Origin of the sequence: Salinivibrio sp. EAGSL, assembly GCF_013366455.1 — a bacterium.
GTDB lineage: Bacteria > Pseudomonadota > Gammaproteobacteria > Enterobacterales > Vibrionaceae > Salinivibrio > Salinivibrio costicola.
Genome location: NZ_JABWMG010000006.1, coordinates 1 through 57,671 on the forward strand (window position 1 = coordinate 1; position 57,671 = coordinate 57,671).

49 protein-coding genes (1 of these 49 running past the window's edge) are annotated in these 57,671 nt (G+C 48.8%); 28 read left to right on the plus strand and 21 right to left on the minus strand.

Annotated elements, in window-relative coordinates; translation table 11 throughout:
- Positions 1–47 precede the first annotated feature (47 nt).
- The 4 genes from HLG76_RS04840 to HLG76_RS04855 form a co-directional block, all read right to left on the minus strand.
- Positions 48–521, minus strand: a complete 474-nt coding sequence (locus tag HLG76_RS04840) for an HAD family hydrolase (protein WP_254877631.1) — start codon at positions 519–521, stop codon at positions 48–50.
- Positions 522–601: 80 nt separating this feature from the next.
- Positions 602–1,690: a hypothetical protein gene (locus HLG76_RS04845; protein ID WP_175993192.1), complete on the minus strand. Its 1,089-nt coding sequence runs from the start codon at positions 1,688–1,690 to the stop codon at positions 602–604.
- A gap of 506 nt (positions 1,691–2,196) precedes the next feature.
- Positions 2,197–3,033: an S-formylglutathione hydrolase gene (gene fghA / locus HLG76_RS04850; protein ID WP_077460935.1), complete on the minus strand. Its 837-nt coding sequence runs from the start codon at positions 3,031–3,033 to the stop codon at positions 2,197–2,199.
- Between the two features lie 38 nt (positions 3,034–3,071).
- A complete protein-coding gene (locus HLG76_RS04855; protein WP_077577350.1) occupies positions 3,072–4,220 on the minus strand; it encodes an S-(hydroxymethyl)glutathione dehydrogenase/class III alcohol dehydrogenase in 1,149 nt (382 codons plus the stop codon).
- 138 nt (positions 4,221–4,358) lie between these two features.
- On the opposite strand from HLG76_RS04855, the gene HLG76_RS04860 reads away from it, so the two are divergent.
- Entirely contained in the window at positions 4,359–5,276 is a 918-nt protein-coding gene (locus HLG76_RS04860) for a LysR family transcriptional regulator (protein WP_175993193.1), read from the plus strand.
- A 54-nt stretch (positions 5,277–5,330) separates the two neighbouring features.
- Here the strand turns inward: HLG76_RS04860 and HLG76_RS04865 are convergent, their stop codons facing one another.
- From HLG76_RS04865 to HLG76_RS04880, 4 genes are all read right to left on the minus strand, one after another.
- Entirely contained in the window at positions 5,331–6,935 is a 1,605-nt protein-coding gene (locus tag HLG76_RS04865) for a methyl-accepting chemotaxis protein (RefSeq protein ID WP_175993194.1), read from the minus strand.
- 261 nt (positions 6,936–7,196) lie between these two features.
- Entirely contained in the window at positions 7,197–8,234 is a 1,038-nt protein-coding gene (locus HLG76_RS04870; protein ID WP_021024444.1) for a DUF2955 domain-containing protein, read from the minus strand.
- Between the two features lie 11 nt (positions 8,235–8,245).
- On the minus strand, positions 8,246–9,304 hold the full coding sequence (locus tag HLG76_RS04875) for an HlyD family secretion protein (protein WP_077460931.1): 1,059 nt from the start codon (positions 9,302–9,304) through the stop codon (positions 8,246–8,248).
- 108 nt (positions 9,305–9,412) lie between these two features.
- Entirely contained in the window at positions 9,413–9,874 is a 462-nt protein-coding gene (locus HLG76_RS04880) for a MarR family winged helix-turn-helix transcriptional regulator (protein ID WP_021024442.1), read from the minus strand.
- 205 nt (positions 9,875–10,079) lie between these two features.
- Between HLG76_RS04880 and HLG76_RS04885 the strand changes: the two genes are divergently transcribed.
- Complete coding sequence (locus HLG76_RS04885; protein ID WP_175993195.1) at positions 10,080–11,381, plus strand: alpha/beta fold hydrolase; 1,302 nt, start codon at positions 10,080–10,082, stop codon at positions 11,379–11,381.
- 361 nt (positions 11,382–11,742) lie between these two features.
- Entirely contained in the window at positions 11,743–13,140 is a 1,398-nt protein-coding gene (gene clcA, locus HLG76_RS04890; protein WP_175993196.1) for a H(+)/Cl(-) exchange transporter ClcA, read from the plus strand.
- 42 nt (positions 13,141–13,182) lie between these two features.
- On the opposite strand, the gene HLG76_RS04895 is transcribed toward clcA, so the two are convergent.
- A complete protein-coding gene (locus HLG76_RS04895) occupies positions 13,183–14,064 on the minus strand; it encodes a LysR family transcriptional regulator (protein ID WP_175993197.1) in 882 nt (293 codons plus the stop codon).
- Between the two features lie 101 nt (positions 14,065–14,165).
- Here HLG76_RS04895 and HLG76_RS04900 point away from each other — a divergent pair, with 101 nt between their 5' ends.
- From HLG76_RS04900 to HLG76_RS04915, 4 genes are all read left to right on the plus strand, one after another.
- On the plus strand, positions 14,166–14,666 hold the full coding sequence (locus HLG76_RS04900; protein ID WP_077460926.1) for a lactoylglutathione lyase family protein: 501 nt from the start codon (positions 14,166–14,168) through the stop codon (positions 14,664–14,666).
- Positions 14,667–15,181: 515 nt separating this feature from the next.
- Positions 15,182–17,152 (plus strand): PTS mannitol transporter subunit IICBA, encoded by a 1,971-nt coding sequence (locus HLG76_RS04905; protein WP_175993198.1) that lies wholly within the window; start codon positions 15,182–15,184, stop codon positions 17,150–17,152.
- Between the two features lie 67 nt (positions 17,153–17,219).
- Positions 17,220–18,368: a mannitol-1-phosphate 5-dehydrogenase gene (locus tag HLG76_RS04910; RefSeq protein WP_077774034.1), complete on the plus strand. Its 1,149-nt coding sequence runs from the start codon at positions 17,220–17,222 to the stop codon at positions 18,366–18,368.
- A 61-nt stretch (positions 18,369–18,429) separates the two neighbouring features.
- Positions 18,430–18,960 (plus strand): MltR family transcriptional regulator, encoded by a 531-nt coding sequence (locus HLG76_RS04915; protein ID WP_077460924.1) that lies wholly within the window; start codon positions 18,430–18,432, stop codon positions 18,958–18,960.
- A 299-nt stretch (positions 18,961–19,259) separates the two neighbouring features.
- Here HLG76_RS04915 and HLG76_RS04920 read toward each other — a convergent pair whose 3' ends face one another.
- The 3 genes from HLG76_RS04920 to HLG76_RS04930 all read right to left on the minus strand — a co-directional run bounded on the left by HLG76_RS04920 (position 19,260) and on the right by HLG76_RS04930 (position 21,792).
- Entirely contained in the window at positions 19,260–20,447 is a 1,188-nt protein-coding gene (locus tag HLG76_RS04920; protein ID WP_077460923.1) for an acetate kinase, read from the minus strand.
- A gap of 142 nt (positions 20,448–20,589) precedes the next feature.
- Positions 20,590–20,976: a hypothetical protein gene (locus HLG76_RS04925; RefSeq protein ID WP_175993199.1), complete on the minus strand. Its 387-nt coding sequence runs from the start codon at positions 20,974–20,976 to the stop codon at positions 20,590–20,592.
- Positions 20,977–21,306: 330 nt separating this feature from the next.
- Positions 21,307–21,792 (minus strand): TetR/AcrR family transcriptional regulator, encoded by a 486-nt coding sequence (locus HLG76_RS04930; RefSeq protein WP_021024431.1) that lies wholly within the window; start codon positions 21,790–21,792, stop codon positions 21,307–21,309.
- Positions 21,793–22,158: 366 nt separating this feature from the next.
- Between HLG76_RS04930 and HLG76_RS04935 the strand changes: the two genes are divergently transcribed.
- Together HLG76_RS04935 and HLG76_RS04940 are read left to right on the plus strand one after the other, a co-directional pair.
- Positions 22,159–23,814, plus strand: a complete 1,656-nt coding sequence (locus tag HLG76_RS04935) for an AMP-binding protein (RefSeq protein WP_175993200.1) — start codon at positions 22,159–22,161, stop codon at positions 23,812–23,814.
- A 249-nt stretch (positions 23,815–24,063) separates the two neighbouring features.
- A complete protein-coding gene (locus HLG76_RS04940; RefSeq protein WP_021024429.1) occupies positions 24,064–24,360 on the plus strand; it encodes a DUF406 family protein in 297 nt (98 codons plus the stop codon).
- Positions 24,361–24,501: 141 nt separating this feature from the next.
- On the opposite strand, the gene HLG76_RS04945 is transcribed toward HLG76_RS04940, so the two are convergent.
- Entirely contained in the window at positions 24,502–25,116 is a 615-nt protein-coding gene (locus tag HLG76_RS04945) for a DNA-J related domain-containing protein (protein ID WP_077460921.1), read from the minus strand.
- Positions 25,117–25,570: 454 nt separating this feature from the next.
- Here HLG76_RS04945 and HLG76_RS04950 point away from each other — a divergent pair, with 454 nt between their 5' ends.
- The gene (locus tag HLG76_RS04950; protein ID WP_175993201.1) at positions 25,571–26,344 is read left to right on the plus strand and encodes an EAL domain-containing protein; all 774 of its coding nucleotides are present in this window, start codon (positions 25,571–25,573) and stop codon (positions 26,342–26,344) included.
- 166 nt (positions 26,345–26,510) lie between these two features.
- Positions 26,511–27,893 (plus strand): multicopper oxidase family protein, encoded by a 1,383-nt coding sequence (locus tag HLG76_RS04955; RefSeq protein WP_077460981.1) that lies wholly within the window; start codon positions 26,511–26,513, stop codon positions 27,891–27,893.
- 74 nt (positions 27,894–27,967) lie between these two features.
- Here HLG76_RS04955 and HLG76_RS04960 read toward each other — a convergent pair whose 3' ends face one another.
- Positions 27,968–29,926: a methyl-accepting chemotaxis protein gene (locus HLG76_RS04960; protein WP_175993202.1), complete on the minus strand. Its 1,959-nt coding sequence runs from the start codon at positions 29,924–29,926 to the stop codon at positions 27,968–27,970.
- A 238-nt stretch (positions 29,927–30,164) separates the two neighbouring features.
- Between HLG76_RS04960 and HLG76_RS04965 the strand changes: the two genes are divergently transcribed.
- Positions 30,165–30,512: a carboxymuconolactone decarboxylase family protein gene (locus HLG76_RS04965; protein WP_077460919.1), complete on the plus strand. Its 348-nt coding sequence runs from the start codon at positions 30,165–30,167 to the stop codon at positions 30,510–30,512.
- Between the two features lie 75 nt (positions 30,513–30,587).
- On the opposite strand, the gene gcvT is transcribed toward HLG76_RS04965, so the two are convergent.
- Positions 30,588–31,706: a glycine cleavage system aminomethyltransferase GcvT gene (gcvT, locus tag HLG76_RS04970; RefSeq protein WP_028569629.1), complete on the minus strand. Its 1,119-nt coding sequence runs from the start codon at positions 31,704–31,706 to the stop codon at positions 30,588–30,590.
- Between the two features lie 60 nt (positions 31,707–31,766).
- Positions 31,767–32,369, minus strand: a complete 603-nt coding sequence (locus HLG76_RS04975; RefSeq protein ID WP_051109680.1) for a helix-turn-helix domain-containing protein — start codon at positions 32,367–32,369, stop codon at positions 31,767–31,769.
- Between the two features lie 596 nt (positions 32,370–32,965).
- Between HLG76_RS04975 and HLG76_RS04980 the strand changes: the two genes are divergently transcribed.
- The 6 genes from HLG76_RS04980 to HLG76_RS05005 all read left to right on the plus strand — a co-directional run bounded on the left by HLG76_RS04980 (position 32,966) and on the right by HLG76_RS05005 (position 39,923).
- Positions 32,966–34,366 carry an L-serine ammonia-lyase gene (locus HLG76_RS04980; protein WP_175993203.1) on the plus strand — a complete coding sequence of 467 codons (1,401 nt, stop codon included), beginning with the start codon at positions 32,966–32,968 and terminating at the stop codon, positions 34,364–34,366.
- A 26-nt stretch (positions 34,367–34,392) separates the two neighbouring features.
- Positions 34,393–35,691 carry a serine hydroxymethyltransferase gene (locus HLG76_RS04985; RefSeq protein WP_077460915.1) on the plus strand — a complete coding sequence of 433 codons (1,299 nt, stop codon included), beginning with the start codon at positions 34,393–34,395 and terminating at the stop codon, positions 35,689–35,691.
- Between the two features lie 128 nt (positions 35,692–35,819).
- On the plus strand, positions 35,820–36,197 hold the full coding sequence (gene gcvH, locus HLG76_RS04990) for a glycine cleavage system protein GcvH (protein WP_021022957.1): 378 nt from the start codon (positions 35,820–35,822) through the stop codon (positions 36,195–36,197).
- Positions 36,198–36,212: 15 nt separating this feature from the next.
- Positions 36,213–39,077, plus strand: a complete 2,865-nt coding sequence (gcvP, locus tag HLG76_RS04995) for an aminomethyl-transferring glycine dehydrogenase (protein WP_175993204.1) — start codon at positions 36,213–36,215, stop codon at positions 39,075–39,077.
- A gap of 192 nt (positions 39,078–39,269) precedes the next feature.
- Positions 39,270–39,677 (plus strand): hypothetical protein, encoded by a 408-nt coding sequence (locus HLG76_RS05000; protein ID WP_077668964.1) that lies wholly within the window; start codon positions 39,270–39,272, stop codon positions 39,675–39,677.
- 72 nt (positions 39,678–39,749) lie between these two features.
- Positions 39,750–39,923 (plus strand): DUF6435 family protein, encoded by a 174-nt coding sequence (locus HLG76_RS05005; RefSeq protein ID WP_108743183.1) that lies wholly within the window; start codon positions 39,750–39,752, stop codon positions 39,921–39,923.
- Here the strand turns inward: HLG76_RS05005 and HLG76_RS05010 are convergent.
- On the minus strand, positions 39,920–41,731 hold the full coding sequence (locus tag HLG76_RS05010) for an ABC transporter transmembrane domain-containing protein (RefSeq protein ID WP_175993205.1): 1,812 nt from the start codon (positions 41,729–41,731) through the stop codon (positions 39,920–39,922). The two genes, HLG76_RS05005 and HLG76_RS05010, sit on opposite strands and share 4 nt — an antisense overlap.
- Positions 41,732–42,006: 275 nt before the next feature.
- Between HLG76_RS05010 and HLG76_RS05015 the strand changes: the two genes are divergently transcribed.
- The 5 genes from HLG76_RS05015 to arfB all read left to right on the plus strand — a co-directional run bounded on the left by HLG76_RS05015 (position 42,007) and on the right by arfB (position 47,776).
- A complete protein-coding gene (locus tag HLG76_RS05015) occupies positions 42,007–42,489 on the plus strand; it encodes a DUF3015 domain-containing protein (RefSeq protein ID WP_021022964.1) in 483 nt (160 codons plus the stop codon).
- A gap of 106 nt (positions 42,490–42,595) precedes the next feature.
- Positions 42,596–44,518, plus strand: coding sequence for a DUF4105 domain-containing protein (locus HLG76_RS05020; protein WP_217706490.1), 1,923 nt, complete (start codon positions 42,596–42,598; stop codon positions 44,516–44,518).
- Positions 44,519–44,775: 257 nt separating this feature from the next.
- The gene (locus tag HLG76_RS05025; protein ID WP_175993206.1) at positions 44,776–46,401 is read left to right on the plus strand and encodes a methyl-accepting chemotaxis protein; all 1,626 of its coding nucleotides are present in this window, start codon (positions 44,776–44,778) and stop codon (positions 46,399–46,401) included.
- 163 nt (positions 46,402–46,564) lie between these two features.
- A complete protein-coding gene (locus HLG76_RS05030; RefSeq protein ID WP_175993207.1) occupies positions 46,565–47,260 on the plus strand; it encodes a pirin family protein in 696 nt (231 codons plus the stop codon).
- Positions 47,261–47,362: 102 nt separating this feature from the next.
- Complete coding sequence (gene arfB / locus HLG76_RS05035) at positions 47,363–47,776, plus strand: alternative ribosome rescue aminoacyl-tRNA hydrolase ArfB (protein ID WP_021022988.1); 414 nt, start codon at positions 47,363–47,365, stop codon at positions 47,774–47,776.
- A gap of 14 nt (positions 47,777–47,790) precedes the next feature.
- Here the strand turns inward: arfB and HLG76_RS05040 are convergent, their stop codons facing one another.
- Both HLG76_RS05040 and HLG76_RS05045 read right to left on the minus strand, forming a co-directional pair.
- Positions 47,791–48,921, minus strand: coding sequence for an HlyD family secretion protein (locus HLG76_RS05040; protein ID WP_175993208.1), 1,131 nt, complete (start codon positions 48,919–48,921; stop codon positions 47,791–47,793).
- Entirely contained in the window at positions 48,921–49,310 is a 390-nt protein-coding gene (locus HLG76_RS05045) for a DUF3302 domain-containing protein (RefSeq protein WP_175993209.1), read from the minus strand. Before HLG76_RS05045 ends, HLG76_RS05040 begins: the two co-directional genes overlap by 1 nt.
- A gap of 159 nt (positions 49,311–49,469) precedes the next feature.
- Here HLG76_RS05045 and HLG76_RS05050 point away from each other — a divergent pair, with 159 nt between their 5' ends.
- Complete coding sequence (locus HLG76_RS05050; protein WP_077460904.1) at positions 49,470–50,471, plus strand: substrate-binding domain-containing protein; 1,002 nt, start codon at positions 49,470–49,472, stop codon at positions 50,469–50,471.
- Between the two features lie 21 nt (positions 50,472–50,492).
- Here HLG76_RS05050 and edd read toward each other — a convergent pair whose 3' ends face one another.
- Positions 50,493–52,286 carry a phosphogluconate dehydratase gene (edd, locus tag HLG76_RS05055; protein ID WP_175993210.1) on the minus strand — a complete coding sequence of 598 codons (1,794 nt, stop codon included), beginning with the start codon at positions 52,284–52,286 and terminating at the stop codon, positions 50,493–50,495.
- Positions 52,283–52,804 (minus strand): gluconokinase, encoded by a 522-nt coding sequence (locus HLG76_RS05060; RefSeq protein WP_077576110.1) that lies wholly within the window; start codon positions 52,802–52,804, stop codon positions 52,283–52,285. The genes edd and HLG76_RS05060 overlap by 4 nt, the downstream gene beginning before the upstream one ends.
- Before the next feature lie 152 nt (positions 52,805–52,956).
- Here HLG76_RS05060 and HLG76_RS05065 point away from each other — a divergent pair, with 152 nt between their 5' ends.
- From HLG76_RS05065 to HLG76_RS05080, 4 genes are all read left to right on the plus strand, one after another.
- Positions 52,957–54,336: a GntP family permease gene (locus HLG76_RS05065; protein WP_077460901.1), complete on the plus strand. Its 1,380-nt coding sequence runs from the start codon at positions 52,957–52,959 to the stop codon at positions 54,334–54,336.
- A gap of 9 nt (positions 54,337–54,345) precedes the next feature.
- The gene (locus tag HLG76_RS05070; protein WP_175993211.1) at positions 54,346–54,954 is read left to right on the plus strand and encodes a bifunctional 4-hydroxy-2-oxoglutarate aldolase/2-dehydro-3-deoxy-phosphogluconate aldolase; all 609 of its coding nucleotides are present in this window, start codon (positions 54,346–54,348) and stop codon (positions 54,952–54,954) included.
- Between the two features lie 159 nt (positions 54,955–55,113).
- Positions 55,114–57,039 carry an ATP-dependent DNA helicase RecQ gene (locus tag HLG76_RS05075; protein ID WP_175993212.1) on the plus strand — a complete coding sequence of 642 codons (1,926 nt, stop codon included), beginning with the start codon at positions 55,114–55,116 and terminating at the stop codon, positions 57,037–57,039.
- Positions 57,040–57,269: 230 nt separating this feature from the next.
- Positions 57,270–57,671 carry the start of a transporter substrate-binding domain-containing protein gene (locus HLG76_RS05080; protein WP_175993213.1) on the plus strand. 1,023 nt of this gene lie beyond the right edge of the window, so 402 of the gene's 1,425 nt are visible here — the first part of the coding sequence; its start codon is at positions 57,270–57,272; its stop codon lies beyond the right edge, outside the window.

The following is a 57,671-nucleotide window of genomic DNA, read 5'->3' on the forward strand; positions in this document are numbered from 1 at the left end:
GGGATAAAAATCTCGCTAAAATTTAGGATTGACGACATACTCGTTTGTTATGTGCAAATTTCACACAACCTATTGATTTCATTAACCCTTACAACTGAACTATTAGGCTCAAACTTCGGATTAAACCAAATGGCACTTACTCCAGCATTAATCGCGGGCAGAATGTCATTATCGAGGGAATCACCAACCATAATGAGGGAATCATGACTTACACCAAGTTCTTGGGCTATTTTATGAAAAAACTCAGGTGAACCTTTACCTAAACCTAAATTAGCTTTACAAAAATAACCAGTTAGAAACTGAGCTAAACCAACACGTTCAAATGCTAATTTGATATCGCTTTCAGATGAGTCGGCCGCATTAGTAGCAACGTAAATAAGATGATCTCTTGATAGATTTTCTAGAATCTCATGAGCACCATTAACGGCTTGAACCTCAGTCCAATCACACATTTTTCCTTTTTGATTAGGAAAATCAACCATTAATGTGTCACCCCAATCAAATAAGTATATTTTGTTCAAATATGCCTCCTTGCACATAACGCCTTGCTCACCGGTAAGTTAGGAGCATAGCGAGTAATTTATCCGTGTGCAGCAACTTGTTAGGCCTTGGGTGGTAATATCTTTCGTCTAGAAGAAAGTTCGTATATAGCTTGTATGAGCTCATCTTGGTCATCGTGCTCAGTGATAACAAATAGCTTAACTCCATGCTTTCTAGACAGATTAATCTTTCGTTTATCCCTTTCAATAGTTTTATTAAATGCATCCTCGCCACCAAAGAAGTCGACAGGCTCAAAGTGTTGCTTCCCATGATATTCTACTGCAATTTTCCAGTTCGGAAACCATATATCGAAATGCTGGCGTCCTAACCAAGATGGTTGACCATGCTGTATTACCTTTGTTTTGAAAAACTCACCCTCTAACTTCCTATAAAGCTCAGTTTCAGAAACCCACCCCTCTCCGATCTTGGGGACTCCTAATAACTCCCTTGCTTTATTTTCTGCGTCTTTAGAGATTTCTTTAATTTCCCCCAAATGATCGTAGGCAGAGTAATAAGCTTTTATTTTCCAATTTAACGCAGGTTTATCCCATAAAGGTGCTCCATTGAATAAGCTATGATCATATAAGTTTCCATTTGGCAGCCATGAATCGAATATAGCAAACCAGTCTTCATTTTCTTCACCATATTCAGTAAAACATTCAATAATCTTTTCTTTGTATAACGCTTGATTATTGGTAATAAACTTCGTTTTCCTTCCTCCGCACATTAGCAATATATCAATGAGGTTTGCCTGGAGGCCTATTTTCCTCTGGATATTTATTCTTAGGTTAGAAGAATGAGTACTTGTTCCCGTTAGAACTTTTGGCTCGGTTTTCTCTAAGTAATCGTCATATTTTTCAAGACCAAGAAGGCAGTCGTATGCCCAAAAAAGACAGTAGCTGGATAGTTTATCTTCATGCTTATACAGCTCAGAAATATATATTAGAAACTCTGAGAGTGATTCAAAACCTTTTTTGTTCCATTTAGCTAATAGCTTGTACAAATAGACAAAGACATATCCAATATTGCCATCTATATCAATGAAGTCACCAAGGTCGAGAGATTTTTCGATCTTTCTGTAGAACGCTTTTTGTTGAACATCCATATCCTCCTCAGATGGAAAATACCCACCGAACTCCGGTACTAGCATAAATTTCCTTCGTGTGGCCTAACATTGTATTAGTATGCACGCTCGATTACCCAAAATCGTTATACGCACTCTTACCTTACTAACTGACTGTTATAAATGGAATTTATTGCGTATCATGCATATCTCTTTTCCGCGAAAGTGTGCATGCCGTCTATCCCTACTCGGGCGTTCACACTATCCCCAAGCGTTGAACTGTAACCACATGAATAATAAATTATTTTTATCGCCCATTCCGAGATAGTGTGAACCTGTCACGGATAAACGCGCATGCTTTTTCCTGTATCTAGCCAATAAGCTGATTAACCATCCAAACATTCAACACGCTACCGCCGATCAGTTTTCGGCACCTAACACGCCATTTGATTGGCTAATTTGCGGGTTAGTGTATCAAGCGCTGTGTTGCTTTTCGTGCGCTATTATCCAAAGTGTTAGCCAAGCCATGTTTTGTGAAATGGGTGCAAAAAAAGCGGCCTGGGTGGCCGCTTGGGGTCTCGACGTGGTTTGCCTTACCGCGCAAAGCGGGTGGCGTGGAAGGCGAGGTGTTCATCAATAAAGGTATTGATGAAAAAGTAGCTGTGGTCGTAGCCCGATTGCATGCGCAAGGTGAGCGGGGAGTTGTGTTTCTCTGCCGCTTGTTTCAGGGCTTGCGGGTTAAGCTGCTCGGCCAAAAAGCCGTCTTTATCGCCTTGGTCCACCAGCATCGGCATGGCGGTGGGGCCTTGGGCGAGTAACACGGTGGCATCGTAGGCTTGCCATGTTTGTTCGTCATCGCCTAAATAAGCGCTAAAGGCCTGTTTGCCCCACGGGCACTCGGTGGGATGACAAATGGGGCTGAACGCCGAAATGCTGCTGTAGCGTGAGGGATTACGCAAACCAATCACTAGCGCTCCGTGGCCGCCCATGCTGTGTCCGGCAATCGCGCGCTGGTTGTTGACCGCAAAGTGCGATTCAATCAGCTCGGGCAGCTCATTGGCGACGTAGTCGTACATCTGGTAGTGCGACTGCCACGGCGCTTGGGTGGCATTAACATAAAACCCCGCCCCTTGGCCGAGATCGTATTGATCGGCGTCCGCCACACCCTCGCCACGCGGGCTGGTGTCCGGCGCCACAATCGCCATGCCCAAGGTGGCGGCTTGTTTAAACGCTCCGGCCTTTTGCATAAAGTTTTCGTCGGTGCAGGTCAGGCCCGAGAGCCAGTAGAGCACGGGCACCGGTTGGGTGTTGGCTTTCTCAGGCAGAAAGATCGCAAACGTCATTTTGCCGTTGGTGGCACTAGAGTCATGCTGCCAACGTTGGTGCCAACCGCCTGCGACTTTGTTTTCGCTTATTTTTTCTAGTTGCATGGTTATTCTGCCGCCGCGTTGCCACGGCGGCCGTCCTGTTATTGGTCCATGTGGATCACGCTGCGAATGCTTTTGCCTTCGTGCATCAGTTCAAAGGCGCGGTTCACTTCATCAAGGCCCATGGTATAGCTGATAAATTCTTGCAGGCCAAACTCACCATCGAGGTAACGCTCAACAATGCCGGGCAGCTCGGAGCGGCCTTTTACGCCACCAAACGCCGAGCCTTTCCAAACGCGCCCTGTTACCAGCTGGAATGGACGGGTTGAAATCTCTTGGCCGGCGCCAGCAACCCCAATGATCACTGACTCGCCCCAGCCTTTGTGGCAACATTCTAGGGCTTGGCGCATCACATCGACATTACCGATACATTCAAACGAGTAATCAACGCCGCCGTCGGTCATCTCGACAATCACTTGCTGGATAGGTTGATCGTGATCGTTAGGATTAATCACATCGGTGGCACCCAGCTGCTTGGCAAGGGTGAATTTGCTTTCATTGATATCAATGCCAATGATGCGGCTTGCGCCGGCCATACGGGCACCGATGATGGCTGACAGGCCAATGCCACCCAAGCCGAAAATCGCCACGGTGTCGCCTTTTTCTACTTTGGCGGTGTTCATCACTGCGCCCATGCCGGTGGTGACACCACAGCCAAGCAAGCAAACTTCTTCCAGCGGCGCGGCTTTGCTCACTTTCGCCAATGAGATCTCTGGCAATACCGTGTACTCCGAGAAAGTCGAGCAGCCCATGTAGTGGAAAATGGTCTCGCCATTAATCGAAAAGCGCGAGGTGCCATCGGGCATCAGGCCTTTGCCTTGGGTTTCACGCACCGCGCCACATAGGTTGGTTTTGCCAGATAGACAGAATTTACACTCGCCACATTCGGCAGTATAAAGCGGGATCACATGGTCGCCCACTTCTACGCTGGTCACGCCCTCGCCGACCATTTCAACAATGCCGCCGCCTTCGTGGCCAAGAATAGAAGGAAATACCCCTTCAGGATCGTCACCCGATAGGGTAAAGGCATCGGTATGACATACACCGGTAGCGACGATTCTGACAAGGACTTCACCTGGCTTAGGTAACTGAACGTCGACCTCTTCCATTTTCAGGGGTTCACCTGGCCCCCATGCGACCGCGGCTTTTGATTTGATATGCGTTTGTCCCGGCTTGATTGTTAGTGCCATTGGAGAATCCTTTTTGTTCACGATTACGACCTGACTATGCTAACTAAGTTAGTTTTAGTTATAATCTGGCAAAATTGAAAATCATTATTTCACTTTCGTAATAATATGTGTCAGTGAATATAGACAGGGTAGACGGTAATGGCACCCCATTGGGAAGGATTAAACGAATTTTTATCGGTGGCCGAGCATGGCAGCTTTACCCAAGCGGCTAATAAATTGGACATCACTGTGGTGTCGGTAAGTCGTCGGGTGGCTGCGCTTGAGGCGTATTTGGGGGTGAAGCTGTTTCATCGCACCACCCGCAAAGTGTCACTCACCGACGAAGGTGAGCTCTATTATCAACGCTGCCGCCCACTGCTCGCGGCCTTGGTCGATGCTGAGCAAACCATTACTCAATCGCAAGCGCTTCCTTCTGGGCTGGTCCGCGTCACTGCGCCGGTGAACTTTGGTGAGCAATATATTGCCCCGTTGCTTGCGCCATTTTTAACCGCTTACCCGCAAGTGTCGATCGATTTACACCTGACTAACCGACGCGTAGATCTAACCGATACCGGCACCGATGTGGCAATTCGTATTGGTCACTTACCCGACTCGAGCCTTAAGGCAAAACGGTTGGGATCGCGCCAATTAACCATTTGTGCCAGCCCTGGCTATTTAGCCGCTCATGGCTCTCCTGATTCACCCAGTGCACTCAGTCGCCATACCTGTTTGGTGGGCTCAAATGAACATTGGCATTATCAAAGCAGCGGTAAAATTCGCACACTGACCGTATCGGGAAAGTTACGCTGTAACTCTGGTGTAGCCTTACTCGATGCGGCTAAGCATGGTCTAGGCTTGGCGCAGCTGCCCCATTATTATGTGCAGGCAGCATTGGCAAACGACGAACTGGTTGAGGTATTAACGGATTATCGGGTAGACGATGAAGGTATTTGGGCGCTCTACCCCAGCGGACGCCAGTTACAGCCCAAGGTAGCCGCGTGGTTAGAGTTTCTTGCCGACCACCTGCCCGACCACCAGCTGCGTACAAGCACGTCTGCATCAATGGCCGCACGATAGAAAAATCGCCAGCACGGGGCCGGCGATTGTTGTACGCGCTCATTCAAAGATGAATTAATGACGCGACGCGCGCAAGGTACCTGTTGTCGGTTTGATTGCCGAGATTTTAAAGGCGCCGACATGTTGGTCGAGCGTTTGTGCCAGACCGGCTAAGTCTTGACTGCTGGCCTCTAGACTATGGCTATCTTCCAAACCGGCTTGTGCCGCTTGGTTAACATTATCCATGTTGACGTTGATTTCATTCGCCACGCTCGATTGCTCTTCGGTCGCGGTCGCAACATGGGTGTTCATATCTAAGATGGTGCTTACCTGCGTGGCAATGCTTTCTAGTGCTGTCAGTGCTTGCTCAGTGGCACGGTTACCCTCGGTGGTCAATGCCTTGCTGGTATCCATAGCATCAACGGCATTTTTCGCTTCTTGCTGAAGCTGATCAATGGTCGATTGAATTTCTTCGGTCGATTGTGAGGTTTTAGTCGCCAGGCTGCGCACTTCATCGGCGACCACCGCAAAGCCACGTCCAGCCTCACCAGCACGTGCCGCTTCAATCGCTGCGTTCAAGGCAAGCAAGTTAGTTTGCTCAGAGATCCCGCGAATCACATCCAGAATCGAGACAATCGACTGAGTTCGCTCGGCCAACGAGGTGATCACCGTTGACATGTTATCCATCTCAGTGTCGAGTTGGTTAATCGTCGCGGTTGCCTCGGTCAAGGTTTGCTTGCCGGCTTCGGTTTCGCTGTTCGCCGATGAGGCCGAGTCCGCCGCGCTAGACGCACTTTGCGAGATCTCATTAATGGTGGCGATCATTTCGTTCATTGAGGTGACCACCAACAAGGCTTGCTCGCTTTGTGACTCACCGCGCTTTAATGACTGCGCTGCTTTATCGCGCAATGATCCCGCCGAGCGGCCAAGCTCTTCACCAGTTTCGACCACGTTAGCGATGATTTGGTCGATTTTATCCACAAAGGTGTTAAACGCCTCTGAGATGCGAGTGATCTCGTTATTGCCGGTCACGGGCAAGCGCACGGTAAGGTCACCATCGCCTTTCGAGATATCTGCCAGCGCATGTTCTAAGCCTTTTAGCGGCGCGAATAAACGGCCGAGTAGCCACACCAGTACCAAGGTACAGCCGATAAAAATCAAGCCAATCGCGGTAAGCTGGGCGATGGCGATACCATTGGCGGCAGCATCGACTTCGGTGATGGGAATGCCGACATCAAACGCGCCCCAAAGACGGCCATCGACGTACACCGGCATCATGATGTCGTACACCCATACATCTTGCACATCGGCGTACCAGCGCGAATGCTGGGGCTGACCCTGGCCGGCACCGGCGACGGTATAATTATCGCTGTACACCTTATCAATTTTCTGTCTATCGCTATGGGCAATCGCTTTGATGTTTTTATCAATCATCACTGCGTAGCTGATGTCGTCTCGACCTTTAAGATCGGACACCATGTCTTGCAGATCAGCGGTAGGCGTGGAGGAGTTTTCTAAGATGTATTCCGCACGGTCGGCAAGTAGCTCAGCCTGTGCTTGCGAACGTTTAAGAATAATGCTGTCTATCTCGTCATGCGAGATAAAGGTAGTGGCCGTGATGCTTGCAATGGCCGCAACCGCAAACATGGCACAGACCACGATCAAAATGAGTTTTTTCACTACGCTGCCTTTTTAAATGATGGGGAAGGACTAAAGCCGTCACAACCGGCGCGTAATGTGCCGAAAAATTCAGTGTCGAACAGTATGAGAGACGGCTGACTTCCTCTCTGTACATAATTGTTGAACAGAATCATAGCGGTAGGTCATGAGTTAAACAAGTGATGCTTCGCAAAAGTGAAATTGGGCTGAGAGGTTAGCCGCAAAAATCATGATTATTAGTTGACTGAAGCGAAGCATGTTCGTGCCCAGCATAATCGGCAGTTAAGTGACGCCAAACCGCGTTGCCGGGAAGTAATTAAGTAATTTATGCACGATAAAGCAAAGCATCAAGGTGAGTACAATGGCGACTAAGTTGCTGCTGACTCGATATAAGGCATCGTACATAAAGTCTTGGTTGGGGCTTAAGTATTGCCCGAATAAGATCCCGAGCGTTGCCATGGCCCCAAACCCCACGCCTGAGCCACCGGCCTCTTTTAAATGCGCTTTAGCAAACAACATGGTGCCTATCCAAAGCAGCGGGATCACCAAGATCAGCACGTTAAACCAATCGTATAAAATAACTTGGCAGCCCACCCCATACACCACGCCCAACACAGTGCCAATCGCCCGTTTACGCGCATAACTGAGCGAGCCGTTCCAATGCATCGGGAACAGCAACAACACGGTGGTGGCTTGTGCTGAAATCGAATCGCGCAAATCAAACAGCTGAAAGATAAAAAACGAGACCGTCGCCAACGTCGCGCCCATGAGTGCTTCATGCCGCATCCGATGGGATTGTTTTCCCCCTGCGGGTGCAGCAGGCGGCTGGCGCGGCGTGACATCAGGAATTAACCAGGTGACGAGATACGCCACTGCGACCGATAACACATTCGCGCCCAGGTTACCGAAGATTAAGGTATTGATCGGTAAATCGGGATAACTCGCAAAATGAAGCATGATGCTAAGGCTTAACACGCTGTTGGCACCAAAAAGAAAAAAGCGCCCTTTTGACATGCAGGCAAATTTGTAGGTGAACAACAAGAATACCAAAGGCGTCATTAATCCTGGATGCGCGCCAAATAATCCGCCCAGCAGTCCAACTTCTAACCCACTGATCACTGCTGAGGCCAAAAGCTGACGCGCGGCACGGCCATTGATCACCGGGACAAGGCCGAGCAGCAACATTGGAGTGACGGTAAAAAACACCCCAAAGCTGCAGTCGAAAAACTTACAAATCGCGAATCCTAAGGTCGCGCCGGTGGCTATGCGCGCACATTGGCGTACATCATTATCGCTTAACGGGTGATGCCATAAATTCATTGCACTCGCCCTTAGTAGATGTAATGCAGCATACTCAGAAAACCCACTTGTGCTTTTGCGAGCAGACCGCTTATCGCATGATCAGGCACCAGTTGTACCGTGGCGCGAGCACCCGTTGGGAGGGCATGAGATGGCCATTCATCAAGTTGAATGTGCAGACGCATACGCTGTGCATCGCGTACCCACCGATTGGAATTGGTGGGTGAGGCTAACTGGCCATTAGCATCGATTTGACCTGCACTGACCCCCGCATCAACACTGGTAACATGGCCGGTATATAAAGCGCCGGGCTCACTGTCAAACGCCACTAGCGCGGTATAACCTGCCTCAATATCGCGCACACTTTTCTCACGAAAATCGGCAATCACTTGTGCACGTTCTGACACCAATGCCATGATTGGCTGGCCGGCACTGGCATAGGCGCCCACGTCTAATTGCAGGTTGGTCACTACGCCGTCATGGCTGGCTTTTACGGTGGTATACGATTGATTCAATTGCGCTTTCTTTAACTTGCTCAATGCCACTTGTTCGGCAATATTGCTGGCACCATCACCGCCCCGTTGAATTTGAAGCGCACTGACACGCGCTTTGGCAGCTTCCCATTTGGCGCGTGCAGTATCGGCCGCGCTGATCGCATCGTCACGCTGCTGCTGCGACACACCATTTTTAGCAAATAGAGCTTTTAATCGTGTTGCTTCGCGTGCTTTTTGTGCCAATACCGACGCGAGCGCCGAGACATCTTGGCGCGCGGCCATCAAGGAGGCATCGAGCTGAGCATTGCTTTGTCTGGCCTGGGCAAGTGCGAGCTTTGCTTGGTCGACGGCAATACGGTAAGGCGCGCTTTCAATCCGAAACAGCACATCACCTTGGTGAACGTCTTGGTTGTTGTCGACCGCAAGCGCGCTGACTGGGCCACTCACTTGTGGAGCCACTTTGGTGACGGTGCGTGTCACCATCGCATGAGGCGTGAGTGGCATCGTATTATCTGCGATTAAAAAATAACCGAAAAGGATCAGAAAACTGAGCGCCGCTATTTTTACCCAGCGAGAAAATTTTTCATCCGGTGTCATTCGTGCTTATTACCTTTACTTATCTACATTATGATTGATTAGTGTTGCACTGGAAAGTATCGCGCTGAACAGCGTCGCCCTAACAAGAACGAGGTATCGCCTTGCTTTTTATTCATCTTGAGAAGACGTTACGTAGTCGAGTGCGTTTTGATTGATGGTGACCAATACACGCTCTAAAGCCTCAAAATCTTCAGCGGCGATACCAGACAACAAATGTTTGCGTACCCGCAATACCCGCGCTTCGATACGCGACATTAATTCACAACCACTGTCGGTGACATGGACGGTTCGGGTTCGTTTATCTTCGGGTAAGCAGCGCCGTGTGATCAGCCCTTGTTCCTCAAGGTGCTTTAACGTGCGCATTAACGAGCCCAGCTCAATCTCTAACGCTTGCGCCAACTCACTTTGGCTGATGCCATCGCCCAATCGACGTAACATCCACAGCGCACTCCAGCGCGGATAACTGAGCCCAAGTGGTTCAAGCTCGGAATCGGCTACGCGTCGCCATAGTCGTGCGGTCCGTCCTAGATGTTCAGCTATCGACATATGTTCTGGATGTGAAGCGGTCATGCGATCTCTCCCTCAATCGTGCGCATTACTTAGCCTGCTAAGTAATAGAGCACAAGCAATATAAAATAGTTAGCAGGCTAAGTAAATATAAAAGTGATATAGATCACATAAAAATCGAAGAAGTTCGGATTCGTGCTTGCTCGCTGAGACCGAACAACTCTGATAACCTAATCATCGTCATCTTTCTGTTTATAAAGGCATTACCATGCAAGATCTTTATGATCGTTATATCCGTTATCGCAGTCACCGTGTTGAGGTCCCACTGGATCACAGTGACGCCAATAGTACGCCGATCACTATTTTTGCTCGTGAAGTGGTTGATACACGCCATCACGAAGCAGATCTGCCGTGGCTGGTGTATTTTCAAGGTGGGCCAGGCATGGAGTCTCCCCGCCCCAACGGCGCCACAGGTTGGCTAAAACGCGCATTAGACGATTATCGCGTGTTGTTGCTCGACCAACGCGGCACGGGCTTAAGCGCGCCGGTAAACCACCAAACGCTTGCCTATCTCACGCCTGCCGAGCAAGCAGCGTATCTGAGCCATTTTCGCGCCGACAGCATCGTGAAAGACGCCGAGTGTTTACGTGAGGCGTTAGGCATCAAGCAATGGGCGATCCTCGGGCAAAGCTTTGGTGGGTTCTGTGCCCTCACCTATTTGTCGTTCTTTCCGCAGTCCTTGTCTCGCGCATTTGTCACCGGTGGGATCCCGCCGCTCGAGGGACACGCCGATGCGGTTTATCAAAAAACCTATCAGCGTGTGGAAGACAAGAACCAGCAGTTTTTCGCCCAATTTCCCGATGCACAAGCCCGCTGTCACGAGATTGCCCAGTATTTGCAAAACAATACGGTGACGCTGCCAAACGGTCAGCCGTTTACCGTTGAGCAATTTCAAACGCTGGGACTGAATCTCGGTCGCGGCCATGCCGGGCTACCGCTGTATTACTTACTAGAACGAGCCTTTATAGAGGTAAATGGCGAGCGTACTTTAAGCTATCCGTTCTTAAATGCGATGCAGGCTGACCAAGGGTATTTAACCAACCCGTTTTACGCGATTTTGCATGAATCGATTTACTGCCAGCAGCAGGCGTCGCAGTGGTCAGCCCATCGGGTGCGCGATCAATTCCCGCAGTTCCACTATCAGCCCGATCAGCCGTTCCGTTTTACCGGCGAAATGGTGTATCCGTGGATGTTTGATCAACTGGCTACCCTTAAGCCGCTCAAAGACGCTGCCATGTTACTGGCAGAAAAGAGCGATTGGCCGGCGCTGTATGATCTGGATGCGCTGAAATGCAATACGGTGCCGCTCGCCTGTGCCACCTATGTGGATGACATGTTTGTCGAGTTCGATTATTCCCGTCAAACCTTGGCGCAGATTGCCAACAGTCAAGCGTGGATGACTAACGAATACGAGCACAATGGCATTGGTGTTGATGGTGAGCGGATTTTGAGCCGTTTGATTGAGATCGGCGATCATATTGCCGCAACCCAAGCGTCTGGTCGCGGTTGATTCGCACCGCTGCGGCCAATGGTGTCGCAGCGGACATTTTGTCCCTAACAAACTGTGATCTAATTCAAATCAATTATTCAGGGACAGGGAGGTGGTACGCTATCACTCAATACGGACTCCCCCAGTGAAACGTCTGAAAATATGCCCTTATCGTTATCGCCGCCCCGTATCGCTTACTCCAGGGATTTTTATCTTGGCTAGCCGAATAATTAGACACCGGTCAAGCGCTTGCATGTTAGGTGAATTGGCGTAGTATAAATGCGTTCTCTCGGGGAACAGGACGTTCCCAGCACGGTGTCGGCGCAAGAATGAGTGCCCCCATACATCGTCATTTTTCTTTTCAAACTTTGCGTTCACATAGATGAAAATTGTAAGTAAAACAGGCAAGAAAAGAGCCATCTTTTATAAATCTAGCGTTTTCTTTGATAAATTATGGTCACGCGACAAAACGCCCGTTTCTATTCTTTTGCTCGCCGTTGTCATCGGCTTTTTAGGCGGCGTTGTTGTCACCCTTTTCGAACTCGCGATTCATACCCTCTCTCAGTCAAGAACTGACTGGCTAGACAGCAACATTAGCTCAATGATTCCATTGGGATTACTCGCTTTTATTATCAGTGCCGGCCTGGCCTTAATGGGCTATTGGCTTGTTCATCGATTTGCGCCCGAGGCCGCTGGTTCAGGGATCCCTGAGGTGGAAGGCGCGATGGAAGGCATTCGACCTACGCGGTGGTGGCGGGTAATCCCAGTGAAATTTTTTGGCGGTTTAGGTGCGCTAGGCTCAGGGATGATCCTCGGACGAGAAGGTCCTAGTGTGCAAATCGGTGCCAATATTGGTCGCATGGTCACCGATACTTTTCGCATCAAAGACAGAAACAGTAACCAAACACTGCTTGCATCCGGGGCTGCCGCCGGTCTCGCCGCGGCGTTTAATGCCCCCCTTGCGGCGATCATGTTCGTGGTTGAGGAAATGCGACCTCAGTTTCGCTATACCTTGATCTCGATAAAAGCAGTGATCATTGCCGCCATCATGGCCGATATCGTTTTTCGCTATATCAATGGCCAAGAGGCAGTGATTGTTCTGCCCCAGTACGAGACACCACCACTTGCCTCTTTATGGTTCTTTCTCGCACTAGGTTGTTGTTTTGGCGTGTTTGGCGTGCTGTTTAATTTTTTGATTATGCGGTGTCAGGACTTTTTCCAACGTTTTTATCAAAAAAGTCAAAAACGAATCTGGCTAGTAGGGGCCACGCTAGGCGGTTTCTTTGGCTTATTGCTGATCTATGCCCCAGAGCTGACCCATGGCGGCATTAACTTAGTGCCAGATTTTGTTAGCTTAAACTATTCCATCAGTGCGCTGCTATTTATCTTTATGGCGCGTACGCTGCTGACGGTGATTTGTTTTAGCTCCGGCGCACCGGGCGGCATTTTCGCCCCCATGCTGGCGCTAGGCACCTTGCTAGGCACTGTTTATGGGTTAGTGGTTGCCAATATGTATCCGGATATGGGCATAGAACCGGGGATGTTTGCCATTGCGGGCATGGGCGCTTTGTTCGCCGCGACCGTACGCGCGCCTATCACGGGGATTTTGTTGGTGATTGAGATGACCAATAACTACTATCTGATTTTGCCGCTGATTATTACCACCCTCGGCGCCACCCTTGTTGCACAATTACTTGGCGGCCAACCGATTTATACCGAGCTATTACGTCGCAAAGTGCGCGAGCAAAAGCTGCGGGTTGAGAAATCAGCAGAGTCATGATCGCAGCTAATTGAAAATGGCGGCGCGCTCGCCGCTATTGGACTACGCCCTTACCTGCTCTTGAATGACGTTTGCAATATTGATCGCGCGCTGAGGCAGCTCGCGTCCGGCAAGAGAGGAGAGATATAAGGTTTCACTGACCGGTGTCGGTAAGTAATGAGCTTTAATGGCCGCTTGTTGAGCAAAAGCCGCGACAGCATTGGCGGGCAAGACGGTAAAGCCAAGTCCGCGTGCAACGGGTAGTAAGATAAGACTTATTTGGTTAGAAAAACCAGATTGCTTAACGGGGCGTAACTGCGCCGTTTGATATTGCTCGAAGTTCGCCCCAAGTAATAACTCTGCGTGATGCCTAGCATCTGGGTGATCAATGAATCCAAGTTGGCAGAGTGTTTCCCATGTAGGGTCTTTAATATGGCGCGGTGTCACCAGCAATAACGGCTCTTCGCCAATGGGTTCAGACTGAATATTCGGGTCAACTGGACAAGCCGTTGTTAGGCCAATATCAATGGTGTTATTTAAGATAGCCTTGTTAACATCGCCATTTGGCGCAAAGCGATAGTTAATCGTAAGGGCAGGATATGTCACCTGAAGATCGAGCAAACGCGTATACAAGCGGAGCCCGACACTTCCCGGCGACATAATGCGTACCTCGCCTTCATAGCCGGGATCGCGACTGATGGTTACAGCAAGATTATCCAACGTTTGTAGCACGTCCTTCCCTTGACGATAGAGTTGTTGTCCTGCCTCGGTCAGCACCACGCCTTTCTTTCCTCGAATGACCAACGTTGAAGATAATGACTCCTCAAGCTTTCGCACGTGCTGGCTTACGCCAGACTGCGTCATATAGCATTTATCAGCGGCCTTAGTAAAAGTGCCAACATCTACCAGGGTGCAAAAGGTTTTCAGCCAAACAGGGTTAACCATAACAAAATGTCATCACAATCATTGCAAACCATAATTTAACATTATGGTTTAGGTGCCTCATGCTTGCAAACAATGAAGACGTAAGCAAAGAGGAACAAACTATGCAGACCCCTTACCCACGTACATTTTCACACATTGGTATTTCCGTCCCTGACTTAGAAAAAGCCGTTGAGTTTTACACGCAGGTGCTTGGTTGGTATCTCATCATGGTGCCTACTGAGATTGTTGAAGACGACAGTGCAATCGGCGAAATGTGCACCGATGTGTTTGGCCAAGGTTGGGAACGTTTTCGCATTGCCCATTTATCGACAGGTGACCGCGTTGGTGTAGAGCTATTTGAGTTTAAGGATCAGCAAAACCCTGACAACAATTTCGAGTATTGGAAAACGGGCGTATTTCACTTCTGCGTGCAAGATCCAAATGTTGAAGCATTAGCCGAGCGTATTGTTGAAGCTGGCGGTAAGAAACGGATGGAGAAACCACGCTATTACTATCCTGGAGAGAAGCCCTATCGCATGATCTATATGGAAGACCCATTCGGCAATATCTTGGAGATCTACAGCCACAGCTACGAGCTGATCTACAGCGCAGGAGCATATTAACTCTTCCACCTGCGATAACAGCTTTGGTACTTTCAATAAACAGGCTCAACGTGATTGAGCCTGTTTACTGCTTCAATACGACACCGACCAAACCGTCACTATTCGTAACAAAAAAACAAACGTGATAAAGATCACTCAATGAATTAATATCGACCAGGCAAACAGTGTGATATTAGTCACTCTGATTTTTTATTTCACTGTTCTAAAAAATAAAGAGTGATCTATATCACTATAAATTTTATAACGCAAAAACAAAAAATGTGATAATGGTCATTATGATTTTTATTGACAATGTTGTTTTTTCATTTTGTACTAAACTTTCATGTTATTTTTGTGACAGGTGTTGGGGTAAAATATAGTTGCGACGTGAATAGTGAGAGGTGGGTCAACAAATCCCCGTTATCAGTTCTCTCGAAAAAATGTGTGGTAAATTGACTGGGTACTAACTAGCCAGACGGTTTTGGCGAACCGTTCTACCACACACGTTCAATGAGAACATCAAACGGGGTATTGTTATGATATCATCTGACACCAAGATCAAGATACAGAATTTTGGTCGCTTCCTTTCAAATATGGTGATGCCCAATATCGGCGCATTCATCGCGTGGGGGATTATTACCGCACTATTTATTCCGACCGGTTGGGTACCCAATGAGACATTGGCGGCCATGGTCGGCCCCATGATTACCTACCTACTACCACTGCTGATCGGCTACACCGGCGGTAAACTTGTTGGCGGCGAACGCGGCGCTGTTGTCGGCGCGATTACCACCATGGGGGTGATTGTCGGGACTGACATTCCCATGTTTATGGGCGCGATGATAGTTGGTCCATTCGGCGGCTGGGCCATTAAAAAATTCGATGCTTATATCGATGGCAAAGTGAGAAGCGGGTTTGAGATGTTAGTGAATAACTTCTCTGCCGGTATTATCGGTATGCTTTGCGCGATTATCGCTTTCTTCCTCATCGGCCCGTTCGTAAAACTGTTGTCCAATGGTCTGGCTGCGGGCGTTGAATTTTTGGTCTCAGCGCACTTGTTACCGCTGACGTCGGTATTTGTTGAACCCGCTAAGATATTGTTCTTGAATAATGCGATCAACCACGGCATTTTCTCTCCTCTGGGCATTCAACAAGCATCAGAAGCAGGCCAGTCGATTTTCTTCCTCATTGAAGCGAATCCAGGTCCAGGTTTGGGCATCTTGTTAGCGTACATGGTGTTTGGTAAAGGCACAGCACGTCAAACCGCAGGGGGTGCATCGATTATTCACTTCTTCGGTGGTATTCACGAGATCTACTTCCCTTACATTTTAATGAATCCACGTCTTATCCTTGCAGCCATTGCTGGAGGTATGACAGGTGTATTCGTTCTCACTGTGTTTGATGCAGGCATTGTGTCACCGGCATCTCCTGGCTCTATCTTTGCCGTGCTATTAATGACGCAAAAAGGATCGGTTGTTGGTGTCTTAGCGTCAATTATTGCCGCTGCCAGTGTGTCATTTGTGGTTGCCGCTTTGCTGATGAAAACGCAAAAAAGCACAGAGGGCGATGGTGACGAAGCTTCACTCGATGAAGCGACTGCGAAAATGAAAGACATGAAGACAGGCGCGAAAGCAGATACCTCCGCTCCCTCATCCGCGCCCAAAGGCACGGTTAATTTTGCATCCGTTAAGCATATTTTGGTTGCGTGTGATGCGGGTATGGGATCCAGTGCCATGGGTGCCAGCTTGCTGCGCAAAAAAGTGCAAAGCGCCGGTCTAGATATTGGTGTCACGAATATTGCGGTTAATAGTTTGCCTGAGGATGCGCAGATTGTGATCACGCACAAAGACCTAACCGAGCGCGCACGTGCTCACGCCCCATCAGCTCACCATATTTCACTTAATAACTTCCTTGATGGTGAGGTTTACGGCCAGTTGGTCACCCAAATTCTCGCGGCAAAATACCCTGCAGCGAACGATCCGCAAGTGCTTAGGGTTCCTGATACTGCCGCGAATGACGATAGCTTCGAGCCAACGCCAGCGCCCACTTTTCAACTCCAACGTGAAAATATCCATGTTGGCTTAACGGCAACAAACAAAGAGCAGGCGATCCAATTTGCCGGCAATCAACTTGTCAAACTCGGTTACGTTGAACCTAGCTATGTCGACGCCATGTTTGAGCGCGAGGCATTAACTCCAACTTACCTCGGTGAATCTATCGCCGTCCCTCATGGCACCGTCAAAGCGAAAGATGGAGTCAAGAAAACCGGCATCGTGGTATGCCAGTATCCAACGGGTGTGCAGTTCACCGACGATAAAGACGATATCGCCAAATTGGTGATCGGGATTGCCGCCAAAAACGATGAGCATATCCAAGTTATTACCGCTATCACTAATGCGATAGATGAACCTGATGCAATAGATACCCTCACCAGTACCGACAGTATTGACGAGATCCTCAATCTATTAAGTGATGAAAACGTCACTCATATGACGTCGTCCCATTAATCAGTCTGATAAGGAGACCACTGAGGTGGTCCCTTATATCCATCTTTTTTAGTTTGAGGTAAATATTATGAAAAATGCTGTTCATTTTGGTGCCGGCAATATTGGCCGCGGCTTTATCGGAAAATTACTCGCGGATGCCAATGTCGAGGTCACCTTTGCAGATGTTGATGCGCCCCTCATTGATCAACTCAGTCACAAACAAAGCTACAACGTCAAAGTGGTCGGCAATGACTGCCATATCGACACGGTTTCTCATATCACGGCGGTTAATTCGGCAAGTGATGATGTGATCGATAAAATCGTAAAAACGGATTTAGTGACCACGGCAGTGGGTCCCAATGTGCTTGATATTATCGCTAAGACCATAGCCACCGGGATTGAAAAGCGTTTTGAATCGGGCAATTTGGCGCCGCTGAACATTATTGCCTGTGAAAACATGATCCGTGGCACATCACACCTTAAGGGCGAAGTCTATAAGCACCTTGACCCCGCGTTGCATCAAAAAGCAGAGGCACTGATTGGTTTTGTCGATTCAGCGGTCGATCGTATTGTACCGCCCGCGGAAGCGGCGAACGATGATCCCTTAGAGGTTACGGTAGAAAGCTTCAGCGAATGGATTGTTGATGAGCAACAGTTCAAAGGCGAGATCCCTGATATCGCCGGTATGGAGAAAACGCAAAACTTAATGGCGTTTGTCGAACGCAAGCTTTTCACCTTGAATACAGGTCACTGTATCACTGCTTATTTGGGGTGCTTAAGCGGCCACCGTACCATTCGTGAAGCCATTACCGATCCACAGATTCATGCCGTGGTGAAACAGGCCATGCAGGAAAGCGGCGAAGTGCTTATTCAACGCTACGGGTTTAACCGCGCCGCTCACCAAGCGTACATCGAGAAAATTTTGGGGCGTTTCTCAAACCCCTATTTGGTTGATGAGGTCGATCGAGTTGGCCGCCAGCCTATTCGAAAGCTAAGTCAGAACGATAGGCTTATCAAGCCATTACTGGGTACAATAGAATATGGCACGGATAACCGAGCGTTGTTAAAAGGTATTGCCGCAGCATTGAAATATACCAATCACACCGACCCACAAGCTGAAGAACTTCAAGCTTCACTGGCTGAGGTAGGCGTAAGAAAGACACTAGCGATATACACCGGCTTGGCAGAAGAAAGCCCTGAAATTGAGGCAATCAACATCCTGTACCAGCAATTGTAAACCGCGCACTTCACAGGGGGAGTTTAACTCCCCCGTTATAACAATAAGCAGTATTGAGTCTATGGCAGAAAATTTCGACGAAACAGACATCATTGAACGATTAAACCAAGCGACAACCGTGCGTGGCTTTTTTGTTGCCGCGGTCGATACGTTTGAAGCGTCTATTGATGGCTTAATCAAGCGGGTTTTTCGCAAAGATAACTTTGCAGTGGAATCAGTGGTGGGGCCTTTGCTGCATGACACGGGGCCACTGGGTGATCTTTCAGTGCGATTAAAACTCTTGTTTGGTCTAGGCGTGTTATCAGATGACGCTTATCACGATATTGAACAGATTATTAAACTTAAAAACCAGCTAAGTAATGATGCTGACGACTACCACTTCACCGACCCTAACGTACTGGATGCGGTAAAAAAGCTTCGTAAAATTGACAATATGAGTATGATTCAGCGCGATATAGGAGCGCCAGAGGATGATGTGGATATTGAGTTTTATCAGCTACAACTGCAACGCCAGCAGCAGGTCCTCCGCTCGGGGCTTTCTCTTGTTATTGTCGAGATTTGCAACGAATTGAGCAAAGAAAGCCCGTTCTAGTACTAAACCGGCGTATAGGCTAATTGACTACGCGGCCAGCACTAACCATATACCAAGCGCTAGCGCTCCCCCTAAAACCAACGTTTCAAATAAGTAAGCCTTAACCGTGTTATACAATTTCATACCTAACCAATCCTTTTATTGTTCGGGTATTAAACCAAAACCGAGAGCAGACTGTCTATCATTATAGACAAAAAGCCCAGTGTAAGATCACACTAGGCTTGAGAAGGGTTGATTCATGCGTATGAATTAAAAAGCGAGCCTCTTGGCTCGCTTCGTATTCAAAAAAGACGTGACAATCAGGCCATTGCCATGGCTTGCTGGGCAATCACCAGCTCTTCGTTGGTTGGGATCACCAATGCGAGCGGTGAATCTTGTGTTGTGATTTGTCCTGCGGCACCGAACCGAGCTGCGGCGTTGGCGTCGGCATCTGACTGATAACCGAAAATCGCGAGTTCTTTTAGGATCATCTCACGGACTGGCAGTGAGTTTTCGCCAATTCCACCTGTGAAAACAATCGCATCCAGGCGGGATAACGGCACCATGTAACTTGCGATGAATTTCGCAACGCGATAAGCAAACATTTCCAGCGCGAGTTGCGCACCTCTGTGGCCTTCTTCCGCGGCTTCAACCAGCCCACGACAATCATTAGTGAGCTCAGACACACCAAGAAGCCCTGCTTTATCGATCAGCTCATGATGGATTTGATCCATGCTGAGCCCTTTTTTCGATAAAAACTCTAGAATAGATGGGTCGATATCACCACAGCGAGTGCCCATCATCAAACCGGCTAAAGGCGTAAAGCCCATGCTGGTATCGACACTTTGACCGTCTTTGACCGCACACAAAGAGGCACCGTTACCAAGGTGTACGGTGATGACGTTGGTTTGTTCAGGCGCTTGATTAAGCCATTTTGCCGCTTCACGACTTACGTAATAATGGCTGGTGCCATGAAAACCATAGCGACGAATGCCATAATCATTATAGAGCTGACGCGAGATCGCGTAGTGATACGCTTTTTCCGGCATGGTTTGATGGAATGCTGTGTCGAAAACCGCGACTTGAGGAAGGTTAGGGAAAGCTTTACGCGCGGCATTAATACCAACGACATGAGCGGGGTTGTGCAGTGGCGCCAGGGATTTCAAGGCATCGATCTGTGCAAGTACGGCATCATCGATAAGCGTCGCCTGACTGAAGGTTTCGCCACCATGGACCACTCGGTGCCCAACAGCTTGTAATTTATCACTGAGTTGGTTGTTTTCGATAAGGCCCACAATAATGTCCATGGCCTCTTGATGGTGGTCGCTTCCTGCACTCAATGTCTTTTCAGTTTTGTTACCGTCGACTTTCCAGCTCATGCATGCGTCATCACGACCAAAACACTCTCCGGCGCCTGAAATCACAGCATCGCCTGTTTGCGCGTCCATCAGTGCAAACTTTAAAGACGAACTGCCTGAATTTATAACGAGTACCAGTGCATCACTCATAGGTTTACCTTATTGGCAGAATTGGGATCGCGACTTGCGGCCGCCACCCTATTATTAAAATATTTTTGAATAATTCAACTATCGTTATAGTGATAGCATAATTGCCCAACAATTTACTGCGTAAGATCAAGCTAAGTGCGCATCAACTAGGCAAAAACAAGAATGACAAGTAACCGACGACCCCCATGGTGCTCATTACTAGCGACATAATCGTGACGACTTTGCGGTGCGCGCGAAGTGTCTCCATCATACGCAAAAGCAGGTTGGTCCTTGGTGGTATCACTCCAAGGCGGTGCGCATATTCATCCGCTAGCCGCTGATGGCCTTGCTCGCCCAATATATCGAGCAAATGTTGAACATGAGCCACCGAGCAGTGCCGCAGAACACCCATCGATTCCTCGATTGGCATTACGGTGAGTAGCTCGGCTTGCCGAGTTAATTCGTATTGTAAAAAGGCATTACGAGCCGCGACGATCTCGGAGGTTGAGAAAGTTGCAGTGTTATCAAAGGTGTTGTTCATTACCGTCATGGCGAATCTCCCGATTGGCAACAGGTAACGACCATCAACAACGTATAGCGCCTAAAAGGCAGCATTATGCGTTAGAGCGAGAGGAGAAAAATAAAGCAGGTGGGGCCAGCTATCAACAACGGCTGGTAAACTGGCAGAGACAATACCAACAGTCGCTATTTTTCTCCGTTTCGACTCGGAGGATGGTCGGTATTGTTCATAGTTATCTCCAAAAAATGTATTGCTTTGAAAGCGTGATCAATATAACAAAAAAGTTAAGCTCTGTCTGTCAGTTGGGCGTTAATTTTATCGCCGCGTCTGCTCGCTAACCTGACCGGACCCTCTATACAGTTACTTCGCATGCCCCTCACTTTTTTGACGGCACAGTAACAGGCTCGCACCTAATAATTGCGAAAAAGCGACGGTGAGATCCGTTTGCATACGCTGCTCACACTCTTTTTGTAATGCTTTTAGAATTCTAAACGCGGCACCATTGTCCGCTTTGCCACTAATCAGTAGATAGAAACAGAGTTTGAGCGTGGCTTTGAAGTCACCGTTTGCATGCATCGCCTGCATCCAACTGGTCATAAACGCATTAATGGTGCTGGTTGTATCAAGCGGCATGCGCAAGCTGTCGACGATAAACGGCTCCAGCGCGACCATAAAATCTTGTTTTCGAGGAAAATGATGACTAATCCCGGTACGCGATACGCCGGTCGCCTCGCTTAACGTGGTATACGACATTCCCTCATAGCCAAGCATTAATAATTGGTGTTTCGCCTCTGCTAGGATGAGCTCAATGGTCTGTTGCGTTTGCGCTTTACTCCGTTTAGGCATACGTAACCTGTTCTCCCGTCAATCGCCACTGTTGGCACAGTGCTGTAACGCGCGCCCGTTTGGCTCGCACTTGCGTCTGGCTCGCGATAAAGCCTAGCCCTTAGTAAAAATAGTACAGACTCACCAATAAAGCCTGACAGTAAACGTCTTATGTGAATACGGAGGCTGATCAAGCTTTTGCATTGGCTCCTGAAAATGGGGTGAAAAAACTGAAAAATCAGGCAAAAAACACCGCAAATAGTGTCATCAGTCATAATTTAGACAGTCGTTTAAATGATTATCTTGCGTATGGTGGCCGAGGATCCGTAAGTTAACATTATTATAACGTTTTAACGTATCTCCACGTTGCGACAATGAGGAAGTCCAATGTCACATATCAAACCACATGATCAGATCTTACGTTGGGCCGATGAGCGCCCAAACCATGTTTTTCTGCGCCAAATCCACGGACGCCGCTTTCATGATTATACCTTTGCCGAGGTCGCCGAGCAGGCCCAGAAAATGGTAACAGCGCTCCGCGATATGGGGCTTAAGCCGGGTGACAAAATCGCACTGATATCAAAAAACTGTGCTGAGTGGTTTATCGCAGATTTAGCAATGATGATGGGAAGCTACATCAGTGTGCCCATATTTCCTACCGCGGGCACCGACACTATCGATCATGTCATTAACCATAGCGAATCGAAAGCAATGTTTGTGGGTAAATTAGATGACAGTAAAGCGCTAACGGCCTCGTTAGAAAGTCTGCCGAACCTAAAAACAATTGCCCTCCCTTATCCTACCGTAAACTGTCATTACGAATGGCACGATCTGATCGCCAACCACGCACCGTCAGACGAACGTCCTGTTCATCTTGATGGCGATCTCATGTCGCTGGTTTATACATCGGGCACCTCAGGGCCGCCTAAAGGAGCCATGTTAAGCTACGGCGGTTACTGCTGGTCTGCGCAACGGTTGATCGATCATATTGGTATCGAACCTGACGATCGTTTGTTCTCTTACCTACCACTGGCCCATATTACCGAGCGTGTATACATCATGGGGTCAGCCATTATGGGCGGGATCCCGACGGCATTTCCTGAATCACTCGATACTTTCATTGAAGATGTCAAAATGCATCGCCCAACCCTGTTTATTTCGGTCCCAAGGCTTTGGACCCTATTTCAACAACGAATCCAGGAGAAACTGCCGGACGGTAAGTTGAACCTACTGCTCCGTATTCCGTTAGTGAGTACGATCGTCAAAAATAAAGTCGCTAAAAACTTAGGCTTGGATCAAGCACGTGTATTGGGCTGTGGGTCCGCCCCTGTCGCGCCGGCATTGTTGGAGTGGTACCGCAAGATTGGTTTGAATGTCACCGAAGCGTGGGGCATGACCGAAAGTTATGCCTACAGCACCATTAATTATCCTTTCCGGGCCGATAAAATTGGTACCGTTGGCAATGCCGGCCCAGGGGTTGAAATCAAGATCGCAAACGACCAAGAAATCTTAGTAAAAAGCCAAGGACTGTTTAGCGGTTATTACAAAAATGAAGAAGCAACCAAAGAAACCTTGGTCGACGGTTGGTTGCATACTGGTGATTTAGGGGAGCTCGACAGCGATGGCTACCTCAGTATCTCAGGGCGCAAAAATGATACGTTCAAAACCGCCAAAGGTAAATTTGTCGCCCCTGTACCGATTGAAAAGCGCTTATTTGAATTATCAAACGCTGAAATGTTGTGCGTAATTGGCTCAGGCATGCCAGCACCGATTCTACTTGCGCTCCCACACCATTTCCCTCATTTTGATCGCGCTCGTTACGAGCGTCGAGTAAAAAAAGTGGTGGATACTATCAATGGTGAACTTGAGTCACACCAGCAAATTAAAGGTGTGTTGATGATTAAAGAACCATGGAGTATTGAGAACGGTAAACTGACACCGACCTTAAAAATTCGTCGCCATAAGCTGGAGCAGGAATACCACGATCTTGGCACTCACTGGCCAAAAGGCACGCTCGTGCAGTGGGAAGAAGACTTGCTATAGCTTCACCGGCGCCCCGTCAATCTATGCTGGGGCGCCGCAAGACAATACGATTAGCACCACCCCTTTCTTTTTTTCGATGCTATTTTTGATTGGTTCACCGGTAGTTTTTCCATCATTAATACAGAAAAGATATCAAAACCTGACCTATCTCAATGTGCCACAGGCATGTGTTTGCTAAAGATCGTACCACTGGTTTGCAGCCACGTCTTAAACGTGACGTCATTGGCTGCGTTTACGTAGGGGAACACCATGAAAGAGAACCAAACTGACGCTTGCGATGCTTGCGGTGTAAGTGCTGAGATTGGCTACATCATCTCAGAGGGCGATGATGTAGCAGAAGTCACCATTCAAGCCAACAGCCCTGAGGCGATAGCGGCGCGCTTCGAGCAGTATCTTGACCTGGCAAAGAGTATTAATCCTGCTGTGAAGCATGACTTTGATAGTCAGCACATTAAAAACGACGCACTGACGATTAAGATGCAATTTGAATGCAGTGCTGAAAAGCTGATTTTTGAACTGCGTAGCCGCAGTTTGAACAACGCCTAGGCGTTAAGAGAGCTTTAATGGCATGCAGGCGATTACGCAGGCTTGCTTCAAAAACACGAAGCAGGGTGAATATTCACTCACCCTGCTCATTATTTAGCTATGATTCGAGCACCCTGGCTCAGTGAGCGCGCTCGCCGCCGGTTAAAGCCTTAAGCTCTGCCACGCTTCACACATTTCACGGAATGTTGTCGCATCCCCCTCAGGGCGATCCGGATGCCATTTTAGGGCCATCTTCCGCCACTGGCGACGAATTTCATGTTCGCTCGCATTTTCGTCCAAACCTAACACGTTAAGTGCTTTGTTTCGCTCCAGCATCGCAGTCCCTGGCGTATCATTACCGATGTGGCGCTGGTAATGCTTCCAAAAAGAAGACAGCAATTCTTTGACATCATCTTGGCTAGCATCATAGTTGTTCCAGTCCATGTAGTAATCGCGTAATGGATCCTGGTAATCGATTTCTTTGGCCACAAAACCATGACCTCCCACACGCCATTGTAATTGAATATCCATGGATTCAACCTGCAACCATTGCTGGGGCAGCAACATTTCTTGCAGTTGATATAGGGCGTTCATGATCAGGAAATTGCGTTTAAACAGATCAAGATGGGGGTCATCATCGAGTTGGGCCATCATGGTATCTTTTCGCAACTCACCCAGCAGGTGATGCACTTTCCAACTTTGTCGTGTCGACTCTAAAATACTGAGTATCGGCCAAATCAGGGGGTTGTCTATTTCATCCCGTTTTTCAGCAAGCATGACGTTCGTCCTCTGTCACTGGCCAGCTATTTTAAACCGGCACGTCTTAGGTTTGGTCGTAAACCACCTTACTTAAGGTATAAACCAATTCTGAGTGTTTTGTGGTCATAATCGGAAAATTCATTGTTGTTGGTCAGTATGCCGCCATTACAATGACACTTTCCGATTGCCGGTTAAAATCTAAGCATATCTGGTGCCAACTTATTTTTAAAAAATCATAATATTACGTATATTACTGATTAATCTTATAAATAATCTTTAAGGTTACGTCAGTGAATATATTTACTTGAAAGCACCATGTTTTAAGGCACCACGATGAATTAAGCCTGCATTAAGCAACAGTAAACCGTGCTTACTCGCATACTTTGCGCCATTTAATTCGCATTCTGTTGAGAACTCCATTAATCTTGATATAAACATAAAAATTTAATTATTTGATTAATGGCATAAGCTTATGGCATCAACGAGTTCACAATGTGAGGTATGTAAAAGTGCGCAGCCACTTTCCTTTGCCTTTACCATGGCTTTTCAACCGATCATCCAACTTTCAACGGCAACCGTGTTTGCTTATGAGGCATTGGCGCGTGGTATTGATGGCAGTGGAGCAGGCAGTGTGTTTAAGCATGTCAACGCAGATAATCAGTATAAATTTGATCAAACCTGCCGAATCAAGGCTGTCAAATTAGCGGCAGAGCTTGCAATCCCTTGTTATCTCAGCATTAACTTTATGCCTAATGCCGTTTACGAACCTGAGCGTTGTATTCAAACAACGCTGAAAGCGGCACGCGATAACCAGTTTCCGCTCGATAAAATCCTCTTCGAGTTTACTGAGGGCGAAGAAGTGCTTGATTACGAACACATTCAACGCATCATTCACCATTATCGCTCTCAAGGCTTTCTGACCGCGATTGATGATTTTGGCTCGGGCTATTCAGGGCTAACAGCTCTCGCCAATATCGACACGCATATCATCAAATTAGATATGGCCTTGGTGCGCGATATTGATACGGACACCACGAAACAGGCCATTGTTCGCCATAGTATTGCCATGTGCCGCGAACTTGGCCGTCAAATTATTGCCGAGGGCGTAGAAACGGAAGCCGAGCTTGCTTGTTTAGCCGAACTGGGTATCGATTTATTCCAAGGCTACTACATTGCTAAGCCAGGTTTTGAATCATTACCTGCAATTAATCAATCACCTGGTTTAGAGGCCTTCCATCGTCAATAACTCGACGATGGAAGGCCGCTTAGATAGGTAGCGACTGGATAGGCATATTTTAACTGCCTCACAAATACAACTGATAACCTTTCTCATTTATTAGCCTTGCGATACAATACCGCATGATTTTTGTGAGTATAAAGGGCGTTGTATGCATAAGGGACAAAAAGGATTGATGACGCAGGGTTGGTCTCGTCGTCGTTTTTTACAATCGACAGTAGCGATGGCTGCTATCTCAACTCTCCCCGCCTGCTCGCTGAGATCTGCCTCCCGACAAACCGGGCAGTGGGAATATCACCTAAGCGCTGAACCAGGCCTCGCGTCACTCGTGCCCGGTCATCAAACCGATGTATTGGCGTTTAACGGTAAGATTCCAGCGCCTACTATTCGTTGTCGGCAAGGCGAGCCAGTGACCATTCACTTCACGAATCATTTACACGAGCCGACGACAATTCATTGGCACGGACTGCGTATACCCATAGAAATGGATGGTGTCCCCTTCTTATCTCAAGCACCAATCCAACCGGGCGAAACCTTTACCTATCGCTTTACCCCCCCTGATGCCGGCACCTTTTGGTACCATCCGCACATGAACTCTGTGGTACAGCTGGGGAAGGGACTGGTCGGAGCCATCGTGGTCGAGGAAGCCACGCCGGTTGTGTTTGATGAAGAGCACACACTGACACTCAAACACTGGCACCTTGATCGTCAAGGCAACTGGAAAGATCTCGCTATCCCTCGCTACAGCGCACGCATGGGCACTCCCGGCGAGTGGGGCACCGTCAACGGCGTTCACCACCCTGAATACACACTGCAAGAAAATGCCACCACACGGTTACGTTTGGCAAACGTGGATAATACGCTCACCTATCCGATTCAAGTGCGCGGCGCAGAGGCTTGGATCATCGCCATTGATGGCAACCCCATCGCAACGCCTCAACGGTTAGAGGAGCATAAAATCGCCCCGGGGATGCGACTAGATATCGGCCTGATTGCACCGAAAGCGGGTAGAAAGATCGAAGTCATGTACATGAAAGGACGTTTTCCATTCTTGTTGACAAGCTTTACCACAACACCGTCAACCTTAACAGACAAGCCCCTGCCCGCTCTGCCACTCAACCCCGTTGCAAAACCAGATTTAGTGAATGCCGAAACCCGTCATTTTGTGTTTGAGTGGGCCGGCGCCATTACCCCTGCGGATAAACAAGGAAAAGGAAATCACGACTTTTGGCTGATGAATAAACGTGCCTGGGAGGGGATGAGCAAAGGAAATATTCCTGAGCCAATCGCAAAACTGGAACGAGGGAAGACCTATATTTTCGATTTAAAGAATGTGACCCAGTATCATCATCCGATTCATTTGCACGGCCACACCTTCACGGTGCTGGAAATAGATGGCAAGCCTGTGACGCCGTTCCATACTGATACCGTACTATTAGGTAAAAATGGCCACGCCAAGGCTGCCTTTGTGGCGGATAACCCAGGTCGTTGGATGTATCACTGCCATGTGATTGAGCATATGAAAACTGGCCTGATGGGTTTTGTGGACGTGGTGTAGCAATACGCAAAACACACTAACAATAAAACGGCGAGCCGATACGCTCGCCGTTGCTGTCTTAACCGCAATCACAATCAGGAAGTCGGTTTATCTGTTTTGAACCGATTTACCAGCTCAGATAACTCAGTCGCCACCATACGTAACTCCGCCGCTGTCGCGTTGGTTTGTTCGGCGGTTTCAGCCGCACTGTTGGCACCATCCAATACGTTGGTCACATTCTGATTAATATCTTCAGACACCGAGTGCTGCTCTTCTGTCGCCGTGGCAATTTGTGCCGCCATGTCATGAATTTGTCCGACCAAGCTTTGGATAGTATCAAAGACGCCCAAGGCCTCTTCCGTCGCCTCCGTGGTAGTTTGCGAGTGTTCCACACTGCCTTGTAGCTTTTCTGAAAGCTGATTGGTGCGCTGCGTTAATGCTTGCAAGAGTTCATCAATCTCTTCGGTTGATTTGGTGGTTTTTTGCGATAGCACCCGAACCTCATCCGCCACCACGGCAAACCCGCGCCCATGCTCACTTGCACGAGCGGATTCAATTGCCGCATTCAGCGCCAACAAGTTAGTTTGTTCAGCAATACCTCGAATGGTATCGAGCATGGCGGTGATGTTGTCGTTCTCTTTAGTGAGCTCTGACATGGCGCTATCCGCTTCATTGAGTGTGGTCGCCATTTCTTGCACCGCGGCACGGGTGTTATTCATCAGAGCCATCCCTCGCTCGACTTCCGATTGGCACTGCTGAGCCGAATCCGCCGTTTGATTACAGTTTTGCGAGACCTCGTTTGCCGTGGCCACCATTTGATGGAACGCAGTCGCAATTTGCTCTAACCCTGAACGTTGTTGGTGACTCGCACCGTCTAGCTGCTCGGCAAATTGGGTGGCGTGATCGGCGTGAGATGACAGCTTGGTGGACCTGTCCTTGATACCAATGATCAGCTCTTGAATCACATCCACGAACTGATTAAACGCACCCGCCGTTTTACCCAACTCGTCCTGGCTGCGAATCGGTAAACGCTTGGTCAAATCACCATCACCGCTTGCCGCATCACTCAGCCCATCACTAACGGCAATGATAGATGCCGATATACGTTGAATCATAAAGTAGCCAAGCACACCAAAGGCGATAACAAGGATGAGGCTGATGGATAAGATAACCGTTTGCAGCTGGGTGACCTGACCCAGAACTTCTTGCTGCGGCACAATCCCAATCAAACGCCAGCCACTCTCTGGTGCTTTGTATTGGTTGACAAAGTAGTCTTCCCCATCAAAAGAAACGGCTGTTAACGACTCACTAAAATTCCCATCGCTATATACACTTGCAACATTACGAGCCGGTTCAAAATTGTTATCTGGATTATTGGGATCAGCGAGCACAGTGCCCGTATCTTCTACCAGTACAATATAACCCGACTTGCCAAGGGTTACATCTCCTAGCATATTGGTGAGCGCTTCTAGGGTTACGTCAACACCAATCACACCACTTAGCCCATCTTGCGCAGGAAACTCCATTACATAGTCAAGCAACGGTGCCCCCGTACTGACATCTTGATAAGCTGGCACTCGTACCGCGTTGTTGCGATGACCTTGACCTGTTTGATACCACGGTCGTTGACGGGGGTCATAATCACCGAGCTCTCCCTGTGGCCATTGGATATAATCACCGTTACTCAACCCAAGAAAGACATAAGCGAAATCATCCCGTGAATTTCCCATGGCTTCTAATAACGCATAAGCCCGGCGCTCTGCTGGACTATTTTGTTTGGATGTCATGGATTGCGTATCGCCCATATAGTCGGCGACTGAGCTATCTAGCCCCTGTAGCGCCTCACTATTCGCTAGTACTTTAGCGTTAGCAGACAAACCTTGAAGGTAAAATGTAAACGCATTACCTATGTGCTGCATTTCTTTATATGAGCTCTGCTCATAACTTTGCAATGTACTCGTTCGAAACTGATAGAGTGACACAATAGCGATGATAAGCGTGGGCAGGATAACGCCTGTCAAGACAACAACGAGTAAACGTTTTTTAATACTCATACTGTTCTCCGTCAGCGACGACACATTGAAGCATTTTCAAAAAATAACGGCTTTGTTTTAAATTAGAACAGCTATTAATGACAATCTAGTTAATATCTAGTTTTGCCCTAAAACTCGCTAGAAACAAAGCTGAATTGCTAGTTTTATAGGCAATTAAAACGCTATTCCAGACATTAGTTGCATCTTACATGCAAAAATTATAAATTAGCATAATCTAAACAATAAGGAGCGATTGGGAATGAGTAAAAAAGACTACCAAGAGATTAACCAACAACAGTTAGCTCTCAACAAGCAATTTAAGGCACACAGCAGCGAGACACTGACTGCATTTGGCCAGCTTCATCGCGCCGCAATGGCAGAAGGCGATCTAGATGTAAAAACCAAAGAATTGATTGCCTTAGGCATCGGGATTGCCGCGCGCTGTGATGGCTGTATCGGTGCACACGTCGCCGCCGCTTTAAAGCACGGCGCGACTAAGCAAGAATGCGTAGAAGCAATTAATGTTGCCATTGTGATGGGCGGTGGTCCGTCGTTGATTTACGGCTCTCAAGCTCTGGAAGCCGTCGAGCAGTTGAGTGAGGCTTAACACTTAAAATAAACGACATTAAAAAAGCGCAGCCGCTGCCAACTGCGCTTCTTCATCTATATATAAGCCACCGATTTACCCGCGGTAATACCGCTGCGGCACAAACGGCATTTTTTCGACCGTCATAGGCAATTTCTTGCCACGCACTTCAGCGTATACCTCGGTGCCGGGGGCAATAAACTCAGGTGGGAGGTAACCCATCGCCACGGGCATCCCTTTAGTCGGGCCAAAGGTGCCACTGGTCACGATGCCAATTTGGTTGTCGTCCGCATCAAACAGTTTACTTCCTTCACGGACCGGCGCTTTGCTTTGACCGACTAAACCAATCCGCTTCCGACTCACCGCTTTAGTCGCTATTTGATCCAAAATGATTTGCTCACCAGGAAAGCCACCTGCGCGCTCACCATCAGCGCGACGAACTTTACTGATTGCCCAGATTAAGGTTGCTTCAACCGGCGTAGTGGTGGTGTCCAAATCATGACCATACAGGCATAAGCCACACTCCAAACGCAATGAATCCCGCGCACCTAAGCCAATCCATTCTACTGCCTCATCATCGAGCAACGCTTTTGCCAACGACGCCGCATGCTCGGCCGGCACCGAAATCTCAAACCCATCTTCGCCAGTGTAACCTGAGCGACTCACCACACACTCAATGCCGTTGACCGTAATAGGCTGAATATCCATAAAGACCATCTCACTGACCTGCGGGTTAAAGGTCGCCAGCACCTCGGCCGCTTTTGGTCCTTGCAAGGCCAGCAAAGCGCGATCGTCAACAACATCGACGGTCACATCCCCTTTAAGATTATCGCGCAAATGCTGAATATCCTGGGCTTTGCAGGCGGCATTAACCACCAAAAACAAGTGATCGCCTAAGTTCGCAATCATGAGATCATCAAGAATCCCACCTTGCTCATTGGTAAACACCGCATAACGTTGTTTTCCTTTCGGTAAATCGACGACGTCGACAGGCACCAATGTTTCGAGCGCTTTCGCGGCGTCATCACCATGGAGGCGAATTTGCCCCATATGAGAAACATCAAATAATCCCGCCTGTTCGCGGCAATGCAAGTGCTCTTTGCGCACCCCTAGCGGATACTGGACTGGCATTTCATAGCCCGCAAAGGGAACCATTTTTGCCCCCATATCAAGGTGCAAGCCGTGTAACGGGGTGGTTAGTAACTCTGCCATCATTCTCTCCATATTGTGCCTGCGGGCATCATGCCCACGTGAAGCAAGGCGTTTGTGTGGTCATTAAGAAGCGGTCACCCATAAGATCAATGCATCGGCGTCACTCACTGACGCCAACATGTGTCCCATGGTGGCGTCGTAATACACGCTATCGCCCTCATTGAGGGTAATCGCTTCATAAAACTCAGAAAAAAATTGAATGCTACCTTCAAGTACCAGCAAAAACTCTTCGCCGTCATGTCGGATCCAATCACTGTAATCCTCAAAAGCACGCGCTCTTACTCGCGATTTAAACGGCATCATTTTTTTGTTGCTTAACTGTGTGGCCAGTAATTCATGCTCATAGGTGCCGGTAGGGTGCGCTTTGCCCTGGCCCGCAAACGTCACATCTCGCCTTCCCGTTGCCTGCCGCTTTTTTGGCGGAGCAAATAACTGCGGGATATCAATGTTCAACCCGTGCGCGAGTTTTTGCATGGCTTGAAAGGTGGGAGATATCTGCTCATTTTCAATTTTGGACAACGTGGAACGCGCCAAGCCAGTGCGCTGGCTTGCTTCTTCAAGCGTTAACCCTAACCCAACCCGTACGGCTTTTAAACGCGGGCCCAGCCGCAATGGCGCAATGGGTTCGCGTGCCTCCCCCTCATGTTGCGATCGTTCTACCTGCATTGAGGGGTACACATCCTGTGTTGATTGATTGGTTGTCACCTAATTGTCGCCCCTATCGGTTATCTCACAGTATGACGCTTTAACGCCTTAACATTTTTAACAAAAAAGTTTCCTATCGGAAAATAGTGATGCCATAAACGTGACATAGCAAGCGAATTGGCACAGGCACGCTACGCGCTCTCTTCATCACCACCCTACCTCTGTTAAAATTAAATATCATAAAATCAATATATTATATATCCAATCACGAATACTGTTCCACGTAATCACTGACGAAAAGCGATGTTTTCATCGACATGGATTTGCAATTTACCCTAGCTTAAGATAAAAAGGCAAACGTTTGCGCTGTATTGATTGAGAGAGAAAAGGTGAGGTTTTGTCTTCAGGATCACAACATAGGTTTCTTATTGGAAATTTATTTTGCGGAAAAGTGAACGCTTAGGTACGTTAACAAAATGTTTAAATCAATGGTAAAGCGCGAGATCTCACCGCTCAACTGTTTGCTGTAACGTGAAGCAATGTCGGCAACACCCGTTGGCATGTAGGACAGTATAAATAATGATAAAAACGTACCTTACTGATCGAGGAGGCAGGCCATGAGTCACAGCATGTTTGACCTGTTCAAAATAGGCGTGGGGCCTTCAAGCTCACACACTGTCGGGCCCATGGTTGCCTGCGCACGCTTTTCGCAATTTGCGTCGCAAACGCTCGCGCTCGATATGATCCATCGTGTGAATGTCGATTTATACGGCTCTTTGGCGCTGACCGGAAAAGGACATGCCACGGATGTCGCTTGCGTGATGGGATTGATGGGCGAAATGCCCGCGACTATCGAATCAGATGAAATCGATACCATGACTAATATGGTTAAAAATGGTGGCGAACTGCCCTTTGCCGGCCGGCATTATATTCGATTTAACTGGGAGGCAGATATTGCCTTTCATTATGATCAGGTTCTCCCCGCGCATCCTAATGGCATGACTGTCAGCGCATATGATAAAGCCGGTGACTGCTTGACCAGCAAGACCTATTTCTCTGTCGGTGGCGGCTTTGTGGTCGAAGAGGGCGAAACGGATGCCTTGGCAACCAATTTCACGCCACCTTATCCATTTGATAGTGCGGCAACGCTGCTGGCGCAATGTGATCGAACCGGGATGAGTATTAGCGAATTGATGTTCACCAACGAAATTGCGCGCGCCCAGTATCATGACTCGGCAGCAACGCCTGAAACCGTCAATCAAGGGCTCGACCATATATGGCAAGTGATGCGTGAGTGTATTGATCGCGGGGTTCAACAAGGCGGCGTGCTGCCAGGCGGTTTGAACATCAAGCGACGCGCCAAAGGCATGTACGAGGCCATTCATGACAAGCAAGACCATGGATTACCGACAGATACCAATGATTGGGTCAACCTGTTTGCCATGGCAGTGAACGAAGAAAACGCCGCCGGTGGCCGAGTCGTCACCGCACCGACTAATGGTGCTGCCGGCGTGATCCCTGCAGTACTGGCGTATTACGATAAATTTGTATCGCCCAATAACCCTGAAGGCATCCGCACCTTTATGGCGACTTCCGCGGCTATCGGCTCTTTGTACAAGACCAATGCCTCTATTTCGGCAGCAGAAGTCGGTTGTCAGGGAGAGATTGGCGTGGCGTGCTCGATGGCAGCAGCCGGATTAGCCGCAGCCATGGGCGCAAGTAATCAACAAATTGAAAACGCGGCAGAAATCGGCATGGAGCATAACCTCGGCCTCACTTGTGATCCAATAGACGGTCTCGTACAAGTCCCTTGCATTGAGCGCAATACCATGGGTGCCGTGAAAGCGATTAACGCGACTCGGTTGGCAATGGGTGGTGACGGCCAACACCATGTCTCACTCGATAGCGTGATTAAAACCATGCACGAGACCGGCCTCGACATGATGAGCAAATATAAAGAAACCTCACAAGGTGGCCTCGCTACCAATGTGATCCCGATTAATGTTGTGGCCTGTTAGCCACCATCGCCAACAAGGAAAGCGAAATGAAACCGAGCTACCCGAATGTAGAATTGGAGCAGTTTTTCTCCACCAATTTATCGGAATCCGATGGTGCCGTGATGTCAGCCGTGCAAGCCGAACACAAACGCCAACAACAGCAAATCGAGCTTATCGCATCAGAAAACATCGTTTCGCAAGCGGTGATGCAAGCACAAGGTACTTGCTTGACCAATAAATACGCAGAAGGCTATCCAGGCCGTCGCTATTATGGCGGCTGTGAGCATGTCGATGAAGTCGAAGCCATTGCTCAAGCCCGTGCCAAACAGCTGTTTAGCTGCGAGTTTGTAAACGTGCAGCCGCACTCTGGCGCACAAGCCAACGGTGCCGTGATGCTGGCACTGCTGCAACCTGGTGACACTATTTTGGGTATGTCACTGGATGCCGGAGGCCACCTTACTCACGGGGCACGCCCTGCGTTATCAGGCAAGTGGTTTAATGCCGTGCAATACGGTGTTAATCAAGAAACTCTAGAAATTGATTATGACGATGTCGCGGCTCTTGCGCGTGAACACCAACCTAAGATGATCATCGCCGGCGGCAGCGCTGTCCCACGCCCAATTGATTTTGCTCGCTTCCGCGCGATTGCCGATGAAGTAGGCGCATATCTGATGATCGATATGGCACACATTGCCGGTTTAGTGGCCACCGGCGCCCATCCATCGCCACTGCCGCATGCGCATGTGGTCACCACCACCACGCATAAAACCCTGCGTGGTCCACGCGGTGGCATGATCCTCACCAATCACGAAGACATCAATAAAAAGATAAACTCGGCCGTGTTCCCCGGTCTACAAGGCGGTCCATTGATGCACGTGATTGCCGCGAAAGCCGTGGCATTTGGTGAGGCGCTAGAGCCTGAGTTTAAATTATATATTGATCAAGTGGTTGCTAACGCCAAAGTACTGGCCGAGGTTCTACAAACGCGTGGCTGCGACATTGTCACGGGCGGCACCGACACTCATCTGATGTTGGTTGATTTGCGCCCGAAAGGTCTAAAAGGCAACCAAACCGAACAAGCACTCGAGCGCGCGGGGATCACTTGTAACAAGAACGGTATTCCATTCGACACCGAGAAGCCAATGATCACATCGGGTATTCGCCTCGGTACACCAGCCGGCACCAGCCGCGGTTTCGGCACCGAAGAATTCCGTCAAATCGGTGAATGGATTGGCGATGTATTAGATGCCCTAGTTGAGGAACCAGACGGCAACGCTGAGGTTGAAGCGCGGATTCGTAAACAAGTACAACAGCTATGTGCCCGCTTCCCGCTTTATCGTCAATAAAGGCACAGCAATAAATAACCATATATCAATTACTTAGGATTATGAGGCAGTAGACTAGTATTTGCCTCAATTTACAATGTAAATTGCTCATAAATCGAGCAGTTCGTAATTTAGCAGGAGAGTAGTAAATGGACGCGACACTGAAGTATTCCGAAAGCCATGAGTGGGTCAAAGACAACGGCGATGGCACAGTCACCATGGGGATCACTGATCATGCCCAAGGCCTACTTGGCGATGTCGTGTTTGTCGATCTACCTGAGGTGGGTGACAGTACTGAAAAAGGTGAAAGCTTTTCTCTGGTGGAATCGGTAAAAGCCGCCTCTGATATCTATGCACCGGTTGATGGTGAAGTTGTCGCCATTAACGACGATTTAGAAGACAGCCCAGAGTTAGTTAATGACGAACCTTTTGAGGGCGGCTGGATTGCCAAGATTAAACTCGCTGACGACACCAACTTGGATCATCTGATGGATGCGGATGCTTATGCCGCCGCCATCGACGACTAATTCAGGACGAATATCATGACTAAAACGCGTTTACTCGATAGCTTAGTGGCTGATAGCGATTTTATTGCTCGCCACAATGGACCGGATATCAAACAACAAGACGCTATGCTGGCGGCGATCAATGCCACCAGCCTTGAGCATGTGATTGAAGAAACCGTTCCTGCGGATATCCGTTTGCCGAAGCCGCTTAATCTGAGTGCGCCGAAAAGCGAAACCCAGATGCTGGCGGAACTGAGCGACATTGCTACGCAAAATACGATAAAGCGTAGCTTGATTGGCCAAGGTTACTACCACACTCATACCCCACCGCCTATTTTACGTAATGTGCTGGAAAACCCTGGCTGGTATACCGCTTATACGCCCTATCAGCCCGAGATCTCGCAAGGCCGATTAGAATCCTTACTGAACTTCCAGCAAATGGTAATGGACTTAACGGGGATGGATTTGGCCAACGCGTCGCTGCTCGACGAAGCCACTGCCGCGGCGGAAGCCATGACCCTGTGTAAGCGTGGCGGCAAGCACAAAGGCAACGCCTTTTTTGTTGCCAGCGATGTGCACCCACAAACCTTGGATGTGATTAAAACGCGTGCCAACTTCTTAGGTTTTGACATCATTGTTGATGACACGGACAAGCTGGATCAGCACGATGTATTTGGCGCCCTACTCCAATACCCCGGCACCACCGGCGAAGTGCGCGATCTCAGTGCGCTTATCGCAGAAGCACAAAGCAAGAAGACGCTGGTCGCGGTTGCTACCGATCTGCTTTCACTCACTTTGCTTAAAGCGCCGGGTGAAATGGGCGCGGATGTAGTGATTGGGTCGGCACAACGCTTTGGTGTGCCTATGGGTTACGGGGGCCCACACGCCGCCTTTATGGCGACACGCGACAAGCTAAAGCGCACCATGCCTGGCCGAGTGATTGGCGTATCGGTCGATAGCAAAGGCAACCAAGCCCTGCGCATGGCGATGCAAACGCGTGAGCAACATATTCGCCGTGAAAAAGCGACTTCCAATATTTGTACCGCTCAGGCCTTGCTGGCCAACATGGCTGCTTTTTACGCGGTGTATCACGGTCCAGAAGGCTTAAAGAAAATTGCTCGCCGCGTGCATCACCTCGCCGCGCTGTTCGCCAAATCGGTACAAGCAGCCGGATTGAGCCTCGCGCACGATAGCTTCTTTGATACCGTGACGTTTAACACGGGCGAGCAAACCGATGCCTTGTACCAACAAGCGCAAGATGCTGGTTTTAACTTGCGTAAACTGGGTGGCCAGCTCGGCGTGAGTTTTGATGAAGCGAGCACACTGGCAGAAGTCAATCAATTGCTTACCGCACTCACTGGTCAAGGCAATGCAGAAGCCGTGGCGAGCGACATTGAAGCTGATGAATTGGCCGCGATCCCTACCGTATGCCGCCGCAGCAGTGCGTACCTGACACATCCCGTCTTTAACCGCTATCACAGTGAAACCAAGCTGATGCGGTATATGAAGGCGTTGGAAAACAAAGACTTCTCTCTCACCCACGGCATGATCCCGCTGGGCAGCTGTACCATGAAGCTGAACGCCGCGGCCGAAATGATCCCCGTCACCTGGCCAGAGTTTGGCGCCCTGCACCCGTTTGTGCCATTGGAGCAAGCCAAAGGCTATCAAACTCTGGGTAAATCACTGCGTGACATGCTGTGTGAAATCACCGGGTACGACGAGATCTCCATGCAGCCGAACTCAGGCGCGCAAGGGGAGTATGCGGGATTAATCGCGATTCAGCGCTACCATGAAAGCCGTGGTGACAGTCACCGCAACGTGTGCTTGATCCCAAGCTCCGCCCACGGTACCAACCCTGCCTCCGCAGCCATGGTCTCAATGAAAGTGGTTGTAGTTGGCTGTGATGACGATGGCAACATCGACATTGATGATCTGAAAGCCAAGATCGATAAACACCGAGATGCGCTCTCGTGCATTATGATCACCTACCCATCGACACATGGTGTGTACGAAGAAACCGTGCAGCAAGTGTGCGAGCTGGTGCACGAGGCAGGCGGCCAAGTTTACTTGGATGGCGCCAACATGAATGCGCAAGTGGGGCTGACAACGCCGGGCTACATTGGCTCAGACGTCTCGCACCTCAACCTGCACAAAACCTTCTGTATTCCCCACGGTGGCGGCGGCCCAGGTATGGGACCGATTGGCGTGAAATCGCACCTTGCGCCTTTCCTTCCCGGTCATGTGGAGCAAGGCGACGAATTTGCCGTCTCGGCTGCACCTATGGGTAGCGCCTCGATTCTTCCTATTTCATGGGCGTACATCGCCATGATGGGTGAACAAGGCCTGACGCGCGCGACCGAGTTGGCGATTCTCAGTGCCAACTATGTGATGGAACGTTTGCGTCCTTACTACCCTGTGCTTTATCGCGGCAAAAATGGACGCATTGCGCACGAATGTATTATCGATATTCGTCCTCTCAAAGAGGCATCCGGCATCAGCGAAGAAGACATTGCTAAACGCTTGATGGATTATGGCTTCCACGCGCCGACCATGTCGTTCCCTGTCGCGGGTACGCTGATGGTTGAGCCGACCGAAAGTGAAAGCCAAGAGGAATTGGATCGCTTCTGTGATGCCATGATTGCCATCCGCGAGGAAATTGCCAAGGTACAAGATGGTGAATGGACGCTGGAAGACAACCCATTAGTCAATGCGCCCCACACCCAAGCAGACCTGATGGCTGACGAGTGGTCCCACGCTTATTCACGTGAGCTGGCTTGCTTCCCATCCGCCCATAACAAGGCAAGCAAATACTGGCCATCGGTCAACCGTGTCGATAACGTCTACGGTGACCGTAACTTGATTTGTTCTTGCCCTAGCATTGAAAACTATATGGATGAGTAATCCGTTCCGCTCGCGGAAAGAGTGATGTTAAAGGCGAGCCGCTCGGCTCGCCTTTTTTATGAATGGCTTTCTCTGGGCAAACGTTGACATAAGGGTATGAACTTTTAAATGTCGCTGACAAACGCTTGACAGATTGTTCTCCGAACACCGCTACATTCTGTGCCATCTGAAAAAGCAGTATTAAGGCACACTATGAAACCTATCGCTCTCGGTCTCCTGCTCGCACTTGGTCTCACCACTCAAGCGGTGGCGCAAGAAAAAACCAGCATCTCGGCGGGTCTCGCCGTTGATCAACAACTAAGCGCTGTACTGGAAATCGACGATCAATACCGTTTTACCCTCGGCAATGATGGCACCGCGTTTGATTATCTTTTTCAACAAGGCACTTTTGATAATCCCGATATCCCGGTTGATTGGTATGTAGGCGCTGGTGGCTGGGCCGAGTGGGACGACGACTATGGCGTTCGTTTACCGATAGGATTAGATTGGGAAATCACCAAGCAGATCACTGCCTACGGCCAAGTCCATCCAGAGCTTAACTTCCACGGCGGCCCAGAGTTGCAACTTGGCGGCGCGCTGGGCGTGACGTATTCATTCTAGTCACAGCAAGCGGTCATCTAAGCGTAGGTTAATGTCGTACTGAAAGCAGTCATCTATCTAAAAGGATCCACTATGCTCTCATTTTTAAAGCCGAATCCGGTTAAAAAGCTAAAAAAGCAGTACGACGCCAAACAACAACAAGCCTTTGAAGCTCAACGCAATGGCGATATCAGAGGATACTCACTACTCACCGAAGAAGCGGAAAAGATTGACCAACAGATTAAAGCCTTGGAAAACAAGGCTTAGTAACTTGAAGAAGGGTTAAATTGCCGTTTTACCAAGCGCTGGTATAAAGGGCAGCGTGCCAACAACTCGGTATGACTGCCCACATCCACCAACTTACCTTGATCCATCACCACAATGCGATCAGCATGTTGAATGGTCGACAAACGATGAGCAATAATCAAGGTCGTTCTATTGCGCATCAAGGTGGCCAATCCTTGTTGTACCGCATGCTCACTTTCACTATCCAGCGCGCTGGTGGCTTCATCGAGCAATAAAATCCGTGGGTCCTTGAGAATTGCGCGGGCAATCGCAATTCGCTGCCGTTGGCCGCCCGAAAGCCGCACACCACGCTCGCCCAAAAAGCTGTGATAGCCGTCCGGTAATTGCTGAATAAAGCCGTCAGCGTGCGCTTGAACTGCCGCCTCTTTCACCGCTTGCTCACTGGCGTCTGGCCTGCCGTAGCGGATGTTTCCTATCACATTATCGCTAAACAATGCCGGTTGCTGCGGCACCAATGCCATTTGTTGGCGCAAGGCTTGCGGGGACAAGCGGCGAATATCTTGTCCTCCCAGCGTAATCGCACCCGACTGCGGATCGTAGAAGCGTTGCAGTAACTCAAAGACCGTCGTTTTTCCGGCCCCCGATGGCCCCACTAACGCCACGACTTCACCAGGCTGAATAGCAAGGTTCAGCGTATCAATCGCCGGCTGATGGGGCCGCGTGAGATAATGAAAGTGCACCGCTTCAAAGCGAATATCATTGCTCAGTGATTGGGCATCAACAATCGGTGAGGTAGCGGGAGTACGAATATGACTTTGCACGTGTAAAAGCTCCACCAAACGCTCCGTCGCGCCAGCCGCGCGCTGCAACTCCCCCAGCACTTCCGACAAGGTGGCCATGGAAGAGGCAACCATGATGGCGAAAAACACAAAGGCGCCCAAATCGCCTGCCGACATGGTGCCTTGAATCACATCGCGACCGCCGACCCATAACATCCCTGTAATCGCGCTGAACACAATCACGATCACCCCGGAAATGAGAATGGCTCTTTGTTTCACGCGCTCGCGACCAATTTGATAGGCACGTTCCACCTCTTGCCCAAATGCGGCTTTGGCGTGATCTTCTACCGCGAAGCTTTGCACGGTTTTAATATTGGTGATGGCTTCACCGGCATAGCTGCCCACATCCGCCATCGAATCTTGGCTTTGCCGCGACAACGCCCGCACGCGACGGCCATAGATAAGTATGGGCACCAAAATAAAAGGCACGGAGGCCAGCACAATTAAGGTCAGTTTAATATTGGTGGCAAACAGCATGATGATAGCGCCCACACACAGCAACGCACTGCGCATCGCCATGGAAAAAGAGGAGCCGATGATGTTTTGCAGCAAGCTGGTATCTGTGGTGATCCGCGACATAATTTCGCCGCTGCCGTGGGTTTCAAAATAACTCGGATGCAGATCAATCACATGATCAAACACCGCTTGGCGAATATCGGCACTGACCCGCTCACCTACCGATGACACCAGATAGAACCGGAAAAAGGTGCCGATCGCGATTAATACCGTGATCAGCAAAATAAACTGTACCGCATTACCCAACTCAACCAGTGATTGCTGTGCAAAGCCTTGGTCGATCAAAAGCCGAACGCCGTGTCCGACGGAGAGTGTTAATGATGCGGTAAAAACCAAAGCCAGCAATGCCGCGCTCACTTGCCAACGGTAAGGGCGGATAAACGCAATAAGCTCCCACAATATAGTCAGGTTTTTACTGTTGCGATTCACGGCAGATTGTTTCGATGAGGTATCCGTTGCGGTTTGATTTGCCATAAGTTCACTTAATGCTGTCCTTGCATGTTAGCGTGTTATTGCCTGACGAACATTCCTATTATGAATGCTTTGGCCACTATAAGCTGTTATAGCTCGCTATTTCTCTTTCTTTGAGCAGCTAATCCCACGTTTCAAAGGTGTCGTTGAAATTATACAAAACAGTCAATATAATCATCACACCAAATTTTTAGGGTTTTCCTGCCTAATAATCTCACCTTTGAGAAGCTATTATGAGGTAAACTCTAGTTGCAACACTTTTAATCAAAAGGATTACCATGAAAAAATTTATCGCTATTGCTGCACTTGCTACCCTTCCACTCTCTGGCGCGGCATTGGCAGATTCAGATATCGGCTGTGGTCTCGGCACAATGGTATTTGATGGTCAACAAGGAAAGGTTTACAAAGTACTCGGCGCCACCACAAACGGCACCTCTGGTAACCAAACCTTTGGTATCACCTTTGGTACGCTGGGCTGTGATGGCACAGGCACCATTGATTCGCAGCAGAAGCTAGCCATGTTCATTGACGGAAACATGGACAACCTAGCGCGTGATATCGCACGTGGCGAAGGCGAAACGTTGGCAACGCTTTCTGAAGTTTGGGGCATCAAAGATGCAGACAAAGCAGCATTTAACGACGTTGCTAAGCAAAACTTTGCATCGATCGTAACCTCTGATCAAGTCACTTCACAAGAAGTACTGACCAACCTAAATACTGTTGTAGCGCAAAACGAGCAGCTTTCAACGTATAAAATTTAAGCGGTATAACGCTTGACGGTTATCCGCCAAACAGTGGCGGTTATTAAGTACGAAAGTGCCCTACTTGGGCACTTTCATGTTTCTGGACGTGAATCGTTGTACTGATATGAGACTTATTCATTCTCGCACCTCGCTATTTGTTCGTCTTAGTCTCATCATTCTTTCTCTCTTTAGCGCGCCGGCTTTTGCGAGTACGCCTGATTTTACCAACACGGCTACGTTTGCTAAGACCGCTACTGTTACGAAAAATAGTGACTTTGATATTCCCTCCTTGGCCAACCAAGCATACTGGCTAAAACTGGTTCACTATCTACCTAACACGTTATCAGGCTATGAAAGTACGGTTGATTCAGAAGATTTTTTCCTTGCCGCTAACGGAAAGACACACCCGCAACAAGAGCTAGCAGCGACAATTAATGCGCTTTACCATGCCGATGCCTCCGTTGCAAAAGCAGCAAGGTGTCAATATCCCGCGCGTTTTACATGGCTCGAGTCTAAAGCAGGACGCACTGCACAACTCGATTGCCCTGAACTTGAGCGTTGGCAAAAGGTGCTTGATCCAGATGGCATGACGCTGGTTTTTCCAACGGCATTTATGAACAATCCCTCATCAATGTTTGGCCATACGCTGTTACGAATTGACGCACAAGATCAAACACGAAATAAAGAATTGGTGGCATTTGCAGTCAATTTTGCTGCCGAACCCAGCCAAGATGACAATGCCGCCATGTATGCCGCAAAGGGGCTGTTTGGCGCTTACCCGGGGCAATTTACTGTGATGCCTTATTATCGTAAGGTTCGCGAGTATAACGACATTGAGTCGCGAGATATTTGGGAATATCTCCTTAACTTGTCCGAGCAAGAGGTAAATCGTGTATTGCTGCATTTGTGGGAGATGCAAAGCGCGACCTTCGATTACTACTTTCTTGACGAAAACTGCTCATACCAACTGCTCGCATTGCTTCAGTTGGCTCGCGATGATTTAAGTTTGGTCGATGATTTCCCGTTTCAAGCGATCCCGTCAGATACAGTAAAAACGCTAGCCAGTAATGACTTGATTGAGACACCGAGTTTTCGTGCCTCGTTTGGCACTCGCCTATTAAATATGTCGCAACAAGCCTCTCCTGCGGTGTTTGAAGCCGCGAAAAAAGCGAAAAGTGGCCATTTCCCTGACCATCAGCAATATACTGACGAGCAATTGGCCGCTATTTATGAATTTGCTTACGAGTGGCTCAATTTTGATTTTTATGATCAAGCACTTCCTAGAGATCCCTATGCGCAGCGCCTCACTAAATTACTCAGCATGCGCAGCCAAGTCAGTGCAGCCTCTCCGTTTGAGTCCGTAGCTAATATCAATGTATCGCCGGATAAAGGGCACGGCTCTACACGTATTGGTTTTGGAGCAAGAACCGCAAAAAACGGTCCAGATGCCCTCTCGCTTGAATGGCGCGCGGCATACCATGACTTAATGGATCCCCAAGATGGCTTTGTGCCCGGCGCACAAATCAGCTTTGTTGATGTCGCTATCAGTCACGATGAAAACGGTAATACGCAACTGGATAAGCTTTATCTGATCGATGCAATGACAATCGCGCCGAAAAAACGGGTTTTCTCTAGTCTATCGTGGAATATCCGTGCAGGCTTTGACCGTTTACCAGGCACCGAGAGACAAGATAGCCGTTGGTTTGCCCAAGGGGGCGTAGGTCAGTCGTGGGGAGAAAGTGACGGTTTACATGCCTACGCTTTGTGGTCAACAGCATTAACTCATGGCGACGCCAGCGATAACCAATTTAATCTAGCAACCGGCATAGAATCAGGATTGCTATGGCAACTTGCTGATGACCATCGTCTCGGCGTGCAAGCACAGTATCTGCCGCTGCTTAATCGTTCCTCCCTGACACAATCACAAGTCGATATGACTTGGAACTGGCGCGTCACCGATGATTGGTCTATTCGCAGTAAAGCACGCTACCAGCACTGGGAGAACGAAGAGATGAGTGGTCACATTACTAGCTATTTTTACTTTTAAACACCTCAAATCGTATGCCGTCCTATCGGACTGACAGCAAAGAAATAGCACGCATCCCCTAAAACCAGCGGGTCTAATAGCATTCAAGATTAACGGCCCGCTTTCATAACAAGTTACTCCTCGGTTTTCCCTCAGCGTGTTTATATCCTTCCCTCACAATTAATAACCTTTTTATCATCTAAATCGTCTACGCTTAGCTTAATGTTGTTACAAAACACCTTTGCGCTAGTTCATAAGCGCGATGAACAGGAAAGCAGATGATGAAAGATCTTAGTGTTGTCAAAAAAATAGGGCTCAGTTTTATTGCCGTTTTTATCGTTTTTGCCTCCGTTGCCATCATGTTTATGCTCGGCCTATCGACGATAAGTAAAGATATCACACAACTTTCAAACAAAAGTCTCCCCTCGGTATCAATATTAAAAGGCATTCAGGTCGACATCACCAAAGTCCGGAAAGATGAATTTTCACTGCTACCAAACAGCGGTAACCCAAAAATATCGCAATGGTTAAACGATCTCGACCAATGGCGTGCCGATGTACAAGCTGGGATCAAAGCTTATCAAGCTCTGGACCTCACATCACAAGAGAAACAATCATTTAATGTGTTTAAGAAAACGTGGAATCAGTACATTAAGGAAACCCAGTCTTATAACCAGCTTTTAAGAAATGACGATCCTGACAAAGCGAATGAAGTCGTGTTAGCCAGTTTTGGGACCTATTCCGATGCGCTAAAAAGCTTGGATAACACACTCGAACTAAACGATGACTTAGTAAAGCAAATTGGGGCAGAAGCCCAGAGTGCAGCAACCACCGCTCAGATAAATGCAGCCATTGGAACACTTGTGATCATTTTAGTGATTATGGCTGCATCTATTCTGCTTTCTCGCGCTATCTCTCGCCCAGTCGGTAAAGCGCTCGCGTTTGCATCGAGTATTGCCAAAGGTCAGCTCAACAACAAATTTGATGAAAAGGACTTGTCCAAAGATGAGCTTGGCTCCTTACTCAAAGAATTGGTGACGATGCAAAACAATCTTCACGGATTGGTATCAGAAATTAACGATTCTACCATTCAGCTAACTGCCGCCGTTGAAGAGGTGAGTGCGATTTCATCTCAAAATGCGTCAGGTATGCAAAACCAGCAGCAAGAGCTTGGATCGGTGGCGTCAGCGATGACCCAGATGCAAGCCGCTGTCAGTGAAGTGGCACAAAATACCGAAGAAGGCGCAACATCAGCGCATTCGGCAGCAGATATAGCAAAAAAAGGGAATGGTTCATTAGCCGATGCGATTAGCATTATTGAACGCGTATCTAGATTGATGCAAGACTCAGAGACGTTAACAGAGCAACTTAAAACAAGCTCCGAAGACATTAATGTCGTGGTTGATGTGATTCGTGGTATTGCCGAGCAAACTAACTTACTGGCTTTGAATGCGGCGATAGAAGCAGCCCGTGCCGGTGAGCAAGGCCGAGGGTTTGCTGTGGTAGCCGATGAGGTTCGCTCACTGGCACAGCGTACTCAAGAATCGACCGAGCAAATCGTTAATACCATCGAGACACTGCAAATAAACACGACTAAGGTCCGCGAATCGAGCCATGAATGCCAAACAGGCATTACGCAATGTGTAGAAACGGTCAGCGATACCGGCGAACAAATGCGGGAAATTGAAGTCTCTGTTGATGATATCGCCCAACGCAGTACCCAAATTGCTACCGCCTGCAGTGAGCAAAGCTCTGTCTCTAACGAGCTTAACCGCAGCGTTGAGAACATTAATAGTGCCTCAACGGAAATGGCCGAGGGGGCAACGCAAACAGCGATTGCCTGTGACCAAATCAGCAATCTTGCGCATAACTTAAAAACACGCATGGAAACATTTAAGCTTTAGTACATTATCTGATGCGTGCTATTTCTCCTGCACGATACTCGTTCAATGTTTTAGAACAAGATGCACAAGATTACGCCGTGTTCGCACGGCGTTTTTGTTTCTACACTGCATCTATTGTTCAGCGTCACCGCTGTTCAACATCGAATCAGTGAGGAGAAGCGTTATGATTACAGTACGTCATGCCAGCGATCGCGGTCAGGCTAACTTTGGTTGGCTACAAAGCCGCCATACCTTTTCATTTGGTAGCTATTACGATGCCCATCATATGGGCTTCTCTGCACTACGTGTGATCAATGATGATATCGTTTCGCCTGGCGCGGGCTTTGATACCCATGGACACCGTGATATGGAAATCATCAGTCTGGTGCTGGAAGGAGCAATAGAACACAAAGACAGTCAAGGCAACCGACAAACTCTACCCGCTGGCGAGTTCCAGCTGATGTCGGCTGGGCGTGGTATTTATCACAGTGAATATAATGCCTCGTCATCCCAGCCATTGCGTTTTTTACAGATTTGGATTGAACCTAACGAAAGAGGCGGAGAGCCAGGCTATCAGCAAAAAGATTTTGGCAACCAAGCCGGCTTTACCGTCATTGCGACGCCAACGGGTGAGAATGGCTCGTTAAAAATAAAACAAGAGGCACGTTTGCTGCAACTTGTCTTGGCGCCGAGTGAGTCTGTTACCTTCGCTTTGGAGGCAGGACGCAACGCCTATGTGCATCAAGTCGTGGGCACTCTTAAGGTTGAAAACACATCTCTTTCTCCCGGTGATGGCGCGAAAGTCGAAGATATCCGTCACATCACCTTTAGTAATGTCGGCAACGAAATCAGCCAAACACTGGTATTTGATTTACCCTAAAGTGCCGATTAACGACTCAAAAAGACTCGGCCTGCAGGCTTATTTGCGCCACAGGCCTAATGCTATGTACACTGCGCGCCTCTTGTTAATATTTGAGGCCGTATGCTGACTCTATCCAACAAAGTAGCGATTCCCGACAGTGAAATCGAGCTCACGGCCATCCGCGCCGCTGGGAAAGGCGGACAAAACGTCAATAAAGTGTCGAGTGCCATTCATTTGCGCTTTGATATTCACGCCTCGTCACTGCCTGATGCCTACAAAGCACGCTTAATGACACTGTCCGATTCACGCATCTCCAAAGACGGCGTCGTGGTGATAAAAGCGCAAAACTACCGCACCCAAGAGCTAAACCGAGAAGACGCGTTAGAACGCCTCGCTGCGCTAATTAAAAGCGCGATGGTGGAGCAGAAAAAACGCAAGCCAACTCGGCCAACCAAAGCGTCACAACGCCGCCGCGTAGAATCCAAAAAGCGTAAGAGCCAGACTAAGTCTTTGCGCGGAAAAGTGGCGCCGTGACAAATCCCATTGGCTTAATGATCAATATAAAGATAGCTTTGCCAACTTTTCATGCGAATCAGGATCTTTCTCATTATTGATACATGATGTACACGATCCGAATAAACCGCAACCTCAAAACTCGCCCCAAGCGGTAATTGATGAGCCATGGCGTCATCGTCAAGCTTGAGGGACACCAGTGCGCGTCCGTTTTCTTTAAACGCATCGGTACCGATTAAGCTCCCTTGTGCACGAAACTGACTCTCTGCGATCGCAGGTAGAACCTCAATCACTTCACCTTGGAATACCCTCCCCGGCATGGAAGGAAAAATAAATTCAGCCTCAAATCCAGGAGCCAAGCGCTGAAGAGAATTTTGCCTAAATGCGGCAGTAAATATTCTCTCTTCGTCATGGATAAACGTCATGACAGGCGATAAAGGAAACGGCACCGCCATCATTCCAGGACGTAATGACAATTGTGTCACAAATCCATCTGTTGGCGCCCTAGCCACCGTTTGCTCTAAATTAAACCGCGCTTTTCTGTACTCTGACAGTAAACGCGCAACAGTGGTGTTTTGACCTCCTATCTGTGAATTTAAAGCAAGGTTAGCTTGATTAAGCCGTGCCTCAGTCACATTAATGGCTTCTTCAGCGGATAAATAGGCTTGTCTTTTTGTATCAAGCTCCTGTTCAGTAAATGCACCTTTATTGAAGCCTTTTTGATAGCGCTCGTATTCTCGCTTTGCTTTGTCCCGCTCAGAAATGGCTCTTCGTCTTTCCGCTTCGGCCTCCAATACCGTGGATTCTAAGCCGAGTGCATCTTGACTCGCTTCTTTAATTTGCGCCTCTATTTTATCTACTTCCGCTTGGAACGGAGTCGGATCCAGTTTAAATAAGACGTCACCTTTTTCGAGAGGTTGGTTGGCTTTTACGGGAACATCAATCACGCGACCACGCACCCCAGGGACAATCGGGGTTGTTGAGAACGCTTGCTTGCCGAGTTGTGTAAACGGATGGTTGTAATTCATTAATAACGTCATGGCCCCCACGATCACAATGCCACCCAAAATTGCCGTAGGTATACTCCATTTGTTCAAAGGAATTTTGAATATTTTAAAGATAGCGATGCAGATCGCCGTATAAGTCATGATAAGCAGTAGGTCCATTAGTCATTCTCCTGCTTTTCTTGGGTCATCGTTTGGTCGTTTTGTTGTTGCTGTTGCTGTTGCTTGAGGGATTCAACGTCACTTTTCAGCTGTTCGATTCGCTCGCTCAACTGTGTAACATGATGATTAATATCATGCTGCTCTTCTTTTAATGTCGTGAACCCCCAACCGCGATCCTCACGCCATAACGTTGCCCATATCCACAAAAAAGGCCATAGCGTATGAAGTGTAAACAAGCTTATCCAGCCCGCCACATGGATAGCATCTTGTTGGGGATGATTACGCCTTTTCGCAATTTCATAAGGAATGTCATGAATCGCAATCACGCCATAAAAAATAACTAAAACCACAAAAACCAACATCCCAAGAGCAATATAATCTAACGCCATAGAACACTCACTAAACAACGAATTAACAGTCATGTTATGGTTAAACGTAGCACATACATATTCGGTATAGGGCTTTATCGAGACTCACCAATTTTCACTTGCTTATCAGTGAACAGATTGCTCTAATGTTACTTGTAACATTTTCGGCTAGTGCATGAGATGACAGAAAAAAGAAACCGGGCCACCTTACAAGATATTGCTGACCGCGTCGGGATGACCAAAATGACAGTCTCGCGCTATATGCGCAATCCGGAGTCAGTCGCCCCTGCGACACGCGACAAGATTGCGGCGGTGATTGAAGAATTGGGATACATACAAAATCGTGTGCCCGCGATGTTATCTAAATCATCGAGCAAAGCCATTGGAATTGTGCTTCCTTCATTATCTAACCAAGTCTTTGCTCATTTAGTCCAGGGCATTGAACGCGTGACTAAGGCACATGGCTACGACATTTTGATTACGCACGCCGGCTATAGCGAGCAGGCAGAGGAAGAGAAAATTGCCTCTTTGCTCTCTTATCAAGTGGATGGCTTAATCCTCACTGAAACTAACCACACCCCACGTACGTTACAAATGTTAAAAACCGCCGCCATTCCTGTGGTAGAAACCATGGAGCTTCCAGAAACGCCGATTGATATGGCAGTTGGGCTTGATCATGAGCAAGCCGCTTATGATGCAGTTCAAACGATGATCAACAAAGATAAAACGCAGATTGTGTATTTGGCGGCTCGTCTGGATACCCGCACTCAGCTGCGGCAAAAAGGGTACGAACGCGCGATGACACAGGCAGGACTCACTCCTCGCTGTGTTGCCACCGAGGAGCATTCTTCATTCAGCTTAGGCGAGACCTTACTTAACCAAACCTTGGCTCAGTATCCAGATTGTGACGGGCTGTTTTGTACCAATGATGACCTCGCCGTCGGTGCGTTACTTGCCTGTAAACAGCAAGACATTGAGGTACCTAAAACGCTTAGCATTGTCGGCTACAATGCGTTGGATATTGGCACTGTGGTCAGCCCAAGACTCACCAGTGTCGCGACGCCCCGAGAGTTAATCGGTGAGCGCAGCGCGACACTTTTGATTCAAGCATTAAGCGGTGAAACTATCACCGAAAAAGTGCATGCTATCCCACACACCATCACAGACGGTGGCAGCTTGTAACCATCACGGTTGACCGAGCGATCACGGAAATAGATATGTCGCCCCTTCATCAGCGCGAGACACCTGCTGACGCGCCGCAGCAAACAAATCACGTCCCCAGGTTGTAGCAGCTTGAGGCGTATTAGCTACATATCGTTGAGATAAGTCAGCATGGCAGGTCAATACGCCAGTATTCGCGTCCAATGTGATCAGATCGCCGTCTTGAATGGACGCCAACGCACCGCCATGCATGGCTTCCGGACAGACATGCAAGGCCGCAGGGACTTTGCCTGACGCGCCGGATAACCGGCCATCTGTTACCAGTGCGACCTGATAACCCATTTTTTGCACATTGCCGAGAATAGGCATGAGTTTATGGAGCTCTGGCATCCCATTAGCAGCAGGGCCATTAAAACGCACCACCACAATCACATCTTGGTTGAGCTCACCGCGTTGATAGGCCTGCTCGACCTCGTGCTGACACTCAAACACCCGTGCGGGCGCACAAACTACGCGATGCGCGGGGTCAACCGCAGATACTTTGATCACCGCGTTACCCATATTGCCAGACAGCATGCGCAAGCCACTGGTTGCACTGAAGTGTGAACCGGGCTGGGCAATGACCGCTGTGTCGGTTGATGGGGTGGCGGTTTCCCAAACAAGCTGCCCCTGATCTAATCGTGGTGTGGTCAGCTGGTCGCTAAATTGGCCGACGGCAGGCAAGGTATCAGCATGCAATAACCCTAGCGCATGTAAGTGAGCCATTAACGTCGGTACGCCTCCGGCCGCTTCAAAGGCATTAATATCGGCCGGCCCATTGGGGTAGACTCGAGTCAGCAAGGGCACTATACGAGAGAGCGCATCAATATCTTCCCACGTTAGGATAATCCCTGCTGCTCGCGCCATGGCCACCAAATGGATGGTATGATTGGTGCTGCCGCCTGAAGCCAACAACGCAACCACACCATTCACCACGCTTTTTTCAGTCACCACATCGGCTAATGGTCGGTAAGTTGCACTTTCGGCACACTGAGAGGCTAACGCTGTCGCTGCATAGCAAGTCAACGCTTGGCGCAACGCTGAGTCTGGTGGGACAAAGGCAGCGCCAGGTAAGATTAATCCCATCGCCTCGAGCACCAGTTGATTGGTATTGGCCGTACCATAGAAGGTGCAGGTTCCCGGGCTGTGATAAGCCTGACATTCCATGGCGAGTAATGCGTCTTTGCCTACTTCGCCTGCCGCATAGGCTTGACGCACCGCCACTTTTTGATCATTGCTGGTGCCCGTTGTCATTGGGCCGGAGGGAATAAATAAGGTAGGTAAATGGGCGTAGGCCAGCGCGCCCATCAATTGTCCCGGTGCAATTTTATCGCATACACCAAGCAATAATGTTGCGTCATACACATTGTGACTCAGCGATATCGCAGTCGCCTGTGCAATCACATCACGTGAAAACAATGACATTTCCATTCCCGGTTGGCCTTGGGTCACTCCATCACACATCGCAGGCACACAACCTGCCACTTGCGCGGTATGACCTAACGGCAGCAAAGCGGCTTTGATCTGATCAGGGTAGTCAGCATAGGGCGCGTGCGCGCTCAGCATATCGTTATAGGCGCTGATAATCGCCACATTGGCGGTGGTCATATCCAGCATGTGCTGTTTGTCTTGTTGGCACGACGCCGCCACCGCATGCGCCATGTTACCGCAAGACAGACTGGTACGCGCTTTCCCGGTATCGGCTTGCTGTTGAGTCCGATGCAAAAACGCGATGCGCGTCGGTTGGCTGCGCTGGCATAACGCCTCTGTCACTGCCATCAATGTCGGATGTGTCATTCGGCATCCTCCTTGTCTTTTAAAGCGTTCACTGCACGTGTCACCACAGTATCAATGTCTGCATCAATGCCGACTCGGACCACATCAGGCTCATCGTCACCCGGCACCTCCAACGTGGCAAACTGGCTATCCAGCATATGGGTTTTCATAAAATGCCCTTTGCGCGCTCGAAGCCTTGCGAGGATCAACGCATAATCTCCGTCCAAAAACAAAAAGGTAACGTTCTGATTGCCATCTCGGATCTGGTCTCGATAGCGGCGCTTTAAGGCTGAACACACAATCACGCCATATTCATGTTTATGCTCCAAACTAAAAGCGGCATCGCTAATCCGGCCCAGCCAGGGAGTTCGGTCATGATCATCAAGCGGCTTACCCGTCGCCATTTTTTCGATATTCGCACGCGGGTGTAAGTCGTCTCCATCAATAAACTTTGCCCCTAAGCGCTGTGCCAACTTTGCGCCAAGGGTGCTTTTCCCCGAGCCACTGACGCCCATCACAATCACACTGCCAATTGCCATACCCACTCCTTAGCGAGATTTTAACCAGATCTCATTTTTGATAACGCATTCAATAATTGTCTTTATCTTAGTGTGGTTACCGGTAACATGTTACCGGTAACGTTGAGATTTGTGAAGTTTAACACAAACATCCTGGTCGGAAGAGGTGAGCCATGGAACTACTCGCACAAAGCCCTGAACCCACTACTTTACTCTTGATAGCATTGGGCGCTATCGCGTTGTTATTACTACTGATAATGAAACTTAAGGTGCATGCGTTTGCATCACTCACATTGGTCAGCTTAATCACTGCTTTGGCCACGGGGATCCCTACCGATAAGGTAGTGCCGGCCATGATGACAGGGTTTGGCGGCACCCTGGCGTCGGTCGCCTTGCTCGTTGGGCTCGGCGCCATGATTGGTAAAATTCTCGAAGTCACCGGTGGCGCAAATGTATTGGCCGATACGCTGATCGACCGCTTTGGCGAAGCCCGTGCTCCGTTTGCACTGGGTATCGCTTCTCTACTATTTGGCTTTCCGATCTTCTTTGATGCGGGGCTGATTGTGATGATGCCCATTATGTTTAGTGTCGCGAAACGTTTAGGTGGCTCACCGATAAAGTATGCCCTACCCGTCGCGGGTGCATTTGCGGTTATGCATACCTTCGTTCCCCCGCACCCCGGCCCCGTTGCGGCCTCAGATTTACTCGGCGCAGATATGGGTCTGCTCTTGGTCGTTGGGCTACTGGTTTCGCTACCCACTTGGTATCTAGGCGGTTATTTATTTGGTTTGTATGCCGGCAAGAAATTCAATATTCCCCTTGCGAAGGCGTTTTTAAATACAGAAGTGATGTTTAAAAACAAAAAGGACCATCCCACCTTTTCTACGGTGCTGATGATCTTACTCCTACCTGTCATGCTAATTTTCCTCGACACAGGCTTAAACGCACTCAGTGTTGCAGGTATCGTTGACGGCGAAAACCCATGGGTTGGTTTTCTGCGTATGCTGGGTAAAACACCGGTTGCACTGCTCATCACGCTGTTAACTTGCTTGTTAGTCTTCGGCCAAAAGCTTGGCAAAAGTAAAATGGAGAAGCTGTGCTCCGACTCATTGGCACCGATTTGTGCGGTGATTTTGGTGACCGGTGCGGGCGGGATGTTTGGAGGCGTACTTCGTTCTAGCGGCATTGGTGAAGCACTCGCCAACATGCTGTCAGATACAGGGATGCCGATAATATTGGCCGCGTTTGTGATTGCTACCTGCTTGCGTGTCGCACAAGGCTCAGCCACCGTTGCACTCACAACCACAGCCGCGCTGATTGCGCCCACGGTGTCGCACACTGTCGGCTTATCTCAACTCGATTTATGCTTTATTGTCATCGCGATTGCCGGTGGAGCTACCGTTTTATCGCATTTCAACGACTCGGGTTTTTGGCTCGTATCACGTTTGCTCGAAATGGATGAAAAAACCACGCTAAAAACTTGGACTGTGATGGAAACCCTGCTCGGGACTATCGCGTTTGTTATCGTAGCGCTATTAAGCATTTTACTATAAGGGAATCCCATGACTGAACTAAACCAACGTCTCAAGGCAATTCGCATTGTGCCGGTGATTGCGATTAATAATGCGGACGATGCCGTGCCGCTCGCTAAAACTTTGGTCGACAATGGCTTACCGTGCGCCGAAATCACCTTTCGTACCGACGCGGCTGCCAGTGCTATCCGCCAAATGCGCGATGCCTATCCCGAGCTACTGATTGGTGCCGGAACGGTACTGACGCCTGCACAAGTCGATGCTGCGATTGACGCTGGGGCGGATTTTATTGTTAGCCCTGGGCTTAATCCCACTACAGTAAAACATTGCCAACAACGTGGGATTGCCATCGTCCCTGGGATCAACAACCCGAGTTTGGTCGAGCAAGCCATGGAACTTGGTCTTGATACGTTGAAGTTTTTCCCCGCGGAAGCGTCAGGAGGCATTGCGATGTTAAAAGCGCTATCTGCGGTGTACCCGGTCAGCTTTATGCCAACCGGCGGCGTGAGTGAAGAAAACGTGAGCGATTATCTCGCGTTGCCCTCTGTACTGGCATGTGGCGGTACTTGGATGGTGCCCGCCAAGTTGATTAATGAGCAAAGGTGGGATGAGATCGCAGCACTGATTAAGGCGCTGTGATAGCTCTCGCATCCGTTAAGAAAAGATCGACCCCACTTATTGAAGATAATGGGGTCGCTCGCACGCATACCGCCTGTGCTTGCAACCTCGGCACATAGCCGATACCTTTTCCCGCCTGTTCATAAACAGACACTTGGTTAAAAGTAGGGGAAAGACGGCATGTTGGCACAAGCACTTGAGCAAATTTTTGGGTTTTCGTCATTTCGTGCGGGACAAGAAGCAGTGATCTCGCAGGTGATGCAAGGTGAATCGGCCTGTGCGATCTTTCCCACCGGTGCAGGTAAATCATTATGCTATCAATTGCCGGCCACACAGCTGCCCCACTTAACATTGGTGATTTCGCCTTTGCTGGCATTAATGCATGATCAACTTGCATTTATGACCCGCAAAGGCATCCCAGCGGCCACCATCGATTCAACGCAGACACCCGAACAAACCAAACAAGTGATGGATCAAGTCCGTCGCGGCGACATCAAGGTACTGATGATTTCAGTCGAGCGTTTGAATAACGAACGTTTTCGCCAGTTTATCACTCCTATCCCGATCTCGTTATTGGTGGTGGATGAAGCGCATTGTATCTCTGAATGGGGACACAATTTTCGTCCTGATTACCTCAAACTCCCTGCTTACCGACAGCAATTAAATATTCCGCAAGTCTTGCTTCTCACCGCCACCGCAACGCCGGCTGTGGTTGAGGATATGCAGACGAAGTTTGCCATCCCGGCAAATAACATCACATTAACGGGGTTTTATCGTCCTAACCTGCATCTAAATGTGGTCGCCGTGGAAGAGACGCAAAAACGGCAAGCGCTGGTTGAGCAGTTAAAGCCCGACCCCGATTTGCCGACCGTCATTTATGTCACCCAGCAGCAGACCGCGGAGAATATCGCCCAGTGGTTACAATCCCAGCATATATCCGCGACAGCTTACCATGCCGGTATGAGTCACGATGTTCGCGTGTCGATACAAGAGGCATTTATGTCGGGCCAATCGCCATGTATTGTTGCGACCATCGCCTTTGGGATGGGCGTCGATAAGGCGGATATTCGCCGTGTCATCCATTTTGATTTGCCGAAGTCGATTGAAAACTACAGCCAAGAAATTGGCCGCGCGGGACGGGATGGTCACAAGGCGACCTGCACGGTACTCGCTCACCAGTCGAGTCTGAATGTACTAGAGAATTTTATCTACGGCGATACGCCAGACAAAATGGCGATTCAGGGGTTACTGGAAGAAGTACAACAGGCAGGTCAACAATGGGAAGTCATGCTCCATAGTCTTTCACGGACATATAATATTCGGCTCTTACCGCTTAAAACCTTGCTCGTTTATTTAGAAATGGCCGGCGTGATCACCAGCCAATACAGTTACTTTGCCGATGTGAAATTCCAGTGTGTGGAGTCACCCGCCGCCATTACGGCCAAATTCCATGGTGAGCGACGCGAATTTGTTGCCCAGCTATTTGCATGCGCGATCAAAGCAAAAACCTGGTACAAGATGGATTTCCAACAACTGTGGCAACGCTTTGGAGCAGAAAGAAAGCGCGCGTTAACTGCATTGGAGTACTTTCACGAACAAGGTTGGTTATCACTCGCGACACAACAAGCCACACAAGTGTTTGGCGTGAACACCCACGAGATTGATATTCACGATCAAGCTGAGACGCTGTATGCCCTTTTTGCCAAAAAAGAACAGAGCGAGCTTGCCCGCATCAACCAATTACTGACCTTGTTATCTTCTTCAACCTGTATTAGTCAGCGCCTTGCCGACTATTTTGGTGATCATGCGGCACCAACCACCTGTGGTCATTGCTCGGTATGCCAAGGCGAGATCGCCCATTTACCTCCGCGCCCAGAATTACCGGCGATCGATGCGCAAGCGTTATCCTCATGGTGTCAGCACTTTGCGGCTGCTTGCGACGGCACGCCAACTTCGGCGGCAATGACGCGCTTTTTACTCGGCCTATCGTCACCGCTTCATACCAAAATTAAGGCGAAGGCCATACCTGGGTTTGGCGCCCTTGCATCTTATCCGTTTCAAACTATCAAAGAACAGGTGATCGCTGATCACGATACCTATCATTAAGAAGTGGCGATTTGATTCATTGACCTTTGCGTGCGTTAACACCCGTTTAAGCGGCTAGCCGAACAATCTCAGTGTTATGCAACAGCCGCGATCACCTTTATAACCCTATAGTTATAAGAAAACGAGACAAATTTATCCCAGAAGTTAAGAATTTATTCATATACTGATGATAAAGACGTGATGCGGTGACCACCGCACACTTAATGTATTGCCATATTCAGGGTTTATTTATGCTGCATTCTGGGGCGTTGTATGTTTTGGCCCGCCAAATTGTTTTTACACTGTGCGTTGGCGTGTTGTTATCGATAAGCCCCAGCGCTCACTCTGATAACAGCGAACAACCTGAGTCACAAAAACCTGTTTTAAAGGTGGCTAATTCGCGTGCATGGCGTCCATTTTCTTATCTCAATAGCAACCAAGAACCCAGAGGGATCTTGATTGACTTTTGGAAAGAATTTGGCGACCGCAATGGCTATGATATCGAGTTTCTATTGACCGATTGGCAAACGTCAATCGATTTAGTGCGTACCGGTCAAGCTGATGTGCACGCTGGGCTCCTTCAGTCACCGGAGCGGTTGCAATTCATGGATTTTGGCACGCCTCTATTTGCCATTGATACGCAAGTATTTTTC

Coding starts and splice junctions, on each gene's coding strand:
- HLG76_RS04905 (WP_175993198.1), top strand. CDS start 15,182: ATGATATCATCTGACACCAAGATCAAGATACAGAATTTTGGTCGCTTC.
- HLG76_RS04920 (WP_077460923.1), bottom strand. CDS start 20,447: ATGAGTGATGCACTGGTACTCGTTATAAATTCAGGCAGTTCGTCTTTA.
- HLG76_RS04965 (WP_077460919.1), top strand. CDS start 30,165: ATGAGTAAAAAAGACTACCAAGAGATTAACCAACAACAGTTAGCTCTC.
- HLG76_RS04960 (WP_175993202.1), bottom strand. CDS start 29,926: ATGAGTATTAAAAAACGTTTACTCGTTGTTGTCTTGACAGGCGTTATC.
- HLG76_RS04845 (WP_175993192.1), bottom strand. CDS start 1,690: ATGCTAGTACCGGAGTTCGGTGGGTATTTTCCATCTGAGGAGGATATG.
- HLG76_RS05025 (WP_175993206.1), top strand. CDS start 44,776: ATGATGAAAGATCTTAGTGTTGTCAAAAAAATAGGGCTCAGTTTTATT.
- gcvP (WP_175993204.1), top strand. CDS start 36,213: ATGACTAAAACGCGTTTACTCGATAGCTTAGTGGCTGATAGCGATTTT.
- HLG76_RS04900 (WP_077460926.1), top strand. CDS start 14,166: ATGCAGACCCCTTACCCACGTACATTTTCACACATTGGTATTTCCGTC.
- HLG76_RS04935 (WP_175993200.1), top strand. CDS start 22,159: ATGTCACATATCAAACCACATGATCAGATCTTACGTTGGGCCGATGAG.
- HLG76_RS05020 (WP_217706490.1), top strand. CDS start 42,596: ATGAGACTTATTCATTCTCGCACCTCGCTATTTGTTCGTCTTAGTCTC.
- HLG76_RS04955 (WP_077460981.1), top strand. CDS start 26,511: ATGACGCAGGGTTGGTCTCGTCGTCGTTTTTTACAATCGACAGTAGCG.
- HLG76_RS05060 (WP_077576110.1), bottom strand. CDS start 52,804: ATGGCAATTGGCAGTGTGATTGTGATGGGCGTCAGTGGCTCGGGGAAA.
- arfB (WP_021022988.1), top strand. CDS start 47,363: ATGCTGACTCTATCCAACAAAGTAGCGATTCCCGACAGTGAAATCGAG.
- gcvT (WP_028569629.1), bottom strand. CDS start 31,706: ATGATGGCAGAGTTACTAACCACCCCGTTACACGGCTTGCACCTTGAT.
- HLG76_RS04945 (WP_077460921.1), bottom strand. CDS start 25,116: ATGCTTGCTGAAAAACGGGATGAAATAGACAACCCCCTGATTTGGCCG.
- HLG76_RS05015 (WP_021022964.1), top strand. CDS start 42,007: ATGAAAAAATTTATCGCTATTGCTGCACTTGCTACCCTTCCACTCTCT.
- HLG76_RS04910 (WP_077774034.1), top strand. CDS start 17,220: ATGAAAAATGCTGTTCATTTTGGTGCCGGCAATATTGGCCGCGGCTTT.
- HLG76_RS04855 (WP_077577350.1), bottom strand. CDS start 4,220: ATGGCACTAACAATCAAGCCGGGACAAACGCATATCAAATCAAAAGCC.
- HLG76_RS04950 (WP_175993201.1), top strand. CDS start 25,571: ATGGCATCAACGAGTTCACAATGTGAGGTATGTAAAAGTGCGCAGCCA.
- HLG76_RS05045 (WP_175993209.1), bottom strand. CDS start 49,310: ATGGCGTTAGATTATATTGCTCTTGGGATGTTGGTTTTTGTGGTTTTA.
- HLG76_RS04940 (WP_021024429.1), top strand. CDS start 24,064: ATGAAAGAGAACCAAACTGACGCTTGCGATGCTTGCGGTGTAAGTGCT.
- HLG76_RS04985 (WP_077460915.1), top strand. CDS start 34,393: ATGAAACCGAGCTACCCGAATGTAGAATTGGAGCAGTTTTTCTCCACC.
- HLG76_RS04980 (WP_175993203.1), top strand. CDS start 32,966: ATGAGTCACAGCATGTTTGACCTGTTCAAAATAGGCGTGGGGCCTTCA.
- HLG76_RS04860 (WP_175993193.1), top strand. CDS start 4,359: ATGGCACCCCATTGGGAAGGATTAAACGAATTTTTATCGGTGGCCGAG.
- HLG76_RS05050 (WP_077460904.1), top strand. CDS start 49,470: ATGACAGAAAAAAGAAACCGGGCCACCTTACAAGATATTGCTGACCGC.
- HLG76_RS04880 (WP_021024442.1), bottom strand. CDS start 9,874: ATGACCGCTTCACATCCAGAACATATGTCGATAGCTGAACATCTAGGA.
- HLG76_RS04925 (WP_175993199.1), bottom strand. CDS start 20,976: ATGACGGTAATGAACAACACCTTTGATAACACTGCAACTTTCTCAACC.
- HLG76_RS05075 (WP_175993212.1), top strand. CDS start 55,114: ATGTTGGCACAAGCACTTGAGCAAATTTTTGGGTTTTCGTCATTTCGT.
- HLG76_RS04875 (WP_077460931.1), bottom strand. CDS start 9,304: ATGACACCGGATGAAAAATTTTCTCGCTGGGTAAAAATAGCGGCGCTC.
- HLG76_RS05010 (WP_175993205.1), bottom strand. CDS start 41,731: ATGGCAAATCAAACCGCAACGGATACCTCATCGAAACAATCTGCCGTG.
- clcA (WP_175993196.1), top strand. CDS start 11,743: ATGAAAATTGTAAGTAAAACAGGCAAGAAAAGAGCCATCTTTTATAAA.
- HLG76_RS05005 (WP_108743183.1), top strand. CDS start 39,750: ATGCTCTCATTTTTAAAGCCGAATCCGGTTAAAAAGCTAAAAAAGCAG.
- HLG76_RS04975 (WP_051109680.1), bottom strand. CDS start 32,369: ATGCAGGTAGAACGATCGCAACATGAGGGGGAGGCACGCGAACCCATT.
- gcvH (WP_021022957.1), top strand. CDS start 35,820: ATGGACGCGACACTGAAGTATTCCGAAAGCCATGAGTGGGTCAAAGAC.
- HLG76_RS04870 (WP_021024444.1), bottom strand. CDS start 8,234: ATGAATTTATGGCATCACCCGTTAAGCGATAATGATGTACGCCAATGT.
- HLG76_RS05070 (WP_175993211.1), top strand. CDS start 54,346: ATGACTGAACTAAACCAACGTCTCAAGGCAATTCGCATTGTGCCGGTG.
- edd (WP_175993210.1), bottom strand. CDS start 52,286: ATGACACATCCGACATTGATGGCAGTGACAGAGGCGTTATGCCAGCGC.
- HLG76_RS04895 (WP_175993197.1), bottom strand. CDS start 14,064: ATGGTTAACCCTGTTTGGCTGAAAACCTTTTGCACCCTGGTAGATGTT.
- HLG76_RS04885 (WP_175993195.1), top strand. CDS start 10,080: ATGCAAGATCTTTATGATCGTTATATCCGTTATCGCAGTCACCGTGTT.
- HLG76_RS04915 (WP_077460924.1), top strand. CDS start 18,430: ATGGCAGAAAATTTCGACGAAACAGACATCATTGAACGATTAAACCAA.
- HLG76_RS04930 (WP_021024431.1), bottom strand. CDS start 21,792: ATGCCTAAACGGAGTAAAGCGCAAACGCAACAGACCATTGAGCTCATC.
- fghA (WP_077460935.1), bottom strand. CDS start 3,033: ATGCAACTAGAAAAAATAAGCGAAAACAAAGTCGCAGGCGGTTGGCAC.
- HLG76_RS05030 (WP_175993207.1), top strand. CDS start 46,565: ATGATTACAGTACGTCATGCCAGCGATCGCGGTCAGGCTAACTTTGGT.
- HLG76_RS05000 (WP_077668964.1), top strand. CDS start 39,270: ATGAAACCTATCGCTCTCGGTCTCCTGCTCGCACTTGGTCTCACCACT.
- HLG76_RS05065 (WP_077460901.1), top strand. CDS start 52,957: ATGGAACTACTCGCACAAAGCCCTGAACCCACTACTTTACTCTTGATA.
- HLG76_RS05040 (WP_175993208.1), bottom strand. CDS start 48,921: ATGGACCTACTGCTTATCATGACTTATACGGCGATCTGCATCGCTATC.